Genomic DNA, 56,080 nt, shown 5'->3' with positions numbered 1-56,080 from the left:
ACGGCTCGGGTCGCCACTTGGCCGGCCGCCTGGCCCCCGCCGCCCGGCGCGGGCTCGCCCAGGCCGAGCGGCTGACGACGATGTCGACTGGCCCGGCGGCGTGCTGTTGGGCGCGGATCGACGCGGGGTCGATGCCGATGTCCCAGTCGATGCCGCCCGCAGGCTCGGCGACGGCCTGAATGCGCTGGAGCAACCTCTCAGTCGTTGGATGATCCTGTTGATCACCAGATGGTGGCGGATCGCCGAGCGGTTGTGCGAGGCGATCAGCCTGAGATGTGGGTCGTTGACGGCGTGTCGTTTGCCAAGTGGGGCACCGCGCCTGGCAGGGGGTGGCCGTGCTCGTGGGAGTGGGCTCTGTTCCTGCCCGGGGAATGGACACATGACGACGGTCGGCGCCGGCGGGCCGGCATCCCCGCGGAGGTCGCGCCGGCCGCCCAGGACGCGGTGGTGGCTCCTTGGTCTCGTCCGGAACACCGGCCCGCGGTCCACGACCCGCAGTTCGACCCGGTCGGCCGGGGCGCTCGCGGACACCAGCACCCGCTCTCCCGGCGGACTGTGTTTGACCGCGTTCTCGACGGCGTTGGCGACGGCCCGCTCCAGCAGGCCCCGGTCGACCCACACCATGGGCAGGGTCTCGGGGATGTCCAGGTCCACGCTGTCCTCCGGCACCCCGCCCAGCGCCATGGGCACGACCTCGTCGAGGTCGCTCTCGCGGATGATGGGGGTGACGGTGCCGGTCTGCGGGCGGGACATGTCGAGGAGGTTGCCGACGAGGTGGTCGAGGCGGTCGGCGCCCTCCTCGATGGCCTGCAGCAGCTCCGCCCGGTCCTGTTCGGACCATTCGACGTCGTCCGACCTGAGCGAGGTCACCGCGGCCTTGATGCCGGCGAGCGGGGTGCGCAGGTCGTGGCTGACGGCGGCCAGCAGGGCGGTGCGGATGCGGTTGCCCTCGGCCAGTTCCTTGGCGCGATCGGCTTCGCGCTGCAGCCGTTGACGGTCCAGGACGACGGCGGCCTGCGCGGCGAACGCGGCCAGCACGCGGCGGTCGGCCGCGGGCAGGACGCGGCCGCGCAGGGAGAGGGCCGTGTGGTCGCCGACCGGTACGTCGACATCCGCGTCCTCCGGAACCTCGGCGGGCTCGGGTCCCACGCTGCCGGCGCAGGTCCAGGGCGCGGTCTCACCGGTCCGTTCGAGCAGGGCCACCGACTCCATGCCGAAGGTATTCCCGGACCCGTTCCAACAGCGCCTCCAGAGCGGTCTCACCGCGCAGGACGTTGCCCGCGAGGAAGGAGAGGATCTCCGACTCGGCGCGCAGCCGGGCGGCTAGATGGGTGCGGCGGGCGGCGAGGTCCACGACCGAGGCCACGGACACGGCGACCCCGACGAAGATCGCGATGGCGACGATGTTCTTCGGGTCGGCGATCGTCAGGGTGTGGACGGGCGGGGTGAAGTGCCAGTTGAGCGGCAGGGAGCCGACCACCGCGGAGGCCAGCGCGGGGAAGAGGCCGCCCAGCAGGGCCGCTGCCACCGTCAGGGTCAGGAACAGCAGCATGTCGTTGGCGAGGCCGACGTCCGGCACGGCACTGGTGAGAAGCCAGGTGAGCACGGCAGGGCCGAGCACGCCGACGGCCCAGCCCCAGATGACCCGGGAGCGTCCGAGGCGGGCGCCGCGCGCCACCGGCAGTCCACGGCCCTTGCCCGCCTCGTCGTGCGTGATGAGGTGCACGTCGAGGTCCGGACCGGACTCCACGGCCACCGTGGCGCCGACCCCTGGCCCGAAGACGTACTGCCAGCTGCGACGGCGCGAGACGCCCAGCACGATCTGGGTGGCGTTGACGCCGCGGGCGAAGTCGAGCAGGGCGGCCGCTATGTCGTCGCCGACCACGTGGTGGAAGGTGCCACCGAGGTCTGTGTCCGTGCGCTGCCTGGACGGCGTCTCCCAACGGCTCGTACCGCGTGACGCGTTCGGCGCGCGCGTCGTGATCGATCCCGTCCTCCTGGTGAACAACCCGGACGTGTGGCACCGCTTCGAGACCGCCGCCCGGAAGGCCGCGGACGACGGTCTGCTGCTGTGTGGGCAGACCGCGCTGCGGCGCCTCTCGGCCCGCAGGGACCGCGAGACCGCGCTGGCCCTGTTCAAGGCGTCCGGACTGGAGTGATGCCGCTGAGGACCGAGGGGAAATCACTTCAGTTCGAGCCGGCGCATTTCAGTCAGCCTAGGATCAGCGCGTGGATCCAGAGAAAGGCCGGAAATGCGTGAGGAGTTGACGGAGCGGCTACGGCAGCTGCGTGACCTGACCGGACGGAGCCTGCGCGAGCTCGCCCGCGACGTCCGCGTCAGCAGTTCCTCGCTGTCGCGCTACTTCTCCGGCCAGGCCGTTCCGCCCTGGCCGACGGTGGTGGCGCTCTGCAAGGCGGCCGGTCGTGACCCCAGGCCCCTGCGTGAGGTGTGGGAGCGGGCCAAGGACGGGCCCCGGACGAGCCAGGCCGTCACCGCGCCCGTGCGCAACGACCTGCCACACGACATCACCGCCTTCACCGGGCGCCGGGCGGAGTTGGAGGCCCTCCTCGGCGCCGCGCGGAACACGTCGGTGGTGGCGATCGACGGCATGGGCGGGGTGGGCAAGTCCGCGTTGGCCGTACACGCCGCGCATCAGCTGACCGCCGACTTCCCGGGTGGCCAGCTCTACCTGGACCTGCACGGGTTCACCCCTGGCCGGGAGCGCGTCGAGCCCGCGGAGGCGCTGCGTGTACTGCTGGCCGCGCTCGGGGTGCCGCCCGGCAGGATTCCGGACGGGGTCGCCGAGCGGGCTGCGCTGTGGCGGTCGGAGTTGGCGACGCGGCGCGCGATCGTGCTGCTGGACAACGCCGCCGATGCCGATCACGTGCGGGATCTGCTGCCCGGCGCCGGCCAGAGCTTCGTGGTGATCACCAGCCGCCGGCGGATGGTGGAGCTGGACGGTGTCCAGCCCATCTCACTGGACGTCCTGCCGCCCCGGGAGGCGGCGGAGCTGTTCGTCGCCTCCGCGGGCGGGTCCCGGCCCGGTGACGTCGGCGAGGTGCTGCGCCGATGCGGGAACCTGCCGCTGGCCATTCGGGTGGCCGCCGCGCGGCTGCGGCACCGGCCCTCGTGGACGCTCGACACCCTGGTGGAACGGCTGCGCGAGGGCGAGTTGGCGGTGGCGGACGTGTTCGAGATGTCGCTGCGGCAGCTCGATCCCGCCCAGCGGCGGATGTTCGGCCTGTTGGGGCTGGTGCCGGGCGAGGACATCGACGCGTACGGCGCGGCCGCCCTGGCCGGGATTCCGCTGGCCAACGCCCGTTCCCTGCTGGAGGAACTGGTGGACGTCCACCTGGTCCAGGAGCCTGCGGCGGGACGCTACCGGATGCACGACCTGCTGCGGCAGGCCGCCCGCGCCGACGACGCCGCAGCCGACCCCGTACCGGCGATCGCCCGGCTGGGCGACTACTACCTGAGCGGCATGCTGGCCGTGAAAGAGCTGGTCGAGGTCGTCATCCCGCTGCCGGTCGTCGTGTCGCAGCCGCCTCCCGCCCTTCCTGGCCTCGCCGACCACGACACAGCTGTCGACTGGATGGACACCGAGTGGTTCAACCTCGCCGCGACGTTCTCGCTCGCCGTGGAGCTGGGCGTCGACGCGCCGGCGGTCGGGCTCGGACAGCTCGCCCTGATCTCCCACGCGCGACGCGGGGGCACGGCGCAGCTGCGCCGCGGGCTCGAAGTCAGCATGCCCGCCGCCGAAAGGCTCGGCGAGCGCCGTGTGCTCGCCTCGCACCGGTACCTGCTCGGCGCCGCGCTGATGCGCGAGGGCCGGCTGGAAGAGGCGGTGCCGGAGCTGGAGGCCGCCCGCGTGCTGATGGCCGCTGAGGGCGACATCGTCGGCGAGGCCATCACCCTCCTGCAGTTGGCGGAGATCCGGCTGTACGTCGCCGACGCCGAATCCGCCGTCGAACTCCTGCGCCAGGCAACGGCACTCCTGCCGCCCCAGGAGGCCGCGGCCCGCGTGCAGGTGTGCACCGGTCTCGGCCAGGCCTTGGTGCAGTCGGGGAAGCACGGCGAGGCCCACCGGGTCGTCTCGGAGGTGATCGAGACCGCGCGTGGGCTGGACCGGCAGAAGGAGCGCATGTGCCTGGACGTGCTCGGCCGGGCGGCACTCGGCCTGGGCGACGTCCGCACCGCCCTCGACTGCGCCGAGCAGGCCGTCGCGCTCAACCGGGCCACACGCCACCCCGTCTTCGAAGCGGCCAGCCTCACGGACACCGCCGTCGCCCTGCGCCACCTCGGTCGGGCCGAGGAGGCGACGGCCAGGCACGCCGAGGCCCTCCGCATTCTCGAACGGACCGGTGAGCCGCACCGGATGGTCCGCAGCCTCCTCCCCTACGCGGAGGCATGCCTGGCCATGGGCGACCGGGACGCCGCGCGGCGGCACTTCCGGACGGCGCTGGACATCGCCACCGAACACGGCGTCACCTACCTCGCGTGCGCGGCGCGTTCGGGTCTGGCCCGGGTGTCCTGAGCCTGTCCCAGGTCTGGCATGGGTGTCCCGTCCCGTCCCGGGACACCCGCGCAGCAGTCGTCCGCAGGAGTGACAGCGCAGGTCAGCCGGGTATCTGTGGGAGGTCCCGCGTCCCGGCAGGCGCGGCTTGGCTGTCCCGGACAGGCAACCGCGTAGAGGCTGTTCGCCATGCACACGACGCCTTCGCTGCTCGCCGAACTGGACGCGCTGCCCGCCCGATGGGAAGTACACGGGACGCTCGCCGCACCCGTCCCCGCGGTGGCCGCGCTCCTGCTCACCGTCACCGAGGGCCGGGTCGGCGATGACAACCTGCTGGTGCTGGCCAGGGCTTCGGCCGCACGGCAGGGCGCGATGACCGTCGTGACCGGGTCCGGCGCCGACGCCTACCGCGCCGAACTCGCCGGGCCGGTGGAGCCGGTGGAGGTCCAGGTGGACCGGGACCGGTCCAGGGTGGCGGTGCAGAGCTGGTACGCCGGGGTGCACGCCGTCACCGCCTGCCCCGCGGGCACCCGGGTGACCCATCGCGTCCACCGAGTCCTCCCCGACCATCCGGGGTTCGCGGCCGGGATCGCCGAAATCGGCCTGCGCGCCCGCATGTCACGCGATCTGCGACGAGTGCTGGATGTGATCGCCGACCGGCTCGGCTGCCCGCAGTCCGCTCTCCCGATCTGAGCAGTCCGGACACCTCGGCGCCGATGGGGGCCGCGACCGCCCCCGGTTCGTCCGTTCATCAGCGCGTTCATTCGTCAGTTCATTCAAAGGAGCACACAACCCATGTCCGTCACCCTCACCGAGCAGCACAGCGGCTTCTCCGAAACAGGGCTGCGCAGAATCCGCGACGTGCTGGCACGGCATGTGGAGACCGGGAAGATTCCCGGACTCGTCGCCCTGTTCAGCCGGGGCGCGGAGACGCACGTCGAAACGGTGGGGACGATGCGCCACGACGGTGGCGCGCCGATGCGCCGGGACACGATCTTCCGGATGGCCTCGACGTCCAAGCCGCTCACGGTGGCGGCGGCGATGGTCCTGCTCGACGAGTGCAGACTGCGCCTCGACGACCCGGTGGAGCCGTGGCTGCCGGAGCTGGCGGACCGCCGGGTGCTCAAGCGGATCGACGGCCCGCTGGACGACACCGTGCCGGCGCGCCGCCCGATCACCGTACGGGACGTGCTGACCTCCACGTTCGGGCTCGGCATGGATATGACGTCGCTGGGCACCCCGATCATGAACGCGGTCTTCGAGCAGGGGCTCACGCCCAATCTGCCGGTGCCGATGCCCGAGCCGGACGAGTGGATGCGCCGCCTGGGCGCGCTTCCGCTGATGTATCAGCCCGGTGAGCGCTGGCAGTACCACATCAGCAGCGACCTGGTCGGCGTGCTCGTCGCCAGGGTCACCGGCCAGTCGTTCGAGTCGTTCCTGCACGAGCGCATCTTCGAGCCGCTGGGCATGAAGGACACCGGGTTCCATGTGCCCGCCGGCAAGATCGACCGGCTGCCGACTCTCTACGCCCCCGACCCGGGGACCGGGGAGTTCACCGTCTGGGACGAGTCCGAGGGGGGCCGCTGGAGCAAGCCTCCGGCGTTCCCCGGTGGCGGCGGGGGGCTGGTCTCCACCGCGGACGACTACCACGCCTACTTCCGGATGCTGCTGAACCACGGGATGCACGGGGGCGAGCGGATCCTGTCCCGGTCCGCCGTCGAGCTGATGACCACCAACCGCCTCACGCCCGAGCAGCAGGCCGCCCGGACCGCCCTGGCCACCGAGAACGTCCATGTGTCGTTCGGTCAGGGTCAGCACGGCGGCTGGGGCTTCGGAATGGCGGTGCGCACCTACCGCGGTGACTACGCGCCCGTCGGCCAGTTCGGCTGGGACGGCGGAAGCGGCGCCTCGACCTACGCCGACCCGGTCAACGGGATCACCGGGATCCTGCTCACCCAGGTCGGAGCGTCCGTCCCGGACCCGGTGCACCTCATGCTCGACTTCTGGACCACGCTCTACCAGGCCATCGAGGACTGAGTTCGGCGTGGCCCGTCCAGCCGCGCGGACGGCGGACCGGGCAGGCGCAACCGGTCGGCGACCTGGTCGGGGACACCATCGGCCGAGGGGCTGCCTGCTCGGCCGTGGCGTGCGTGACCGTCGCCGTGGCCATGGCGGTGCCGGGCCCGTGGTCAGGGCGAGCCGGTCCCGCAGAGGCCAGGTGCGGGCGGGGTGTGTGCGGTGCGGTCTCCATGTGTCTGCATGCGTGTACTCATCGTGCGCCTCCTGCGCTCCGCTCGGTGGATCCGGCCCCTACGGGCTGCTCCGCGAACGGCAGCGACACGACCATGGTCAGGCCGCCGCCGGGGGTGTCCTCGGGAGTGAGGGTGCCGTTCATCGCCTCGGTCAGGCCCCGGGCAAGGGCCAGTCCGAGGCCGAGTCCGGTGGTGTTGTCGTTGTCGCCGAGCCGCTGGAAGGGTTCGAAGATCCGTTCCCGGCCGGTCTGCGGGAGTCCGGGGCCCCGGTCGACCACGCGCAGTTCGACGCGTCCCGCCAGGGCGCTGGCGGTGACCAGCACCTTGTGCCCCCGCGGGGTGTGGCGGACGGCGTTGGAGGCGAGGTTGGCGATCACCCGCTCCAGCAGCGGCGGGTCGGCGAGCACCGCCGGGATCTTCTCGACGTCCGCCGCCTCGACCCCCGGCACGTCCGCGAGCGCCATCGGCAGAACCTCGTCCAGGGAGGTGGGGCGCAGGTTCAGGGTGAGGGCGCCGGCCTCCAGGCGGCTGAGGTCGAGGAGGTTCTCCACGAGGCGGTTGAGCTTGGCCATGGACTCGTCGGCGGTGGCGAGGAGTTCGTCACGGTCTTCCGGTGTGAACTCGACATCTGGGCTGCGCAGGGAGGTGACGGCGGCCCAGCCCGCGGCGAGCGGGGTACGCAGGTCGTGGCCGACGGCCCGCAGGAGCGCCGTACGCAGCCGGTCTGCGGCCCGTACCGGCTCCACCTCGGCCGCCGCCTCGGCCAGCCGGGCCCGCTCCACCGCCGAGCCGACGTGCGCGGCGAACGCGGCCAGCACCCGCCGCTCGGAGGAGGAGAGGGTACGGCCGCGCAGCACCAGGTACGCGCCCGGACCGGCCGGTACCGATGTGGCCCCCTCGGTATCCGACGGCGCGTCCGCCAACTCCACCGATTCCATGCCGAAGGTCTCGCGGGTGCGCTCCAGCAGGGCCGGGATCGTCGCCTCCCCGCGCACGATGGTGCCGGCGAGGGACGACATGGTCTCGGCTTCGGCGGTGGCCCGGGCCGAGCGCCGGGACAGCCGCAGCGAGCGGTCGACGACCCCGGCCACGATGGCCGCGACGACCGCGAACACCCCGAGGGCGAGCAGCGCGTTCGGGTCGCCCAAGGTGAAGGCGCCGATGGGCGGGATGAACCAGTAGTTCAGGAGCAGGGACGCCGTCACCGACGCGATCACCGCCGACGCGACCCCGCCTATGCAGGCAACACCCACGACCGCGAGCAGGAACAGCAGCGCCTCACTGGTCAGGTCCAGTGCCCCGCGCACCTGCGCCAGCACAACGGTGAGCAGCATCGGCAGGACGAGACCGGCCACCGGTCCGGCGATCAGCCGGGCGGTGGAGAGCGTGCGGCGCCGGGACGGCAGGAGGGTGCCGCGCCCGGCCCGCTCGTGGGTGACCCGGTGGACGTCGATGTCACCGGACAGCTCGGTCACGGTCTCGCCCGTGCCGGGCCCGGTCAGGAAGCGCTGTAGACGACCGCGTCTGCTGGTGCCGAGGACGAGCTGGGTGGCGTTCTCGGCGCGGGCGAACTCCACCAGGCCGGTGGCCACGTCGTCACCGACGACGGAGTGGTAGCTGCCGCCGAGATCCTCCACCAGCCGGCGCTGCCGGGCGAGGGAGGCGGCCGAGACACCACCGGCCAGACCATCGCTGCGGGCAACGTGCACGGCGAGCAGGTCCCCGCCGGCCGACCGGGCGGCGATCCGGGCGGCCCGCCGGATGAGCGTGTCGCCCTCGGGGCCACCGGTCAGAGCGACGACGACACGCTCCCGGGTCTCCCACACCCCGCCGATGCCGTGCTGCGAGCGGTACTCCTGCAGCGCCTCGTCCACCCGGTCGGCCACCCACAACAGGGCCAGCTGCCGCAGCGCGGTCAGGTTACCGGGCCGGAAGTAGTTCGCCAGGGCCGCGTCGATCTTCTCCGGGGCGTAGATGTTGCCGTGCGCCATCCGGCGGCGCAGTCCCTCGGGCGGCATGTCCACGAGCTCGAGCTGCCAGGCCCGGCGGACCACCTCGTCGGGCACGGTCTCGTGCTGCGGAACGTGGGTGATCTTCTCCACCACGTCGTTGAGGGATTCCAGGTGCTGGATGTTCACCGCGGTGATGACGTCGACGCCCGCGGCGAGGAGTTCCTCGATGTCCTGCCATCGCTTGGGGTTGCGGCCGTCACCGGGGACGTTGCTGTGGGCGAACTCGTCCACGATCGCCACCTGCGGGCGGCGTGCCAGCACCGCGGCCAGGTCCATCTCCTCGAAGCCCCCGCCGCGATACGTGCAGGACGTGCGGGGGACGACCTCAAGGCCGTCGATCATGGCCTCCGTGTGCGGACGCCCGTGGCACTCCACGAAGCCCACCACCACGTCCGCCCCGCGCGAGGCACGGCGTCGCCCCTCGTCGAGTATCCGGTAGGTCTTGCCGACCCCCGGGGCCGCACCGAGGTAGACCTTCAGTCGTCCGGGCCGTACGTCACTCATCGCCGCCGACGCGCTCCGCTCACTGGCTCAACTCCCCGTGGTCGAGGGGGACTGCTCCCAAGGAAGCCCTTCCGCGGGCCGGGTGGGGTGCGTGTTAGCGAATCCTTGGCGCCGCTCCCGAGGACATTGACGCTGTTCTGACGTGACAAATCGGACCGGTACGCCCGCCGGCTGGTGGTCAGCCCGTCGTCGTACGTGTCGAGGGTCGCGCCCTTGATGCCGTACAGCTTCTGCGACTTGGCGAGGAACGATTCCGCGTACTGCTCGCGGCGATGGGGGGTCGAGGAGGTAGCGTCTCTCGTCGGCGTTGGCGTCGTAGGCGATGGCGCGGGCGCGGGCGACGACGGAGTCGAAGGCGTCACGGCGGGCGCCGCGCAGGTTCCCGGCCGACGAGGTCGGCATCTGCGCGCCGAGGATCACCGCGAGCAGGGGGCGCGGTAGTCGGCCAGGGCGGCCGGCTTGCCACCGGCGTGTCCGTCGTTCTGCAGGGCACGGCCGATCAGCTCCTGGTACTCGGCGAAGTCGTCGGTCAGGTTCTCCACGGTCTTCTCGTCGGCCCGGTCCCCCTGGGCCGCGACGGCGAGGGTCCGCAGGTCATGCGCGATCTAGCGACGGGCATCGCCGTAGAAGCCGACCGCCTTGTCTTACGGCGTCCACAGGCGGCCCTTTCCGGCGTCGCCGCTGGACAGCAGGATGTTGGCGGCCTGGGCGTCCATGTCGTTCAGGTCGAGGTCGGAGGCGCTGGTGGTGCGCGGGGCGTCCCGTCCGGCCACGCTGTCCCAGGTGCCGTTCGCGGCCGGCCCGGCGACGGTCAGCAGCGCCGTCACTGCGGTGGCGAGCACGAGCGTGGCCGCGCGCATAAGGCGCAGCCGCGCGGGCGCGGTGGCCCCGAAGCGGCGGCGCAGAGCGGCCACGGCTCGCTGCCCAGGCGCAGCCCCGGACCCGGTCCGGCCGGTCGCGAATACCCTCGTCTTCGCAGTCCGGGGCTGCCCCCGGGCTGGGCGACCACAGTCCGTGGCGGTGCCCCTTGCTCGGTCCGAGGACCCTGCGCTGATCCGGCCGTGAGAGCCACGGTCCCTCCAACGTCACCACCACGGACGGTCGCCCGTCCCCGTTGCTGATCAGTCTGCGACCGGATTCAGCCACCCGTGTCTCGTCTTGACGTCTCCCTGATGGCTACTCAGCCGTGTTTGACGGGACTTTGACGGCGCTCACGCCCGCGCCCGTATGGGTGCCGCAAATTCATTGCTCAGGCGAGCGGTTGGGGCGGCGAGCGGCGTTAGATTCGCTGTCGGCCGCCGCCGGGGCCACGGACGTCAGTGGCCCCGCACGAAGGGTGGAGTCCCCACTCCGCGGTGACGCGAAGGCGGTCCGGAGTGTGTCCGAGGGGACACGCGCCCGCGCAGGACGCCTGTCGTCGCCTCATCGCCGGCGTCCGTGCGCCGCCGTGCGGTGCCGGGACCCCGGCACCGCACGGACCTCCCCCTCCGTCCGATTCCCCCGACAAGACACGAAGGTGTCCATGCTTCCCGCCGCCCCCGAGCAGGCTCCCCCGTCCCGTCCCGAGCGCGCGTCCCGGTCCGGATCGGAGGGAAGGGGGAGACGCCGCGCACCGAGCGGGCTGTTCGAACCGGTCCAGCTCGTCCGCTCGTCCCCCGAGGGGCTGCGCAAACTGCACCCGCGCGCCCTGGTTCGCAACCCTGTCCTGTTCGTGGTGTCCGTCGGGGCGGTCCTGACCACCCTGTCGGCGCTGCTCCATCCCGCCGTCTTCACCTGGGTCATCAGCCTGTGGCTGTGGCTGACGGTCGTCTTCGCCAACCTCGCCGAGGCCGTCGCCGAGGGCCGCGGCCCCTTCGGTATCGTCGTCCCGCCTCGACCAGGCGGATCGCTGACGGCGCCCGCCTGCCACACGGGGAACTCGGACAACCCGATGACGGAAGTGCAAGCAACGGGCTCCACGTGAGGCGCGGGGCGGGCAGATCGCCAAGGGTTCAGGGATGTCAGTGTCCGCTGACGGCGAGTTCGTAGTCGCCGATCAGGTCGCCGAGCAGGGTGCCGGCGGTGAGGTCGCTGGTGACGTGTCCGGCCATGTAGAGGCGGGAGTAGAGGACCTCGTCCTGCATCCACTGATATTCCTCGGCGCGGTGCGGGGAGAGGGCACCGAGGAGGGTGACGGCCGCGGCGGAACGGGCGGCGTGTCGCGAGGGGTAGGAGTACGGGCCCTTGGTGCCGGGCTTGATGTGCTTCTCCGGGCGCAGGGTCGGGTCCAGGACATAGGGGGCCGGCTGCTTGTCCTTGGCCGCCAGTTGGTCGCAGACCGTCTTGGCCAGACTCAGGGCCGCCTTGAGCTCGGCCTTCTCCGCCGTGCCCTGCGCGGCGGGGGCGAGCTCGCTCTGGTCGTGGAGGTAGAGCTTCCAGACGTCCTTCTTGCCGTTGAGCTCCAGCCAGGAGGCCGCCTTCTTCCCCGCGGCCGTACGGGTCCTGGCGAGGGCCTGGACCTGGTGGAGTTCGGCGGTGCGCTGCTTCGCCGTGGGCGGGGCGGGGATCTGCCGGGCGGCCCACGCGGCGAACGCCTTGTCGTCGCGGGTGGCGCCGTGCGCCTTCTTCCACTGGGCGAAGAGCGTGTCGGCCTTCGCGCGCTGGGCGTCGGCGAGCTTGCCGACCGGGGCGATCTGGGCGTCGGTGAAGAGGGCCGGGGGCGGGTTCTGCTTGATGCGGTCGGTCGCCGAGAGTTTCAGCCCGGGGAAGCCGATGGCCGCCAGCTGCGGTCGCAGCAGGCCGAAGGAGGCGGCGGCCACGGCGAGCAGCGCGATGACCGCGTACGGCCATCTGATGCCGCGCAGGACGTTCATGCGGCGGGGGTCCTTTCGAAGAGCGGTATCGTACGCGCCCCGGTGGTGAAGTGGGTGCGGACGAGGCGGCGTACGTCGTTGTCGGGGAGGCCCGGGGTGAGCAGGGACTGGCCGACGACGTACTTGCTGAGGGAGACGGGCCTGCCGCCCAGGCCCAGCAGCAGCCGGTCGGCCGTGGCCGGCCGGACCCCGCCCTTGGTCTCGACGAGCACATGGCCGGCATCGAGCGCGGCGGTGCGGTCGCCCTGGTGGCAGGTGAGTGCGCCGTCGAGGGTGACGCGGGTGCCGCGGTCCAGGTCGGCGAGGGTCGCCCGGACGTAACGGACCTCTGCGGCGGGGGCCAGCTCCTTGGCCGTGACAGGAATGCCGGACGCGGCCAGCACCTCGTCCACGAACTCGGCTGCCCGCGCGTCGAGTTCGCCGTACGCGGCGGCCGGGACCTTGAGGGCGTGCTTGACCGTGGCGCCGCGGCCGTCCTTGGTCTTCACCTCCACCCGGCACAGTCCGTCCTCCGCGTACCGGCGTGTGCGGACCTTCCAGCGGCGGCGGCGCCCCTGGACGTGGGCCCGCCAGGCACCGAGCTGCTCGGTGTCGAAGTAGGTGCTGAGGTAGCTCGTCGTACGGCGGCCGGACAGGTCGAGGACATGGTGGCTGTCGGCGAGCCGGGCGACGAGGTCGCGGGCGCGGTCGAGGGGGAGGAGGTACTTGCGGTCGGTGCGGTGCTGCAGGGCCGCTGCCGCGTCGACCTCGGCCAGCGTCGCGCCGCGCAGTGCCGCAAGACCCAGACCGGCGCCGAAGGAGGACGCGGAGGTCATGACACCATCACCTGCTCGCGCGGCTCGGCGTCCGGGGCGGCCTCCGACTCACCGGACCGAACGGGGTAGCGGGCCGAGACCCGGGTGGTCTCACGGACGTAGTCCACCTCGTCGACGACCACGGACAGGGGAGCCTGGCCGAAGCGGAGCGCCACGTCGTGGGCGATGAGCGCGGGCTCCGGATAGACCCGGTCGAGGGTGAGCTTGACCGTCCGGGTCGGGGGCTCGTACGACTTCGGGTCGTCCACCAGCAGGACCGCCAGCAGCACAACGGCGTCCAGTACGGCGACGAGCCACATCTGCCGGTGCGGCAGCCCGGTGCACAGGGCGATGACCAGGGTGACGAAGGTGTAGGCGACGTCGCGTAGGGTGAACGCCGCGCTGCGCAGGCGGACCAGGGAGAGGATGCCGAAGAGGCCGAAGCCGACCCCGGCCGGGAACTTTCCGGCGCTGATCGTGCTCATCGCGGCGAACAGGCCGATGTTCAGCGCGGCCAGCACCAGAGGCATCGCCGGGGCGCTGGGGCGGCGCCGGTAGAGCCAGCCGACCAGGATCAGCAGCGCCATGACGTCGAGACCGCCGCGGGTCATCAGGTCCATGGGCGCGATGTGGCCGGCGATGCCCTGTGCGGCGAGCACCAGTGCGTGCATGTCTGTCCCTTCCGTCCCGGCGCGTGGGACCGGCGGACCGGTCGCGGTCCGCGGAACACCGCGACGTGAACGACGGTAGGGAAGTCACATGAACAGACCATGAAGCCTCCCGGGTGCCCCGCGCCGGTGGTGCGTGCGGTTAGCCTGGCCGCCATGCACTACCTGGTCGTCGACGACGAGACCCGCCTCACGGACCTGGTCGTCCGCTACCTCACCGAATCCGGGCACACCGCCGAGGGCCACTACGACGGACCGTCCGGGCTCGCCGCCGCCCGCGCTCCGCGCGTGGACGCCGTGGTCCTCGACGTCATGCTGCCGGGCATGGACGGGGTCGAGGTGTGCCGGACACTGCGCGACGAAGGCATCGACATCCCCGTCATCCTGCTCACCGCGCGCGCCGCCATCAGCGAACGGGTCGCCGGCCTTGACGCCGGCGCCGACGACTACCTGGTCAAGCCGTTCGCCATGGAGGAGCTGCTCGCCCGGCTGCGCGCGATATCCCGGCGCCGCCCCGAGCACTCCCGGCGGCTGAAGGTCGGCGACCTCGTCCTCGACCCGGAGCAGCAGCGCGCCTGGCGCGGGGAGACCGAACTCGACCTCTCCCGCCGCGAGTTCGATGTGCTGCGGGTGCTGATGGAGAACGCCGGTCGCGTGGTCACCCGCCTGCAGCTGCTCGACGAGGTCTGGGACGGCGAGACCGACCTGCGCAGCAACGCCATCGACGTCCACGTCTCCAAGGTGCGCGCCAAGGTCGACCGCGCCTTCGACCGTACGACGATCACGACCCTGCGCGGACGCGGCTACCGCCTGGAGAGCACCCCATGACCCTGCCCGGCCGGCTGGGGCCGTGGTTCCGGCGGCCGCCCGTCGTCACGCGCCTCGTGCTGGCCGTCTCCATCACCATGTCCCTGGTGCTGACAGGGGCGGCCGGACTGGTCTACTGGCGGGTCATGACCGCCCTCGACCAGCAGCTGAACGACGACCTGACCACCTACCGGCACAGTCTCGACCAAGCGGTGCGCGCCGGAACCCGGCTCCCTCCCGGCCCCAGCGGCAGCCTCCAGCAGGTCCTCGACGCGCACGGCCGCGTCCTGCGCTCCAGCGACTCGCTCGGCCACCAGCCGCTGCTCACCCCCGCCGAACTCCGCGCCGTCACGCGTGGCACCACGGTCCGGCGTGACGTCGGTTCCCTGCTTCCGATCACCCCCGGCACCCTGCGGCTCCAGGCGAGACGCGTCACGGTGGACGGGCAGACCCGGATCGTGATCGCCGCCGTCCGGCGCGGCCACCGTGACGAGGCGCTGCGCGAACTCCTCGCCCAACTGGCGATCGCGTCCGGACTGACCCTGATCGCCGCCTCCTACGTCGGCTACCGCACCGCCCGCGCCGCCCTGCGCCCCGTCGAGCGGTACCGCAGCGGAGCCGCCACCCTCGCCGACGGCGCCCAGAACCTGCGCCTGGACGTGCCGGCCGACCACGACGACGAGATCACCCGACTCGGCCACACCCTCAACCACATGCTCGACCGCCTCGAGGAGTCCGCCGAACGCGAGCGCCGGTTCGTCGCGGACGCCAGCCACGAGCTGCGCACCCCGCTGTCGCTGCTGCGGGCCGAGGTCGACGTCGCCCTGCACCGGCCGCGCTCGGCCGGGGAACTCACCGAGACGCTGCGCTCCGTGGATGCCGAGGTCCAGCGCCTGATCGACCTCACCAACGCGCTGCTGGACCTGGAGGAACTCGGCAGCACCCAGCACATCACCCGTGGCCCCGTGGAACTCTCCGACCTCGTCGCCGCCGCCGTCGCCCCGCATCTGCGCACCGCCGAACGGGCCGGGCGCGCCGTGACCGTCGACACCGCTCGCGCGACCGTCGACGTCGACGCCCGGTGGCTGCGGCCCGCGATCGGAAACCTACTCGACAACGCCCTCCGCCACGGCCAGGGGGCCGTCCGCCTCACGGCCACCGTCCGGGACAGCGGGCTGCGGCTGTGCGTCACGGACGAGGGGACCGGCTTTCCACCGGAGTTCCTGCCCCGGGCGTTCGACCGCTTCGCCCGCGGCGAGGCCAGCCGCACCAGTGAGGGATCCGGACTGGGGCTCGCCTTCGTCCACGCGGTGGCCACCGCCCACGGCGGCACCGCCTCCGCCGAGAACACCGGGCGCGGGGCCTCCGTCACCCTCGACCTGCCCTGCTGACCAGCGCACGAGCTCGGCCCGGCTGCTCAGCCACTACGGATACTGGGCGGTGGGCACGGTATGTGTTCCTGACCCCGAAACGCTATTCGGTGGTACCGTATAGCGGTACTCGGTACTACGTAGTACCGGGAGGGCGGAATGGGAGCCGCGATGGACGACCTGACGGAGATGCTGAAGGGCACGCTCGAGGGCTGCGTGCTCGAAATCATCGGCAGGGAAGAGACCTACGGGTACGCCATCACGCGCCGGCTGAACGAGCTCGGCTTCGCCGACGTCATCGAGGGGACGGTGTACACCATCCTGCTGCGACTGGAGAGGAACGGACTCGTCCAGGTCACGAAACGACCGTCCGAGGTGGGCCCGCCACGCAAGTTCTACGCGCTCAACGACGCCGGGCGCGAGGAGCTCGCGACGTTCTGGGCGAAATGGCAGTACGTCTCATCACGCATCGACAGGCTCAGGGAGGGCGGGAGATGAACTTCTGGGAGACCATCACAGGCAGCGATCTCACCAGGGAATGGAAGGCGTTCGAAGCCCGGGCAGAGGCGTTGCCGGCCGACTACCGGGCGGCGTGGGAACAGATCAAGGGTCACCTCTTCCCCTACGCGGGCTTCACCGGCCGCAACCTGATGCCGATCCTCGACGCCGCCCTGGGACTGCTCGAAGAAGCATCGGCGGACGGACAGAGCGTCCACGAGGTCCTCGGCGACGACATCCCGGGCTTTTGCACGGCGCTGGCCGGCGGAGAGGGGGCCCGGACCTATCGCGACCGGTGGCGCGAGCAGTTGAACAGGAACGTCGCAAGGAAATTGAGCCGGCTGGGAGGCTGACGTGAGCATCCAGGACATCATCGAGGGAAAGAAACAGTGGCGGGCACACGTGGCTCGGGTCAAGGCGCTCCCGCCGGACTACCGGATCGTCTACAAGGAGATGCAGAAGTACCTCTTCAAGGTCGGACCCCTCGACCTGCCCGACGGGCCCCTGCTCCCCCAAATCGTCGACTTCTTCGAGGAGGGCGTCGCGGCCGGCAAGGGGGTCCTGGAACTCATCGGCAACGACGTCGCCGCCTTCTGCGACGACCTGGTCAAGGACTCGCGCACCTACGCGGATGTCTACCAGGAGGCCATCAGCGGGAAAGCCGGCACGGACGACAAGTAACACCCGCCACCGTCAAGTCAGCAGGCGTAAGACAGTAGTCGCTCAGTGGACGTCGACGTCGTGGACGGACCACCCGCGGCACGCCGGACCGTCACCCGGGCGTTGAGGACAGCCCGTTCGAGGTGGCGGTCGAGTGGGCTCGTCAGCAGGTCTTGCAGAAGCAGGCGTGCCCGGCCTCCAGCTGTCGCCGGGGCGCGATCCAGTCGTCTCAGCGAGGGCAGGCCGCGGGAACTGGCGAGTCGGGCCACGTCACGGATTGCGTTCCACAGGAGTGTGACGGCTGCGTGGTTGTCGCCGGACCGTCCGGAGGCGGCCTCCCCGGCAGGCCTGTTCGGGGGAGGCAGGAACGGCGGCTTCGAGTTCGAGGTGTCTGGGCGGCCACTTCTTCCTGACCGAGCACATCGGCCCGTTCATGGACCTGCTCAAGCGGCACCTCGCCGAGCAGTCCGCCGTCCTGCCGTAGGCCGCGCGACATGTGCCGGTGTCTCAGCGGCCGCGTCCGCCGAAGGGACCGCGGTCGCCGAACGGGCCGCGGTCGCCGGACCGCCCTCCGCAGAGGGACGCAGTCGAACACGGCCACGTTCGGCGGAGGCCGTGTGCATGGTCGCGCGCGCTGCGCGGTCTCCGCCTGGTGTCCGTCGCCGGCGACGGGGCTCAGCCCGATCGTGCGGCGCTCCTTCGCCTGCCGCGCCCGCCGGTCGCCGCACGGAAGGCCGCCGCCACCCTCGCCCTCGCTCAGCCACCGCCCGTCCATCACCACGACGCAGTAGCCGAAACGCCACTTGTACTCCGGACGGCGAAGCCAAGATGATGGGTGCTCGGTGGCCCTGTGCCACGGTTCGACTGCTCCTGTGCACCTCCACGAGACGGCGAAGGAGACACCGATGAGCGCAGCCGGAGAATCCACCCCCGGAGGCACAAGCGAGTTGATCGCGGCCTCGACCACACAGACCTCGCTCGTCAGAACGTGTGTTCCGGACTGCACCGTTACTCCTCTGGTAGACCTGGCCGAATGCGACTCCTACGTGCTCAGTCGCCTGCTGTGGTCCGGGCGAGCCTCTGGCGTGTGCTTCAACTCCGCCCTCTGACGGGCCACGCCGTCGTCCGCCCATGACGCTCGGGCCGAGAGCCTTCCGCCAGTTCGTACTCAAGGTGCACAGCAGGTGCGACCTGGCCTGCGACCACTGCTACGTCTACCGGCACGCAGACCAGAGTTGGCGGCGACGTCCCCCGGTCATGCCGGAGGACGTGGTGACGGCCACGGTGTCACGGATCGCCGAGCACGCCCGCGGTCACCCCGAACTCGAACGCGTGCACGTCGTTCTGCACGGCGGTGAGCCGTTGCTCGCGGGCCGGGAACGGCTGGCACGGATCGCCTCCGAATTGCGCCGGGCGCTGGACGGAGTGTGCGATCTCGACCTGCGCATGCAGACCAACGGACTCCGGCTGGACGACGACTTCTGCGACATGCTGGCGCGGGAGGCGATCCACACCGGAATCTCCCTGGACGGGGACCGTGCCTCCCACGACCGGCATCGCAGACGAGCCAACGGAACGGGGTCGTACGACGCGGTTGTCCGCGCCGTACGGCTCATCGGATCGCCTGCGTACCGCCGGATATTCGCGGGCCTGCTGTGCACGGTCGACGTCGAGAACGATCCGGTCGAGGTGTACCGGGCTCTGGTGGCGCTCGATCCACCACGCGTGGACTTCCTCCTGCCCCATGCGACCTGGGATCACCCTCCCGCGCGGCTGAGTGGGCATCCCCACGCGCACGCACGGTGGCTGACGACCGTGTACGACCTGTGGACCGCCGACGGCAAGCCCTTCGGCGTCCGCCTGTTCGATTCGATCGAGGCCGAGCGGGACGGAAGGCGATCTCTCACCGAGGCACTCGGACTCGGCAGCCCCGACCTTGTCGTCATCGAGACGGACGGCGAGATCGAGCAGGCCGACTGGCTCAAGACAGCGGCGCAGGACGCGCCACGGACGGGATTCCACGTACTGCGGCACTCGTTCGACGAGGCGGCGGGCCACCCCGGCTTCCTCGTCCAGCAGGCCGGCATCACCGGCCTGTCCCGGACGTGCCGGGAATGCCGAGTGGTACGCATGTGCGGAGGCGGGCTGTACGCCCACCGGTACCGCTCGGCCAACGGCTTCGACAACCCGTCGGTGTACTGCGGCGATCTCATCCGCCTGATCGACCACTGCCTCCTGGGCGCCCGCCCGCGGCCGGCCGGCCACGCGCACCGGCTCACGCCGCGGGGCTTCGACTCGCTCGCGGCGGGGGACAGCGACGCCGACGCGCTGCGCGAGCTGGTGAGAGCGGAGTCAAGTATCTGCAGGGTGCTCTTCGCCGTACTCTGCGCGCGGTACGGGGGTCCGGAAGCGGACGCCGTGACCCGCATGGACCGGCGATGGCCCGGTGAGACGACGCGGGTTCTCCGGCATCCCTACCTCCGCCCCTGGTCGGTGCGCGCCCTCGAAGGACATCTGGTCCGTGACGCGGTCCGGCAGCGGCTCGCGGAGATCGCCGTGGCCATCGCGCTGCGCACCGGTGCCGATCTCACGGTCCCACTGCCCGCGACCGCGCAGGCCGTCCATGTCCCGGGCTACGGCCGACTGGTCCTGCCGCCCCGTCCGGGGAACGGCGAGCTGATCGTCCGCGGCGGAGCCCTGATCCTGCGGGTCGACGATCGCTCACTGCCGATTCCGGTGACCGGGGCCTCGCCCGCTCTGCCGGGTTGGGAACCGGTGCGCAGCCTTGTCACGGGCGGTTTCCGCATCCTGGTGGAGGACGGTGACCCGCATCGGGACGTTCTCGAGGCCGGTCCGGCACCACGGCTGAACGAGGAGGAGTACGGCCGCTGGCAACGACTGTTCGCCGAAGCCGTCGTCCATGTCCGCGACCGGCACGGCGACCGCGCCGCGGGCGTCCGCGCCCTGCTCACCGTCTGCACACCCCTCGGCGGTTCGGAGGAACGGGGCGTTGTGGCCGCCGCCCCGGATGCCTTCGGTGCCTTGGGACTGTCCCTGCCGTCCACCGCCGGCTCGCTGGCCGCGCTGCTCGTCGACGGAGTGCAGCAGATGAAGTTCAACGCCTTGTCGGACCTGTTCGACCTGGCCGAAACCCGCGAGGCGAAGGACAGGCTGCGGTCTGCGTATCTGGGTCGAACACCGCTGGGGACGTTGCCTGCCGGGGACCTGACCGGCTACGGGCGCCGGATGGCCGACAGGCTGCGGGGTTGAACACCGATGTTCACTGAGGCCTCTCTCCGTGCCGACCTGAGAAGTCTGGGGTGCGGGCGCAGGCCGACGCTCCTGGTGCACGCGTCGCTGCGATCGGTGGGAGCGGTGAGCGGCGGTGCCCTCACGGTCGTACGCGCCTTACGCGGCGTGCTGGGCAGCGACGGCACACTGGTGGTCCCCACCTTCACACCGGGCAACTCACTGACCTCCCGCAGCTACCTCGCCAGCACCCAGGGCATGTCGGAGGGTCAACTCGCCTTGTTTCACGCGCACATGCCACCGTTCGAAGCGGCGGCCACACCTTCGGCGGGCATGGGAGCGATCGCCGAGCAGGTGCGTACCACCGTGGGAGCAGCACGCAGCGACCACCCCCAGACGTCCTTCGCCGCGCTCGGCCCGGCTGCCACGAGGACTGTCGCGCACCATGCACGGGACTGCCTGCTGGGTGAGCGATCCCCGTTGGGCCGCCTGTACGACGGCGATGCGGACATCCTGTTGCTGGGCGTCGGTTTCGAGGTCTGCACCGCCTTCCATCTGGCGGAATACCGTCTGCCCGCCCGTACGCGGCGGTACGACTGCCGGGTCATGGAACGGAGTGGCCCCCGCTGGACGAGCTTCGTCGACGTGGATCTCGACGACAGCGACTTCGGCGAACTGGGCCGGTGGCTCGAGACATCGACACACCGCGGCCGTAGTCCCGTCGTGCGAGGCCGTGTCGGAGACGCCGACAGCAGGCTGATCCCCCTGCGTCGGGCCGTCGACGGCGCCGTCGCGTGGAGGGCCTCCAGACGCGACGGCCCCCGCGTCCCAGCGGGTGGGGACGACCGCGCCTGACGTCCAGGACGACGCCCCACCGCCCAGCGACACCCAGGCTGTGTGTCCCCCCCGATCCACCTCGGCCCACGGACCCAGCTGAGCATCGAGTGGCAGGACGTGCTCGCGGGAACCGAGCAGCTCCCCACTCGCTCGCCTGCCGACGAGTTCAACGCCCGCTTCGTAAAACTCGCCGGCAGCGCGGTCTCCCCGTACCGCGGCCGAGCTACGCTGCGATCCCGACCGCGTCCTCCAGCGACGCGTCCGACGCCCAGGGGGACCAGGAGGCCCAGCCGTGACCGGCCCGCTCGCCCGCCCCGAGGGCGGCAAGATCGTGACGTTCTACAGCTACAAGGGCGGCACCGGCCGCACCATGGCGCTCGCCAACACCGCCTGGATCATGGCGTCGCAGGGCAAGCGGGTCCTGGTGGTCGACTGGGACCTGGAGGCGCCGGGAGTGGCCGGCTTCCTGCGTCCGTTCCTGGAACCGAACACACTGCGCGACCGCCCCGGAGTCCTGGACCTCCTCAATGACCACATTCTGCGGGTCGACTCCCGGTGGGGCAGCGGACACCCCGGCGCCACCGAGGAGGCCACCGCGTGGGTCAGCGACCAGGCCGACATCACCAGGGCCGTCTCCCCGTTGCAGTGGACCTTCCCGGCCCGCGGCCGACTGGACTTCATCTCGGCGGGCCGCCAGGACCGCGCCTACTCGTGCGTCTTTTCCCAGTTCAACTGGAACCGCTTCTACGAGGACCAGTACGGCGGCCGGTTCCTGGACGCGCTGTGCGCCAGGTTCCGCAGCGCATACGACTACGTCCTCGTCGACAGCCGGTCCGGGCTGGGCGACATGTCCGACGTCTGCACCATCCACCTCGCCGACGTCCTGGTGAACTGCTTCACGTACAACGACCAGAGCATCGAGGGCGCGGCGGCCGTCGCCCGCCGGGTGACGGACATCTGCGGGGACCGCCGCGTCCGGATCCTGCCGGTCCCCATGCGGGTGGAGGACTCCGATGCGGACCGGTTGGAGGCCGCGCGCGCCAAGGTCCGCCTCATGTTCGACCGGTCGCTGGAGCGCACCTCTCACGTCGACCCGAGCCGCTACTGGGGCGACGTGGAGGTGCCGTACAAACCCGCGTACGCGTACGAGGAGATCCTCGCGACCTTCCGTGACGAGCCAGGTGTCCCGGCCTCTCTCCTCGCGGCCTGTGAACGACTGACGGCGGTCATCACCGAGGATGACGTGACCTTCATGGCCCCGATGACCGGCACGCAACGACGGCACTACCTGGAGGCCGCTGTGCGGCGACGCTCTCCGGGCCCCACCCATGTGTACCTGAGCTATGTGCCCGAGGACCGGATGTGGGCCGACTGGATCAGGTGGGTCCTCACCCAGGTCGGCTTCACTGTGGGCGACGCCCGCTCCGAGGACGGCAGCGGCGCCGGTGTCCCCCTGCGGGCGGACATCGCCGGGAGGGTGCACGGCGCCGTCCGCACGGTCGCGGTGCTGTCCGCCGCCTATCAGAGGTCACCGCAGGCCAGGGCCGTCTGGGAGGCGGTGGCCGTCGCCGACCCGATGGGGTCACGGCGTGTCCTGGTACCGGTCCGGGTCAGCGACTCACCGCCGGAACACCCGTTCTCGGACCGCACTCCCCTTCCTGTGGGCACCATGACCGAGGTTCAGGCCAGGAACGCTCTCCTGAGGGCCTTGGACGCTCAGCCGGTTCAGGGCGAGCACCCCGAGGGCGACATCGTCACCGGCCCGCGGTTTCCCGGCGAGGAGCCACCCGTGTGGTCCGCTCCCCCGCGCAACGCGGCTTTCACCGGGCGCACCGACCTGCTGGAGGAGCTGCACCGCACTCTCGCCGACAACGGCACCGCCACCCTCCTTCACGGTATGGGAGGCGTGGGCAAGACCCAGCTCGCCGCCGAGTACGCGCACCGCTACCGCGGTGCCTATGACGTCGTCTGGTGGATCGAGGCGGAGTCCGGTGACCTGGCGCTGCGCCGGTTCGCAGAACTTGCACCGCGCCTCGGCCTCGAGGAGCAGGACGGCATCAGCGCCACGGCCGACGTGGTCCGGGGCGCGCTGCGCCGAGGGGAGCCGTACGACCGGTGGCTGCTGGTCTTGGACAACGCGTCGTCCCCCGAGTCCGTCGAGTCCCTGCTGGTCGACAGCCCAGTCGGTCATGTGCTGATCACCTCCCGCAACGCGGGCCGGGCCCGGATCGGCCGGCAGATCCAGGTGGAGGTCTTCTGGCGTGCCGAGAGCGTCGCTCACCTCCTGCACCGGGTCTCCGCCATCAGCGCGGAGGACGCGGACCGGGTCGCCGAGGCGCTTGGTGATCTGCCGCTGGCCGTCGACCAGGCCGCCGCCTGGCTCAACGAGACCGGCCGGCACGTCGACGAGTACCTCGCACTGCTCACATGGCAGCTGGACAGGCCGGCCGGGGACGCCGACACCGATGCGTACCCACTCGGGGTCGGCGCGATCTGGAACCCTTCCTCCCAGCAACTCAACTCACCGGTCGCCCGGCGGCTGTTGCAGCTGTGTGCGTACTTCGGTGCCGACCCCCTCTCCTTCGACCTGGTGCACGGCCGGGAGATGAGCAAGGCCCTCGGCGAAGTACTGCCGGGCGGCGACGGTACGGCACTGGTGTACCGGGCGGTCCAGCAACTGCGCCGCCACGCCCTCGCCCGGGTCGACCCCAGCAGACGCGGTATCCGGATGCACCGGCTCGTCCAGGCGGCGGTGCGCTCCTCGATGACCGAGGCGGAGCAGGAGCAGGCCCTGCGGGTCGTACGGGACGTGCTCGCCGGTGCACGTCCCTGCAACGGTGATGTGGAGGACCCGCGGAACTGGTCGCGCTACCAAGCCGTCTGGCCCCATCTGGAGACGCCGTGGACCAGGCAGTCGCTCGACGACGACATCCGCTGCCTGATGACCGAGCGGCTGCGGTACCTGCGGGCACGGGGCGAATACGCGCAGGCCGTGTCCCTCGGCGAGGACCTGCTGTCCCTCTGGCAGCACCAGACCGGCGCCCACGACCGCTGGACCCTGCACCTGCGCTTCGAAATCGCCAACACGCTACGAGCGCAGGGCCGGTACGCCCAGGCGCTGGAGGTTGACCAGGACGTCTACCACCTGCAGCGCGAGGCTCTCGGTGACAACGACGCGCACACCCTCATGACGGCCGGCGGCCTGTGCGCAGACCTGCGGGCCGCCGGCCGGGTACACCAGGCCCTGGAGGTCGGCCGCGAGACCTACGAGCGGTCCGTGGAACTGCTGGGCGAGGATCACCCTCAGGCCCTGGTCGCGGCGGACCACCTGGCCGTGGCGCTGCGTCTGGCCGGGAACTGCTTCGACGCACGGACCATCGACCAGGAGACCCACGGCCACCGCACGCTGACGCTGGGCCAGAAGCATCCGTACACCCTCGTTTCGTTGATCAATCTCGGCCGGGACCTGCGGTCCTGCGGGGCGTACGAAGACTCGGCCCAGATACTGCGTCATGCCCACGAGGCAGCCGTCGCACTCGGTGTCGCATCAGGAGCCGCCCTGGAAGCGGCGAAGGCGCTTGCGATCACGCTTCGCCGACTGGACAGCATTCCGGAAGCGATGGAACTCAGTCTCGGTGTCCTGGCCGTGTACCGAGGGCACCTGGGCGACGCCTCGCCCGAGACGCTCATGGTGCGCCTCGGCCTCGCGGGCCATCTCGCGGCGGCGGAGCGTCACGAGGAGGCCCACGCGGAGACCGCCGAACTGCTCCAAGCGTTCCGCGCCGCATGGGGCGACGCCCATCCCAACACGCTCGCGTGCGCGGTCGATCACGGCATCAACCTGCTGGCGACCGGTCGGCCGGCGGAGGCCCGGGAGACGTGCGGACAGGCTCACGCCGCACTGCGGACCGTACTCGGCCCGGAACATCCGTTCGGCATGCTCTGCCGGGTGAACCTGGCGAACGCCGAGGCCGCGCTCGGCGAGACCGCCAAGGCCGAACGCAACTACCGCCAGGCCCACCGAGAGCTGCGCGACCGTCTCGGCACGGACCACCCTGCGGTTCTCATGTGCCTGGGCAACCTCTCGGTCCTCCTCCGCGAGGCCGGTCGTGCCGCCGAAGCCGAGCAACTGGCCGGCGAGAGTCTCGACGTCCTGAGCGCCAAACTCGGCAGCAGGCATGCGAAGGTGGTCCGGCTGAGCGGCTTTCGACGGGTGGGTCTGGAACTCGACCCGCACCCGGTCTGAGAGTCCGCCGGGGTCAGGCCGTCGTGGCCGCGGCGTCGTCCTGGGCGTGTTCCCCGAGCCAGACGAGCACCTCCGGCAGCACCACAACGGCGGAGAATGAGCGGCTGCCGGCTGCGGGACCGAACCGCGGTCAGGAAGTTGCGCCCCATCATGTGGCGTACACCCGCGTCCGCGATCACCCGCCGGTCCACGTCCGGCATCTCGTCGTCGAGATCACCAAGCAGCGCGAACGGATCGGCACGCAGCTCATCCGCGTTGTCGGCCGGCGTGGCCTGCAACGTCGACCGGTTCTCACGGGCGATGATCGGCGATGTGCATCACGTCGTGCGCGGCATGAGCGACACGCCGGTTGGGCAGGCGCGTGGAACCGCCGTAACCCGGGCGGTCGTAGGAGATGAGGTGAATGCCGAGCTGGTGGAGGACCAGCGAGCATGGGCGCGGGCCGTTTCGGCTGCCGGGAGTGCCGTGCAGCAGGAACGCCGGGTGCCCCTCGGGATCACCCCAGGTCTCGAAGACGATCTCACGGCCGTCTTCGCGGAACGTCATGTGCTCCACTGCGCCTCCGGTCGGTGGTGTCACCCTGCGCCGAGCAGGCTCCGCACCTCCGCGACCTGTGGCGCGCCGAGCTCGGTGTAGAGGTCCCGGGCCCTGACGAGGTACGGCCCCGCAGCCTCGTCCCGCCCCCGGCTCAGCTCGAGTCTGCCCAACTCCATGTTGGCGCGGGCTTCGCCGGAGGGGTCGCCGATCTGCTCGTAGGTCATCCGCGCTTCCTTGAGCCTGCTGTCCGCCGCACCGAACTCGCCCTGTGCGGCATGGAGTGCGCCCAGCTCGATCTTCGTCCACGCGGCGCCTCGGCGGTTTCGCATGCGCTCGTACATCTGGAGCGCCTTCTCACCGTGCCCCCGCGCTGTGGTCGGTTCACCCAACACGCGGTGCAGGGAGCACAGTTCGACCTCCGCGTCGGCGATGTTGCGCTGGCTGTCCAGCGCCTCGAACCCCCGCAGCGCCTCCTGCAGCAGGGTGCGCGCCTCGTCGTACTGACCGAGGCACCTCTTCAGGATCCCGATCTCGCGCTGGGCCCAGGCGCGGCCGTTCCCGTCCCCCAACCCGGTGTTGATGCCCAGCGCCGCGTCGAAGTGCCTCTCGGCGCCGACGTAATCCCCGGTCAGCCGGTCGATGACGCCGAGTTCGATGAGCATCCACGCCTCGTTGCGATGGTTCGCTATCTCACGGTAGAGGGTCAGCGCCTCGGTGAGGTGTCCCCGGGCTCCTCGGTAGTCGCCCGTCGCCCTTTTGATCAGTCCGAGAACCCCCAGCCCGTTGGCTCTCCCACGCGTTTGGCCCTCGCTCGCGTGGAGGGTGACGGCACTGTCCATCCTCGCGCGTGCGGTGCGGTAGTCGGCCAAGTGGTAGTGGTTCGTGGCCACTTCGGCGGCGGCATGCGCCTGGTTGCGTCGGTCGCCCAGCCGGGTGAAGGCCTCTGTCGCCTCCTCGGCCTGCTCAAGAGCTCTGCCGTACTCCCCCGACACACGGTGCAGGGCCGCCAGCTGCACCTGGCAGTGGGCCTTGCCGGCCTCGTCCGACGCCGGTGTGATCTGCAGCGCGGCTTGGTTGAGTCGTATCGCCTGATGGATGTTCCGCTTCTTCACGCGCATGTAGTAGGCGAGCCCGGCCGTCAGGCGCCAACTCTCCGGCCAGGCGTGGTGGGTGGCCAGGCGCGCCACCGACCGCAGGTCCTCGAAGTAGCGATGCAGCCACTCCAGGGCCTGTTCCTCATTCATGATCACCTGGGGGTCCCCGAGGAAGAGTGGGGCGTGGATGCCGTCGTTGGCCGCCACCAGCTGCTCCGCCGCCCACTTGAACAACCGCTCCCGGGCCTGGTCACACGTTCCGTCCCGATGTGAGCCCTCCCGGTGTGCCAGCGCTCGCACCAGGTCGTGCAGACCGTATCCATGTGGGTCGGGCTTGATGATCAGCCCGTGCTCGTGCAGCAGGACGAGAGCGTCCGCCGCTTCCCGAAGGGGCACGTCGGCCAGGGCCGCGGCGATCTCGTCGGTGACGTGCGGCCCCGGGTGGAGTGCCATCCGGCGGAAGACCAGGTGCTCCACCGGCGCCAGCGCTTCGATCGCCGCCAGTATGGGTTCGGTGCCTTCACCACTCAGGGTGACGGGCGGTTCGGTGCGCAGGGCCAGTGGCGTCTGCTCCGCGACGATACGGTCGGCGAGGTGCCGGATGGTCAGGGGCAGGCGGTACAGGGCCACCATCGCGTCGATCACTGTGTCGTCGACGGTGCGGGAGCCTCGGCGCAGGATGGCGGTGACGACCGCCCTGGCTCCTTCTTCGCTCAGGGCGTCGAGCTCGAGGTGGAGGTCCGGGTCGAGGCCGGTGAGCATGGTCCGGCTGGTGACGATGACCATCGCACGGGGGGAGGCGGGAAGAAGGGGTTGCACCTGTCCGGCGTGGTTCACGTCGTCGAGGACGATGAGGAACGGCCTGTTGTTGACGGTGTTCAACCACTGACCCGTCATGCTGAGCGGATCGAAGTGCCCTGTTCCCGCGGCGGCGCCGACGGCGGCCAGCAGGGCGGCCAGGGCGTCCTCCGTGAGGAGTCGACCGGCCGACTCGGCGTTGCTGCGATACCCGACGAACAGCTGGCCGCTCGGATAGCACACGGCAAGACGGTGGGCCGCCTGTACGGCGAGTTCCGTCTTGCCGCTCCCCGGAGGGCCCGTGACGAGGCAGACCAGGGCCCGTGGCCGCGGTGCGGGTGGCCGGGCGTTCAGTATCCGGTCGAGCTCGCTCTCGCGGCCGGCGAACACCGCGGTCCCCGGAGGGAGTGTGCTCGGACCACCGCTGGGCTCCTCGGCCCGGTCGGAGCCGCCCGAGGCAGCACCGCCGCCCGGCACCAGTGCGGCGCCGACGGCCGCGAGGGAGACCAGGAGGAGCAGCGCGCCGAAGAGCCACCAGTTCCAGGTGGAGGTGATCAGGTTGGTCACCGCGCCTACGCCTGCCCCGAGGACGGGCCCGGAAGCCAGTATCAACACCTCACGTCGTCGCCTGGCGAGGCTTCTGGTCATCTACCCCCCACTGTCGCCGAGCGAACAGGGCATGCCCGTTGAAACACGGTTTCACTCCTCCGGCCACGAGGGCTCGCCGGTCATCGTCGGCCGATACGGTTTACGGCTGACTCATGGCCGAGGGTGAGGGCCCCCGCCCGTCGCCCCGTTCCGGGAGCCGGTTCACCTCGCGGGAGTCAGCGCAAGGGCGTCGGTGTACGCGTTCACCGGCTTGGCGGTCTTCTCCGCGGACCGGGCGTCGAGCGCGGCGGCGGCAGAACCCGTACCCAGGGTTCCCCCGGGGTGCCAGGTGCCCGTGACGGCCACCCAGGTGTTGGCGGGCGGGGCCGGGGTGCCGTAGATCCGTACCTTCACGGACTGGGCGTCCGCCGCGCAGCAGGAGATGATGATCCGGGTCAGGAACCAGCCGTCGCCGTGCGGGGCGGGCGTGACGAATCCGGTCATCTGGACCGTACGTTCCTTGATGGCCCGGCTCCGGTCCTGCTGCACGCGGCGGGTGAAGTCGGAGAGGGTGATCGGAAGCGGCGAGGTGCCGGGCAGCGGGTCGAAGTCGTCCTGGTGGGTGATGGCCTTGGGGGCTTCGCGGGAGGCGGTGTACGCGCCGAGGGCGGGCGGGGCGTACAGGAGCAGGCTCAGCACCGGGAGGAACAGCAGCCACGCGGCCCGGGGTGTGGTGGAGTGGTGGTGCCCGTGGCTTCCGTCACCGTGGTCCGCGTGCTCGTCACCTCCGCGCCGTCGCCCGTACGACACCGCGTCCGCCACGCCGAGCAGGATCAGCAGAGCGCCGGAGGCGATGAGCAGCGGGCGCATCCCCTCCTTGACGTAGCGCAGGTACAGGTCGGTGAAGAGGGCGACGCGCAGCAAGCCGATGCCGGCGAGGACGAGCAAGGCCGTCTGCAGCGGGCGTTTCACAGCAGTGCTCCTCCTATCAGCGCGCTGGACAGGACCGCCACGACCGTCGTGGCGGCGGAGAACCGGACCGCGAACGCCCGGCCGAAGGTGCCCGCCTGCAGGGCGATCAGCTTCAGGTCGACCATGGGACCGACCACCATGAACGCCAGCCGCGCGACCGGTGAGAACCCGCTCAGCGAGGCCGCCACGAACGCGTCCGCCTCCGAGCACACCGCCAGCACGATCGCCAGTGAGGCCAGGAACGGCACCGACAGCCAGGGTGAGCCGGAGAACGCGTCCAGCACGGAACGGGGTACCGCCACATTGAACGTGGCCGCCGCCATCGCGCCCACCACGAGGAAACCGCCCGCGTGCAGGAAGTCGTGCTGGAAGCCGGTCCGGAACTCCCGCCACCGACTGCCGCCCTCCTGATGCCCGCTGTGCCGCACGCCGGGCCGCAGCCACTCGGCCCGCCCCAGCCACAGCCAGAGCCAGCCCATCACCGCGGCGGTGCCCAGCGAGGCCAGCAGCCGGGCGGCGACCATGGCGGGGTGTCCCGGGAAGGCGACCGCGGTCGCGGTCAGCACCACCGGGTTGATCGCGGGTGCCGACAGCAGGAACGCGAACGCGGCCGCGGGCGTGACACCCCGGGCGATCAAGCTGTTGGCCACCGGCACCGACGCACATTCACAGCCCGGCAGCACGGCACCCGCCACGCCGGCCACCGGCACGGCGAGCACCGGCCGACGTGGCAGCACACGGCTGAACACATGTGCCGGCACGAACGCGTTGATGGCACCGGACAGGGCCGTGCCCAGCAGCAGGAAGGGCAGCGCCTGCACGGTCACGGCGAGGCAGACGGTCCGCCACGCCTGCATCGCAGGGGTCTGCATTCCCCGGCCCACGAGGTAGAGCGCCGTGCCGGGAACGATGGCCGCCCCCAGCAACAGCAGCGGCCAGAACCGCAGCCAGCCGGGAGCGGCCTCGTCCCTCGGCACCGCGTCCGCATCGACGGCCTCGGGCACCTCGGCCCGTTCGTCTGTTCTCTGCATGCTGGCTCCGCCTGTCACATGTCCGAGTCAACGTAGCGGACATCGACGACGACCCTATCCGAGCGTGCCGAGAGCCCTGCCGGCACACCAGGGGCGGCACAGCTGCTGACGCGCGCCGACTACCGGGAGCTGCGGGGCAGCAGAGCCATCTCGCGTGCGTTCTTGACGGCCCGCGCCAGCTGCCGCTGCTGCTGGCGGGTCACGTGGGCCACCCGACGGCTGCGGATCTTCCCGCGGTCGGAGATGAACTTCCGCAGCAGGTCGGTGTCCTTGTAGTCGATGTACGTGATGCCGGCGGCGTCCAGCGGGTTGGCGCGCTGCCGCTTGGCCGTCTGCCGCCCGGTGGTCCTGTTTCGGGGCACGGTCGGGTCGGTCCCTTCTCTGTGGTCTCTGTGGGTCTATGTGGTCTGTGGTGTGTGGTCTTCGCGGTCTCTGTGGGACGTGGTCGGACCTGCGGGCCATGGGGCGGGCGGGGCTCAGGACACCGGGTCGAGCAAGTCGTCGAAGGCGTGCGGCAGTTCCTTCCAGCCGTCCCTGCCCGCCGCGTACTCGTCGTCGGTGAGCAGGCACGAGTCGAGCAGGGCCAGCAGACCGTCACGGTCCAGACCGGGTGAGGTGAAGGTGAGGTGCTGGCAGCGGTCACCGTGCTCGGGGTGCCAGTCCAAAGAGGCCGCGACGCGACGTTCGGCCGGAACCATCTCCCAGGCGGCCTCAGGCAGGGCGGCCAGCCACGGTCCGGCCGACTCCACGCACAGCGCGCCGCCCGCCGCGTCCCACGACAACAGCGTGTCGGGACGGTCCGCCAGCCAGAACCGCCCACGGCTGCGGGCCGCGGCGCAGGTCAGATCCTCCAGCGCGGCGTAGAGCCGCTGCGGGTGGAAGGGCCTTTCGCGCCGCCAGACGACGGTGCTCACGCCGTGCTCGTCGCACTCCTGCGGCAGCAGCGCGCACGCGGGATGCAGGCGGGCCGCGGCCGCTGCCACGTCGTACCCCGCCAGCAGGGCGGCCCCCAGCGCGCCGTCCCTCGCCACCCGTACCGGTCGTGCGCCGGGTGTGAGCCGGGCGAGCAGCGCGCGGTCGCCGTCGTCGGCGCACTCGCCGTCCTCCCCACCCGATCCGTCCTCGACCAGGGCGATCACCGTGGGGTACTCCAGCTGACGGGCGAAGGTGTCGGCGACGGTGCGCTGGTCGGTCGGGGCGGCGGCGAGTCCGGCGTCGGCCAGGTCGTCACCGTTGGACAGGTAGGGCAGGACGAGTGCCGGGTCGACCGCGGTGGCGACGCCGGTCAGCGCCAGCGGTGCACCCGCGGCGGCGATGACCCCGGCCATGGCCTGGGGTTCGACGGAGTCCCACAGTTCGACGACGGCCAGCCGGTACCTGCCGTCCTGCGCGAGTCGCCGCAGTTCGGGCACCAGGTCCTCGCGCAGCGCGCAGCACGCGCAGTCGTTGACCAGGGGCGCGTCGCCGCTGCCCAGCAGGCCGCCGGCGTCTCGTACCGTGCGGTGCACGGTGCTGTCGGCGGCGGACGTCAGGTCGTGGTGCAGCGCGACCGAGCCGGGGACCGTACGCAGGATCTCCTCGACCGCGGCCCGGCGGGCGTCGGCGTGCAACCCGGCGACGATCGCGACCGGCAGCCGCGTCCGGTCCCCGCTCACCGCCTGCCCCCTGCACGGCCGTAGCGCCGCTCGAAGCGCTCCACCCGGCCCGCGGTGTCCAGGACCCGCTGGGTGCCGGTGTAGAAGGGGTGGCTCGCCGAGGAGATCTCGACGTCGATGACCGGGTAGGTGTTGCCGTCCTCCCACTCGACGGTCTTGTCGCTGGTGGCCGTCGACCGGGTGAGGAAGGCGAAGTCGGCGGCCCGGTCACGGAAGACGACCGGGCGGTACTCGGGGTGGATTCCGGGCTTCACGGCTTTCAGCGCTCCTCACGGAAGTCGACGTGGCGGCCGGCGACCGGGTCGTACTTGCGCAGGGTCAGCCGGTCGGGGTTGTTACGGCGGTTCTTGCGGGTCACATAGGTGTAGCCGGTGCCGGCGGTGGACCTCAGCTTGATGATCGGGCGCAGTTCGTTACGGGCCATGGACAGCACCATACACGAGATTGGTTTTCATTTTCATTTAAGCTACTGTGCTGCCACCAGACGAGGAGGAAACATGTCCGCCCACTGCCAACTCACCGGCCGACAGCCCGGCTTCGGCCATCAGATCTCGCACTCGCACCGGCGCGGCAAGCGGCGCTTCGACCCGAACATCCAGCGCAAGCGCTACTGGCTCCCGAGCGAAGGCCGCCATGTCCGGCTCACCCTCTCCGCCAAGGGCGTCAAGACGGTCGACTCGATCGGCATCGAGGCCGCCGTGGCCCGCGTCCGCGCCCGGGGAGGGAAGGTCTGATGGCGAAGAAGAGCAAGATCGCGGAGAACGAGCGGCGGCGCGTCGTCGTGGCCCGCTACGCCGCACGCCGCCGCGAACTGAAGGCGATCATCTCGTCGCCCCGGACGTCCGACGGGGAACGCGCCGCCGCCCGGCGCGAACTGCGCCGGCAGCCCCGCGACGCCAGTGCCACCCGCCTGCGCAACCGCGATTCCGTGGACGGCCGCCCCCGCGGCCACCTGCGCGCCTTCGGCCTGTCCCGCATCCGCGTGCGCGAGATGGCGCACGCGGGTGAGCTGCCCGGCGTGACCAAGAGCAGTTGGTGACCCGCGCCGTGATCCAGGCACGGTGCGCGCGGGCCCACCGGTGTGCTCCCGGTGATCACGGCTGAGACCACGGCACAGCCTTCCCGTACCCTTCCTCAGAGCCGACCGGCGGGCCCGGCTCGGGAGGGGGCACGACAACCGCGAGGGAGAGCGCATGGGAGCCGCTGACCGGCAGGGTGCCGGAGACTGGAACGGCGTCGGCAACCCGCCCCCGGCCAGGGACGGCCACGCGAGCGCATACGCACACGGGTATGTGTACGGGGACGTTCACGGGTCCGCGCCTCACCCCGACCACGGACACCACGCCGGCACGGCCCATGTCCCCGGCCCTGCGGCCACACGCCATGACCACACCCGTGCGAGCGACACCGGACATGCCCCCGGCCACGGCCCTGCGACAGGCGTCGGCGGTCACGGACACGGCCACAGTCACAGCCACGGGCCGGCCGCACCGGTCTCCCGGCACCTGCGCAAGGTCATCGCCGCGATCCTGATCCCCTTCACCGCCGCCGTCGTCGTGGGGCTCGTGGTTCTCTGGCCGGGCGGTGCCCCACCGCACAAACGCACCGGCGTCGGCTTCGACCAGCAGACACAGCAGGCCACGGTCACCAGAGTCCTGGAAGTGAGCTGCAAGTCGGTGAACGCCTCCGGCGAGACCCCGACCGGCGACACCTCCACCGCCGAGGGCACCTCCGCGCAGCAGGAGGCACACGGCACCTGCCACAAGGCCACGATCCGGGTCGACACCGGCAAGGACAAGGGCCGCACCTTCACCGAGATCGTGCAGCCGGACCAGACCCGGCAGCTGCACCAGGACGAGAAGGTCGTGGTCGCCTACGAACCCTCCGCGCCGAAGGACCTGCAGTACTCGGTCACCGACGTGAACCGCCGGTTCCCCATGGGACTGCTCGCAGGCGTCTTCGCGGTCGCGGTCGTGGTGGTGGGCCGACTGCGCGGCGTGATGGCACTGGTCGCCCTGGCCATCAGCTTCCTGGTGCTGGACCTCTTCATCATGCCCGCGGTCCTGCAGGGTTCGAATCCGCTGCTCGTGGCGGTGGTCGGTTCGAGTGCCATCATGCTGATCGCCCTGTACATGTGCCACGGCCTGTCGGCGCGCACGTCGGTGGCGGTGCTCGGCACGCTGGCCTCCCTGTCGCTGATCGGCGTACTCGGCTCGCTGTTCATCGGCTGGGCCGCCCTGACGGGCAACACGGACGACAGCACCGGACTGATCCACGGTCTCTACCCGAAGATCGACATGAGCGGTCTGCTGCTCGCCGGTGTCATCATCGGCTCCCTCGGTGTCCTGGACGACGTGACCGTGACCCAGACCTCGGCCGTCTGGGAGCTGCACGAGGCCAACCCGTCGATGGGCTGGCGCGGGCTGTACCGCGCGGGTATCCGCATCGGCCGCGACCACATCGCCTCCGTGGTCAACACCCTCGTCCTCGCGTATGCGGGCGCTGCCCTGCCCCTGCTTCTCCTCTTCTCCATAGCGCAGAGCGGGGTGGGCACGGTCGCCAACAGCGAGCTGGTGGCCGAGGAGATCGTGCGCACGCTGGTCGGATCCATCGGCCTGGTGGCGTCGGTGCCGGTCACCACGGCCCTGGCGGCCGTGGTGGTCTCGGCGGACCGGCCCGGTCGGCAGACGGCGACGGCGGCAGCGGGCGCGGTGGCGGCCGGGGCAGCCGGTGGCCGGGGCGGGCGCCGGCGGAAACGTTGAGCGGGCGCCGGTGACGGTACCGCCGCGCCGGCCCTAGGGGAGCCGTCGTACCAGGAGGTAGGTGCGCCGGCTGGGGTGCTCGTGTCCGGGGTGCGGTGCTCGGTCGAGTCGTGCGGTGAGGATGAGGCCCGCTTGGGCGAGGGCCGCTGTTTCGGCGACCGGGTCGAGGAAGCGGAAGGTGAGGTCGACAGGACGGTCCCACCATGCGGTGAGGTGCGTGGCCTGTCCGGGGCGGGTCTCGCTGTCGCTGGTGTGGAAGGCGAGGAGGGCGTGGCCGCCGGGGCGCAGTACGCGGGCGAATTCCCTGTAGGCGTCCGCTCGTTGGGCCTGAGTCAGGTGGATCACGGCGTACCAGCACAGTATGCCGCCCATCGTCCGCGACCGGATCGGCAGCGCGGTCATGTCCGCGGCGGCGAACGGCAGGGCGGTGGCGCGGTGCGCGACGGAGCACATGGCGGGCGACAGGTCGACGCCGTAGGCAGGGGATCCGCGGCGGGCCAGGTGGGCTGTCGCGTGGCCCGGACCGCAGCCGACGTCCACGATCGGCCCGTCGCAGGCCAGTTCGGCGAAGGCGTCCAGCAGGGCGCGGTCGAGGGGCTTGCCCCCGAGTTCGTCGCCGATCTCGGCGGCGTAGCGTTCGGCCACCGTGTCGTAGCTGCGGCGTGTCACGGCGGACACCGCGGCATGCGGGTGCGGTGCTGTCATGGCTGGCTCCGGTGGGGTCGGACGACGGCCTCGGCGCCGATCGGGGTGAACCCGGTGGCGAGGCAGGCGCGCAGGGAACGGGCGTTGCCCGGGGCGACGGCGGCGTAGACGGGCTCGCCCGCCGGGACCAGGGTGAGGGCGTCGGCGAGCAGCGCCCGGCCGTGCCCGCGGCCCGCGTCCGCGGGTTCACGCAGTTCGATGCTGAGTTCCGTACGCCCGGCGAGTCCGGCCGCGAGCGTGACCAGGCCCCGCTCGTCGCCGAACACCCGTACTCCGGAGCGCAGTCGCCGGGCGTACCGCACCCTCGGGTGGTCGTCGGCGTCCGTGAGCGGCGTCAGACGCGGTGTGCCGCCGGAGCCGCGGTGCACGAGAGTGGCGTCGACGGTTCCGATCCGGCCCGTGGGTCCGGCGAGGGCCCGCAGGAAGTCCGGGGACAGGGAGCCGCCGTAGCCGTCGGGTTCGTGGGCGTGGACCTGTGCGGTGGGCAGCGCGGTGGCGACGACGGCGTGGCCGGTGAAGGCGACCGAGCATTCCAGGCCGCCGGGCAGCGCGGGCAGCACCGTGACGGTCCCGTCGGCGGGTGGGAAGCGTCCTTCGGCGGCGTCGCGAAGGTACTCCAGCAGCGGGTGCGGGGGCGCCGGTGCGGTCCGGTGGGCGTCGAGGAAGGCCAGCAGCGCGGCGTTGAACCGCTCCGGCTGCTCCAGGTTCGGCAAGTGGGCCGCGTCGTCGACGACGGCGAGAGCCGAGTCGGCGACGAGCCCGTGCATGAGCTCGGCCTGTTCCACCGGCGTGCAGGTGTCGGCCGCGCCGACCATCACGAGGGTCGGTACCCGCACGTCCCGCAGCGTACGGCGGTAGTCCGGCCGTTGGGCCTGTCCGCGCAGGGCCGCCGCGGCCCCGGCCGGGGCGGTGGCGCGCATCATGCCCAGGACGTGCCCCGCGACCTCGGGCAGGCCGGTCACGTGGTGCGGGGCGATCATCCTGTCGATCACCTCGGCCGCGTATCCGTCCATGCCCTCGGCCAGCAGCCGATCGGCGAGGGCGTCGCAAGAGCTCCTGCCCTGCTCGGTCTCGGCGACCGGCGACGTGTCGGCCAGCACCAACGCGGCCACCCGCTCGGGGTGGCGCCGGTGGAACTCCATGGCGATCTGCCCGCCCATGGACAGCCCGGCCACCACGGCCCGCTCCGTCCCGAGACGGGCGAGCACGTCCGCGAGGTCCTGTGCGAGGTCCGACAGCGGCGTCACACCGGGTACGACCGTGCTCTTCCCGTATCCGCGCAGGTCGGGGACGACCACCCGGTACCCGGCGTCAACGAGCGCGGCCACCTGGGGACGCCACATGCTGCGGTTGAACGGGTGCCCGTGGACCAACAGGACCGGCATCCCCGCGGGGGAACCGAGATCGTCGTAGGAGATGGTGACACCGGGCGCGACGAGGACCTCGCCGGCTCTGGTCCCGGTCGCCGAAGTCGCCGCCGCACTGGTGGAGTTCATGCCGGTCGCCTTTCCGTGTCGGAGTGCCGGTGGGAGCCCTTGAGCGCCCGTCAGGGCCCCGCTGCCCGGAAGCGCAACGAAGCCGCGGGGGGACCGGTCGGGCCGGCGGCGGCACTGAGGCGTCGCCGGGCCAGTTCGCTCGCGGCCCGCGCCGGGGTCACGCCACGGCGCTGCGCGGTGTCCAGCAGGGTGTCGACGGTGTCCTCGATGGCATCGACCCGCGTACGGGCCTCGTGCGCACCGACGTGGTGGAGTTCGGTGCTGATGGCGTTGATGACGCCGCCCGCGCCGGCGACGAAGTCCGGCACCCAGACGATGCCGCGCTGGTGCAGCAGATCGGCGACATCCGGGGTGGCCAGCTGGTTGTTCGCCGGTCCGACCACGGCACGGCAGCGCAGCTCCGCCACGGTCCGCCGGGTCAGGACGGAGCCGAGGGCCGCGGGGACCACGATGTCCACGTCCGCGGCGATGATCTCCTCGGGCGACTGCCAGACGGCGCCGAGTTCGTCGCTGATCTTCAGTTTGCCGGGGTCGACGTCGGTCACCGTCAGGGCGGCTCCCTCTGCGGCGAGAAGGCGGGCGAGGCCGGCGCCCACGCGGCCCAGGCCAATCACGGCGAGACTGCGGCCGGCCAGGCTGGAGGTGCCGTACAGCCGTCGGCTGACGGCCCGTAGAGCGGCGAGCGTCCCCTGCGCGGTGTGCGGGGACGAGTCCCCGCTTCCTCCCAGATCCGTCGGCTTGCAGAACACGTGGGGGGTCGATTCCCCGATGACCGCCATGTCGTCGGGGCTGGTCCCGACATCCGGTCCGGTGGCGTACGCACCGCCCAGTGACGCGATCACCTCGGCCACGTCACGCAGCACGTCGCGCCGCCGGCCGGCATCGAGTTCCCTCCCTTCCGGCAGGGCCACGACGGCCTTCCCACCGCCGTTCGACAGGCCGGCCACGGCGAACTTCGAGGTCATCGCGGCCGACAGGCGAAGGGCGTCGGTGAGACCGTCGCGCCAGTCGGCGTAGTGCCAGAGCCGGAGGCCGCCGGCCGCCGGACCGAGTGCCGTGGAGTGCACAGCCACGATCACCGGCAGACGGGAGCGCCGACCAGTGTGGATCACGACCTGTTCATGTTCGAGCACGGACCCTCCGTCCCTTCATTCATCCGTCCTTTCGTTCATCCGCTTCGAGGACCACCATGGTGCACACATGTTTTCCCAGTCGTCGGTCGGACCGAACGTTTGACTGACATTCAGGTACGGTTGTCGACCATGGACGAACTTGATTCGGAGATTGTCCGGCTCCTCCAGACAGATGCGCGGCAGTCCAACCGCGAACTCGCCCGGCAGCTCGGCATCGCCCCCTCGACCTGCCTGGAGCGGGTCCGGGCGCTCCACCGCCGGGGCGTCATCCGCGGCTACCACGCCGACATCGACCCCGCCGCCCTCAACCGCGACGTTCAGGCGCTGGTCTCGGTCCAGGTGCGCCCACTCAGTCGCACCGTCATCGACGCCTTCAAGGGCTTCGCCAGTGGTCTGCCGGAGGTCCTGCACACCTTCGTGCTCTCGGGGGGCGACGACTTCCTGCTGCACGTCGCCGTACAGGACCTCGACCACCTGCACGCCTTCCTCACGGACCGGCTCAGCAAGCGCGGGGAAATCACCGGCTTCCGCACCTCGGTCATCTTTCAGCAGGTGAGCAACACCGTCCCCACCCGGCTTCCCGCGCCCGACTAGGCACTGCCCGGGGTGGATACAGGGGTGCGGAGCGGGCGGCGCAGGGCAGGGTCAGCCCGCCGGTGCGGTGCGCGTCGCGGTGACCGCCAGGGTGGCGTAGTGCATCGTGAAGCTTCCTCCCGCGGCATCGATGGCTGCGCCGACACCCGCCAGCACCTCCTCCAACCGGGCCTGCGGGAGCCGGGTGAAGGCGCCTTGGGTGGGCAGTTGGTCCAGCCACTCGTCCCGCGTGTAGGACTGGTCCCAGTCGAACCTCCACTGCTCGGGCGCGGCGAATGCGCCCACCTCCCGTATCCCGTCGGCCGCCTTGGTGCACAGCGCCGCGTACCCGTCCACGGCCGGCACCGTCGCCGGACGGGCGGCGAGCGAGTCGGGCACCACCCTGCGGTAGACCTCGGCGAAGGCTTCCGCCACCTCGGGCAGGGGTTGGCCCGCGTTCCAGAACAGGGCCAGCAGGCCGCGAGGGCGCAGTACCTCGGCCGCCTTGGCAGCACCCGCGACCGGGTCCACCCAGTGCCAGGCCTGTCCGGAGACGACGGCGCCGAACGTCCGCCCGGCCGGGTCCCAGGCTTCGAACGGTGCCACCTCGACGTCGAGTCCGCGCCGGCGCGCCAGGTCGGCCATCCGGGCGTCGACGTCGACGCCCAGCACGCGGGAGCCGACCGCTTCGAACTGCCGGGCCACGATGCCCGTGCCACAGCCGACGTCGAGGACCTCCGGCCCGGGGGCGGCGGAGACGATCCGGTCCACCATCGCTTGGGGATAGTGGGGCCGAGCCCGGTCGTAGCGTTCGGCGTCCGAACCGAACGACTCCGCCATCCGTCGGTGTTCATGAGACGCGTGTTCGGGGCCGGGAGATCGCCCCGGCGGTATAGTGGGCATGCGCCCACTATGAGTGGGCGATCGCCCACTCGTCAATCGAATCGGGCGGATCCGGCCCCGAAACGGCCGCCGGCAGAGCAAGGGGAGATGAGCGGTGCCCACGGGAGTAGCCATCCGCGACGTGCGCGACCAACTCTTCGACGCGGCCGAGCGCGTCCTGCTCCGGGACGGACCGAGCGCGCTGACCAGCCGGGCGGTCACCACGGAGGCGGGCTGCGCCAAGGGCGTCCTGCACCGGCACTTCGCCGACTTCGACGCCTTCCTCGCCGAGCTCGTGCTGGACCGCATCGCCCGGATCGACGACCAGGCCGCCGCCCTGCGCGAAACAGCCGGAACCGGCACCGTCGCCGACAACGTCACCCGAGCGTTGACGGACCTGTTCGGGCCGGTTGCGGTGGCGATCGTCAGCCTCGTCACCTCCCGGGACGACCTGCGCGCCCGCCTGCGCACGGCCAGGCCCACCGGCGTCCCGCTCCTGAGCGATGCCGCGACCGCGATCGCCTCCTATCTCGCCGCCGAGCGCGGCCTCGGCCGGATCACCGCGGACGCCGACATCGACACACTCGCTCCCACGCTGATCGGCGCCGCGCACATGCTGTTCGCCGACCGGCAGGGCACCCCACCGGACGCCGTGGCCGTCCGCAAGGTCGTGACCGCGGTCATGGCGGGCATCGAGTAACGACCCCGCCCCCTACTGATCGTGACTGTGACCCGCCACTACCCGCAGGCCCGCCAGGGCCCGGCCGGGGAGACCGCGGGCGCACCCGGGCCCGGCCCGATCGGGCCGGGGCGTCGGGTTCGTCGAACTCCGGGGCCTACTCCGACGGTTCGTACAGGCGCACGGCGAGGGCGGCGATGTCGTCGTCAAGGCGTCCTCTGCTGTAGTGCAGGAGGTCGCGGTGAAGAGCCGTGAGCAGCTCATGGGGCGGCGTCGGGGGCTGCCGGCGCATCCAGGCCGCCAGCGGGAAGAACTCGCCGTCGTGGGCGCGGGCCTCGGCGACCCCGTCGGTGTAGAGGAGCAGCAGGTCGCCGGGGGCGAAGTCGAAGGTGTCGACCGTGTAGTGATCTCCGATCAACTCCGCGAGGTTCAGCAGCGGCGAGGGGGTCGTGGGCTCGAGGGCACGGAGTTCCCCACGGTTCAGGAGCAGCGGCGGGGGGTGTCCGCAGTTGAGGATCTCGATACGCCTGCCCTCGTGCGGGATCTCGACGAGAAGGGCGGTGGCGAAGCGCTCCATCGGCCCCTCGGGGGGAAACGCGGCGTTGTACCGGGTGCTGCTGGCGTCCAGCCGGCGCGCGACGCTGACCATGTCGGGCTCGCCGTAGGCCGCCTCCCGGAAGGCGTTGACGATCGCCGCGGCCGCCCCCACCGCCGGCAGCCCCTTGCCCCGCACGTCACCGATGAGCAGCCTGACCCCGTACCGCGTGTCGACCACCTCGTAGAAGTCCCCGCCGATACGGGCCTCCGCCGCGGCCGCGAGATACAGCGACTCGATCTCGACGCTCCCGAAGCGGCGCGGCATGGGGCTCAGCACCACCTGCTGCGCCGCGTCGGCGACGAGCCGCACCTGAAAGAGGGTCCGCTCCCGCTGGAGTCGGACATGGCTTCCGTACGCGGCCGCCACGGTGACCGCGATGATCCCCGCAGCCGTCCACCACGTCCCCAGACCGGGGAACACCAGGCTGAGGCCGATCATCAGAAAGAGGCAGACCGTCCCCAGCAGGACGGTGGGGAGCACCGGCCACATGGCGGCGGCGAGGGCGGGCGCCGCGGGCAGGAGGCGACTGAAGGCCATTTCCGGTGGAGTGGCGTAGGCCAGGCTGGCGATGACGACGGTCAGGATGACCGGCGACAGCCGCACAAAACTCCCCCGGCCGTAGCTGCGAAGGTGCCGCGGCCGTCCAGACTCGATCACACTTCACAGAATATCTACGCAATGGGGGCATAGCGCTCCGGCGGATCGAAGGAGAGAATCGAACACATGCCTGAATCGAGTAGGAGCCGCTAGGCCAGCGGCGGCGCCGGCATGACGGATCATCGCCGGGTCCGCCTCTGCTGTCGGTCAGCGGTCCCTCGGCGCGCCGGCGCCGGGCCTGCTCGGCGGCGGCGCCGGCGAGAGGCCGGGGATGGCGGTCTCGCTGTCGGCCAGGCGGGTGACGCGGTCGCGACGGGGCGGGGCGAGGGGCGTGGCCGACCCATACGCCGAGGTCGTCGCCGCCGGTGGCGGACCTGGGCCGATGGGGTCGATGTGGTCGATGTCGCCGTCGGCCGCGGTGCACCGCTTCCGCTCCCCCGCCGCGTGGTGCGGTCACCGACGTGGCCAGGACCACTCCGACGGCGCGATCGCCCGGCTATTTCTTGCGCTTCTCGTCGTTTTCCTTGAAGCAGACGACGAACCAGTTTCCGGCGCCCGACTGGGTGAGCGAGCCGGTCGTGCCCGGGACGTCGGAGCACGCCAAGGTGTCGACGACGGCGTTCTTGTTCATCTTCAGGACCTTGTAGTCGGCGTGCGGGTCGGTGCAGTCGAGCTTCTTGGTCTTCGCTTCCTTGTCCGTCCCGATGTTCTGGAAGCAGTCACCGGCCTTGAGCGTCGCGGACTGGTCCTTCGTGTCGTACGGGCCCAAGGCCCAGAACGTGACCAGGCCCGCGATGACAAGGACCAGACCGAGGAGGATCAGGCGGTTGCGTCGTATCTGCGCCGAGGTGTACGAGGCGTTCTGGCCGCCCAGGGGCGGTATGTGGGACACGGGCAGTTCCTCAGAGGCAGTGGGGACGTGCGAAGGCGACCATGAATCTAGCCCACCTGCCCGTACTCGTCGTTCGCCGCCCCCTGTTGGTCGAGCCCGTCGGCACCGGGCGACGGCGTGCGTGACGCCGTGCCCGGCATCACCGGCCCGTACGAACGGAGTTGGCGGATCACTCGCGGGACACGCCTTGGCCGACCCCCTGAGGTAGTGTCCCGCAGGTGGAGATCACGGACCTCACCCCTGTGGAACGCCGTGTCCGGCGGGCATTTCCTCGCGGTGAACCCATCGACCTCCGGACATCCGAGGACGAGGACCCCGCACGAGCCGGGGACTGGGGCCCGGAGCGGACAGTCCGCGCCGAGGTCCTCCGCGCCCTCCTCCTCGGGTATCAGACCGAGCCGGGCGAGATATGCGCCCTCCGCCTCACCGGCGCGAGGATCACCGGTCTCCTCGACCTTCAGTACGCGGAGATACCCCACGCGATCCGCTTCACTGCCTGCCACTTCGAGAGTCCGCCGAACTTTGACGGGGCGCAGACCCGTCAGCTGGACCTCGTTGCCTGCTGTCTCCCCGCCCTGTCGGCCACAGCCATCCATGTCACCGGCACACTCCGGCTCACCGGCTCCCGGGTTTCCGGGACCGCGACGCTCAAGAACGCCCATGTTTCCGGCGGAATCCTCCTCGACCGCGCCCACCTCGGCGTGAACGGGGGCTGTGCCCTCCAACTCGACAACGCCTTCGTCGGAGCCGACGTCTGGGCGCCCGAACTGGTGGCCCTTGGCGAGGTCCGCCTCGGAGCCGCTCGCGTCGAGGGTGCCTTCGGCGTCGCGGGCGCCCGCATCGAGAACCCGACAGGCAATGCCGTCGACGCGGCCCACCTCACGGTCGGCACCGTCCTCGACGCGGGCGGCCTCGTCGCAGAAGGACGCGTCCGGCTCACCGGCACCAAGGTCACCGGTCTGCTCACCTTCATCGGAGCCCGCCTCCGCAATCCGGGCGGCGTGGCGCTGACCGTCAGCAACTGTGAGGCCGCGGTGTTCTCGCTCTGGGACGCCGCACCGATCGTCGGCGATGTCACGATGCGCTACTCCCACTTCAAGGTCATCCACGCCCAGCCGCAGGTCTGGCCCGCCGCGGTCCGTCTGGAGGGACTGACGTACGAAACCCTGGTGCCGCGGCTGCCGGCTGTTCAGCGGCTCCCCTTGCTCACACGCGATGCCGACGGCTTCGTCCCCCACGCGTACGAACAGCTCGCGGTCTCGTACCGGCGCGTCGGCGACGATGCCGAAGCCCGGGCGGTCCAACTCGCCAAGCAGCGCCGGCGGCGGATCACTCTGCCCTGGTACGGCAAGCTGTGGGGCTGGCTCCAGGACGCGACCGTCGGCTACGGCTTCCGCCCCACTCGTGCCATGTGCTGGCTCCTGGCCCTGCTCTTCCTCGGTTCACTCGCATACGGAACGAACCATCCGCCCCCGGCCGAGCACGGCAAAGGCCCGGTCTTCAATCCCGTTGCCTACACCCTCGATCTGCTTCTGCCTTTCATCGACTTCGGCCAGCAGAACGCGTTCACCCCCACGGCCCTTACCAATGGTTCTCCTATCTCCTGATCGCAGCCGGATGGGTCCTCGCCACGACCGTCGCGGCGGGAGTGACACGCAACCTGACCCGTCAATAGCACCTGGATCACCCGTCAGGAGGGGGCTGGCCGACCAGTCACGGGGCCGCGGGTCCGGTCTCGCAGGAACCGTTCCATGTCCATGACCGTGACGACCCACGCGGCATTCGAAGTGATCAGCCACCGAGGCCCCGGCCTCCGACGCATCCCTGCCGGGCTGCGGAAAGGGCATGGCGCTGCGGCAACGCGCCCGGCTTCAGCCGTCGTCGGCTGCTCCACGGCGTCGTTCGAAGTCCTCCCATGCCTGCCGCTGGATCTCCTCGGCGTTCGCGAGGAGTTCCTCCAGGGGCTTCGCCGTCCCGGAAGGGCGCGTCGGCATCCGCGTGAGCGTGCCGTAGAGGTACCGGCACGCCTCGGTCTCGGTGGCGAAGCGCCGCATGACGCTGTCCTGGGAGCGCTGGCGCATACCGACGGCCCAGGTGTCGGCCTCACGGCGCAGGAAGTAGTAGGCGTCCGGCTGGACGGGGACGTCATGGACACCGGCGATCTCGTAGAACGCCTCGGGAACCTCCGCTTCGCGGAGTCTTCGTACGAGTTCTGCGCGGTCCATCGGATCCTGTCCCGTCGGCTGCCCCGGAGGTGGTCGGTTCCCTCAGGCCGTGGGCGTCAGTTCCTTCAGTTTGTAGGCGTTGACGAGCATGGGGATCGACTCCTTCGTCACGTACTGGAGGCCCAGGCCCGGCTGGCTGAACCAGGGGCGGATCGGGCCGGCCTCGACGGTGAACGGCTGGTCGACCCGGTAGAGGTGGTAGTTGAACGGATACTTCGTGTTGAAGGTGTCGAGATTGCTCGGCGGGATCGCGCGCTTGGCGTAGGGCGTGCCCGCGGGGGCGAGGAAGTTGCCGTTACCGCTGCCGAAGAGGTCGACCAGCTGGCCCTTGCGGAGCGTCACGGGGTGCTCGACCGGCTTGCCGTTCTCCAGCACGAAGCCCTGGTTGTCGGGATACCACCAACCCGACTTGCCCGTCTGGGGATCCGTCTGCCAGTAGCACCCGAGGAACCAGTAGGACGAGGTGCTGTCCGTGCGCCGGTAGCCCTTCAGCATGGCGCCGATGGCGCCCGTCTGCGGCAGGTGCGCCGGCCCCAGCCGCCAGTCGTCGTGGTAGTAGGCCACATAGGCCGTCGGCGGAGGGGAACTGGGCAGGCGGTTGCGGTGCGTGGTCGGGCAGTGAGCCCCGTTCCCCGTGCGGAGCCGGTCGGCGTGGGCCGTGGCCGGGGGGATGGCGAGCAGCAGGAGGAGCGATGCCAGGGCGCTCCCTACGAAGGCGCGCGGTACGCGCATCCGGTGTCCCTTCTCTTCCGGCGCGGCGAGGCGCCGTGGGGGGGACGGGCAGCCGGTTTCGGTGGCCGGCCGCCCGCCTGATCGTTTACGGACTCATTTCACGCGCGGCGCGGTCGGCGGAAGCGAAGGCCGGGCAGATCATCACTCGAACCGATGAGCACATTTCCTCGGACGGCCGAAGAAGGAGCGGTGCCCGCGGGGACGGCCGGCGCCCCGCCGGGTACCGGCCGCCCCTGTCGACGTCCCGCCGGTCGGACGACGCTGCCCGTACGGGGGCGATGGGAGGCCCCCATGGGCAGCGACGACCGGCGCGGCGGAGGACGTACGAAGCTGCGGGTGTCCCTGGGCCGCCTCGACGACGCGCGCGGGCTGGGCGCGCTCATCGGCGCCCACCACACGGCCGTCCGGCGCGGGGCACGGTGCGCCTGGTGGTCCCCCAGGGACGCGTCCGCAGTCTCCTGTGCATCACGAACCCGACGCCCGACGTGCACAACCCACTGGGCAACGCGCTCGCGGCGGCACCGCAGCCTCGCGCCCGGCACCGGAAGGGAGAACAGCTGGTGGAATTTTGAACTACTGGTTTCCGTTGTGGCCGCCGAAGGAGGTCACGAGTGGAGACGCGAGTGGAGACCACGTACTACGACCACGGCACGCCGGCGGAGCGCTGGGAGCGCGCGCGGCAGTTCTTCGACGCCAAGGACTACGCGGGCGCGGCGCGGGTGCTGACCGGGCTGGTCGAACAGGTGCCGGAGCAGACCGGACCCCGGCTGCTGCTGGCCCGCGCCTACTACCACTCGGCCCAACTGCGCCACGCAGAAGCCGAGTTGCGGGTCATCGTCGAGCGTGACCCGGTGGAGCACTACGCCCGGCTGATGCTGGGCCGTACGCTCCAGCGGCAGGCCCGGCACGAGGAGGCGGAGCAGCATCTGCGGATCGCCTCGGCGCTCGCGGGCGACTTCCCGCAGGAGTGAGGTGCGGGGAGGGGCGTAGGACGGTCCGCCCGGAGTCAGGGCTCGCGCCGAGCGCCGTCTCCCCCCGGGGGATCAGAGCGAGGCCGTCGCGCGCAGGAGCAGGAACAGGGTGACGACGGAGTTCGCCGAGGACATCGCGGACACCAGCGCCCCGGCGGCGGCGCCCCACGCGGCGAGACCGACCGAGGTGAAGGCCGGCGGCCAGGTGCGGGCCACGGGCGCGGGGGCCAGCAGCGCGGCGACCCGGCGCGGCACGGGACCGGTGGCCGCGAGCGCGGCGAGGGTGGGGGCCGGCGTGCCCGCGGAGAGCAGGGCCGCCCTGCCGATGGCTCGGGCGACGGTGCGCCGGTCGCCCACCGTCCGGGCCGCCTCCTCGTCCGCCCAGCGCTCAGCCGTGTAGACGACGGCGGTGCGCAGCGGCCGCAGGAACGGGTTGGCACGGGCGGCCAGGTGCGCGGCGAGCAGGTGGCGGTGGTGGCGGGCGGTCAGGTGCGCACGTTCGTGGGCGAACAGGGCGCGCCGCTCGGCGGGGGCGAGCCCGGCCAGCAGTGCGGTGGTCACGACGATCCGGCCCGGGTTGCCGGGCAGGGCGTAGGCGTACGGCGTGCTGTCGGGCAGGACCGCAACCACCCTGCCCGGCAGCGCGGCGAGGGCCCGGCGGGCACGGCGGGTGACCCGCCGGTGCCGGAGCAGTGTGCGGGTGCAGGCGACGGCGACCAGGACGAGCGCGGGGATGGCGGCCCGGCCGGCGATCTCGTCGTACGGCACGGCGGCCCGTACCTGCGGGTCGGACCAGCCGTCCGGGAGGGGGTTGCCGGGCAGCTGGGCGGTGCCGACCACCATGAGCAGGGCCAGGCAGAGCGTGCTGCAGACGGCCATGACGACGGCGACCGCGGTCAGCAGCCGGGTCGCGGTGCGCGGGTGCAGCCGCGTCTCGGCGAGCCGGGCGACCGGCCAGGCGGACAGCGGCAGCACCAGTGGCAGGAAGACGAAGACCCCCATGGCCGATCAGTCTTCCGTACCCGCGCCGTCCGTGTGCGTGGCGTCGAGCAGTGCCCTCAGGATTTCCTCGTCGCCCGGCGGCAGGGCGGTGACGAAGCTGGCCAGGACCGCCTCGCGGTCCCGTTCGCCGTCCAGCAGGCGGCGCATGCGCAGGGCGGCGAGCCGGGCCACGTCGGCCGTCGGCGTCCACAGGAAGGAGCGGCCGTGGCGTTCGCGCGCGACGACGTCCTTGGCGAGCAGCCGGGTCAGGATGGTGACGACGGTGGTGTAGGCGAGGTCGCCGCCGAGGTGCTGCCGCACCCAGGCCGCGGTGACCGGTCCGTCCGCCTCGCGCAGTACGCCGAGGACCTGGCCCTCCAGCTCACCCTGCCCGCGCCGCCGGCCCCGGCCGCCATCCCGCACCATCTCCGTCTCCCTCCGGCGTCGGCGTGTCGGACCACGCTACTTCATGCCGGGCGCGCCTTCGTAGGTGCGGCGCCCCCGTCGGTGTGCGATCTCCCCGAGGACGATGTCGACGGCGAGGAAGGCGGCCAGCGGAATGCCGAGCAGCGGCACGAGGCAGCCGAGTACGGCGACGGCCGCGAGCGCCGGGACCAGGAGGTACGGCGGCACCTCGGCCCAGGCGCCGCGCGGGACGGGCCGGCCGAAGGCGGAGCCGCGTCCGCGCTGCCACCACATGCGGTAGCCCCACAGGATCAGCAGGATCAGGGCGAGGGCGAGCAGGGCGAGGGCGATCTGGTTGACGAGGCCGAAGAGGACCCCGGTGTGCAGGTCGATGCCCCAGCGGGTGAGCTTGGCGAGCACCGGGTAGTCGGCGAACCGGAGTTCGTCGGTGACCTTGCCGGTGGCCGGGTCGACGGCGACGGAGTCCTGTTTCTCGGGCCAGCCGCGCTGGATCTGCTTCACCACGTAGGCGCTGTGGGCGTCGGCGGGCGGCACGATCTCCACCGGGTCGCTCAGCCCCTTGGCGCGGGCCGCCGCCAGCACCCTGTCCAGGCCGACGCCGTGCGCGGCGGTACCGGCGGTGCCGGCCACCGTGCCGTGGCCCGCGTGGTCGGCGCCCGCCGCGGACGCCGACACGGACGGGGTGGCCTGGCCCAGCGAGGTGCGCAGCTCGTCGATGTGGGCGCCGGCGTACGTCGACCAGGTCAGCCCGGTCGCCGACAGGAAGAGGAACCCGGCGGCGGTCCACACCCCGACGGTGCCGTGCAGGCCGAGGGTGCGGCGCCGCCCGCCGGTCCCGCGGACCTTGCGCAGGGCTCGGCGGCGGGAGAACCACAGGACCAGCCCGCCGGCCGTGATCACCCAGAGCCAGCTGGCGGCCAGCTCGCTGTAGAGGCGGCCGGTGCCGCCGAGGTGGAGGTCGCGGTGGAGTTCGTCGATCCAGGTGCGCAGGGGCAGCGCGCCGGTCGAGCCGTACTGTTCGAGGGCACCGCGGACCTTGCCGGTGCAGGGGTCGACGAACACGGCGAGGGTGTGGTCGCGAGCGACGCCCTTGACGCCGGAGAGCAGCACCCGGGTGGTGGCACCGGGTTCGGGGGCGGGGCGCACGGCGGCGACAGTGCCCTCGGGGTGGGCCTTCCGGGCGGCGGCGACCTGGGTGGAGACCGGCAGTTCGGTCTTCCCGACGGAAGCGGTCAGCTCATGGCCGTAGACGAACTTCTCGGCCTGGAAGGAGCCCGCGTACAGCAGTCCGGTGACGGCGGCGACCAGCAGGAAGGGGGCGACGAGCACGCCGGCGTAGAAGTGCAGGCGCAGGACGAGCGGGCGCAGGGGTGCCCAGCGGCCTCGGGCGCGCGGGCCGGACGCCTCGGTCCTGACGGCAGGGGAGCGGAGGTCATCGGGGAGTTCTCCGGGCGGGGGCGCAAGTGGGGGACGGTCCAGTAGTCGGACCGCCAAGGGGCGGAGTTCCCGGGGGTTTTGGTGACCCGTGCCACAGGGAGTGCCGGGAGGGCATGGCATCCTGACGCGATGGCACCTCCCCGTGATCACGCGCCGCTCGCCGAGCGCGTCGAGGAACTCCTCGCCGCCGGCGGCCCCCTGCCCATCGTCGCCGCCGGGCAGCCGGTGCTGCGGCGCGGCACCGAGCCGTACGACGGTCAGCTCGGCCCGGCCCTGCTCGCCCGCTTCGTCGAGGCCCTGCGGGTCACCATGCACGCCGCGCCCGGTGTGGGTCTCGCCGCACCCCAGGTCGGCGTGGACCTGCGGATCGCGGTCATCGAGGATCCGGCGCCGGTGCCCGAGGAGGTGGCGGAGGTCCGGGGCCGGGTCCCGCAGCCGTTCCGGGTCCTGGTCAATCCGGTGTACGAGCCCGTCGGCGGCGTGCGTGCCGCGTTCTTCGAGGGCTGCCTGAGCGTGCCGGGCTGGCAGGCGGTCGTGGCCCGGCACGCCGAGGTGCGGCTGCGCGGCGAGGACGAGCACGGCCGGGCACTGGACGAGCTGTTCACCGGGTGGCCCGCCCGGATCGTCCAGCACGAGACGGACCACCTGGACGGCACCCTGTACCTGGACCGCGCCGAGCCGCGCTCCCTGTCCACGAACGAGGCGGTGGCCGCGCTGTGGGCCCAGCCGACACCGCGGGCGGCGGCCGAGGCCCTCGGGTTCGACCTCCCCTAGGGGCCTCGTTCGGATCGGGTCGACCGGGTTGATCCAAACGAAACCCCCTGGTTCCGGGCTCAGTTGTCCCGGTACGCCTCCAGGAGCCGCAGCCACACCTCGCTCAGCGTCGGGTACGACGGGACGGCGTGCCACAGACGGCTGACCGGGACCCGGCCGGCGACGGCGACGGTCGCCGAGTGGACGAGTTCGCCGACGCCGGGGCCGACGAAGGTGACCCCGCGCAGGATCTCGTCCTCCAGGTCGACGACCATGCGGGCGCGGCCCTTGTAGCCGTCTCCGTACAGGCCGGCGCCCGCCACCGAGGAGAACTCGACGTCGACGGCGCGGACGCGGTGCCCGGCCTGTTCCGCCTCGGCGAGGGAGAGGCCGACCGCGGCGGCCTCGGGGTCGGTGAACACGACCTGCGGTACGGCGTGGTGGTCGGCGGTGGCCACGTGCGCGCCCCAGGACTCGTCCAGCACGGGGTCGCCGGAGGCGCGGGCGGCGATGGCGGCGCCGGCGATACGTGCCTGGTACTTGCCCTGGTGGGTGAGGAGGGCGCGGTGGTTGACGTCGCCGACCCCGTACAGCCAGTCGGTGCCGGTCACGCGGAGGGTGTCGTCGACGTCCAGCCAGGAGCCGGGTTCCAGGCCGACGGTGTCGAGGCCGATGTCGTCGGTGTGCGGGACACGGCCGGTGGCGAACAGGATCTCGTCGGCCTCGATCCGGTCGCCGGCGGAGGTGACGGCGACGACGCTGCCGTTCTCCCGGGTGACGGACTCCAGGGAGGTGCCGGTGCGGATGTCGGCGCCCGCCTCGGTGAGCGCCTCGGCGACCAGTTCCCCGGCGAACGGCTCCATGCGGTTCAGCAGGCCCTTGCCGCGCACCAGCAGGGTGACCCGGGAGCCGAGGGCCTGCCAGGCGGTGGCCATCTCGGTGGCGACGACACCGCCGCCGACGACGATCAACCGGCCCGGGGCGGCCTTGGCGCTGGTGGCCTCGCGGCTGGTCCAGGGCTTCACCCCGTCGAGTCCGGGCAGGTCGGGCAGCTGGGCGCGGGTGCCGGTGGAGACGGCGACGGCGTGCCGGGCGGTGAGGGTGGTGACCGTGCCGTCGGGGGCGGTCACGGTGACCGTGCGGGGTCCGGCGAGGCGACCGTGGCCGCGGTGGAAGTCGGCGCCGGTGCCCTCCAGCCAGGCGACCTGGCCGTCGTCCTTCCAGTGGGAGGTGAACCCGTCCCGGCGGGCGAGGACGGCCGGGGTGTCGAGCGGGCTTCGGACCGCCTGGCCGAGACCGGGCAGGCGGCGCGCGTCGGCCTGGGCGATCACCGGCCTGAGCAGGGCCTTGCTGGGCATGCACGCCCAGTAGGAGCACTCGCCGCCGAGCAGTTCGCTCTCCACGACCGCGGTGGTGAGTCCGGCCGCGCGGGTGCGGTCGGCGACGTTCTCCCCCACGGGCCCGCCCCCGATCACCACGACGTCGTACGCGATGGTTTCCGTTTCCGTCATGGGGTCAGTCTGGTGGGTGGTGTGCGCCACGGCCACACGGGTAGGGGCGCGGGACACGTCGCGGAATACGTCACCGGGCGGCCGTGTTGTGCGCACGGCCGCCCGCACCTAGCAACGAGGGAGCACGCCATGAGCAGCACCGTGGAGCTGACCAAGGAGAACTTCGACCAGACCGTCACGGAGAACGAGTTCGTTCTCATCGACTTCTGGGCGGAGTGGTGCGGGCCCTGCCGGCAGTTCGCGCCCGTGTACGAGAAGGCGGCCCAGGACAATCCCGATCTGGTGTTCGGCAAGGTGGACACCGAGGCGCAGCCCGAACTGGCCGCGGCCTTCGGCATCCAGTCGATCCCGACGCTGATGATCGTCCGCGACAAGGTCGCCGTCTACGCCCAGCCGGGCGCCCTCCCCGAGCCCGCCCTGACGGACATCATCGGGCAGGCCCGGAACCTGGACATGGACGAGGTCCGCAAGAGCATCGCCGCCCAGCAGGGCAGCGCCGAGTAGCGCTCCGCGGGGCAGCCACGGGTGACGGGACGGTGCCGGCGCCGGGTCAGCTGGACTCGCGCCGGATCACCGAGGCACCCAGGACCGTGTGCACCTCCGGTTCGCCGCCGGGGTCGCGCACCGCCCGGTCGACCAGTTCGGCGAGGTCGCGGCCCGAGGGCAGCTCGATGTGGACGGTGCTCAGGCGGGGCCGCAGCAGCCGGCCGAGCATCAGGTCGTCGGCGCCGATCACGGCGACGTCCCCGGGGATGCGCAGCCCCTCGTCCTGCAGGGCGCGCATCAGCAGCATCGCGTACTCGTCGTTGTAGGCGAACACCGCGTCCAGGCCCGAGTCCCGCCATCCCGAGGCGAGTCGGGCGGCGGCTTCCTCCGTGTACACGAGCGGCAGTTCCGTGACGGCGGCGTCCGTTCCGTGCAGCGCCTGGCGCACTCCGGCGAGCCGGGGCCGGGAGTAGGCCTCCAGCCCGGGTTCCCCGGGCACCACGACACCGATCCGGCGCCGGCCACGGGCGTACAGATGGGCGCCCGCGCTCCGGCCGACGGCGTCGTGGTCCATCAGCAGGGCGTGCGCGCCGTCGACGCGCTCGGGGCCGAGGGTGACCACGGCGCGGGCGCCGGAGCGTTTGAGGACACCGACGCCCTGCGGCCCGAGTTCCGCGCCGGGCACCAGGACGGCGACCGGCCGCAACTCCGCCCAGGCACGGGCGGCTTCGTCCCCCTGGAGGCCGACGGTGCCGTACTGGACGACGGTGTAGTCGAGCCGGCCGAGCGCCCACTGCAGCTCGTTGAGGAACCTGCTGTACAGGTGGCCCACCGGGATCGCGGGGGCGGGCATGAGGACCATGCGGCTGTGTCCGGCACGCAGGCTGCGGGCGGCGGCATGGGGGACGTATCCCAGTTCCCGCGCGGCCTCACGCACGCGCCGGCGCGTCGGTTCGCTGATCCGTACGGCGCTGGTGTTGTTGAGGACGTAGGACACGGTCGCGCGCGAGACGCCGGCCAGGCGGGCCACGTCGGCGCTCGTGGGCGTGTTCGGTATCTGCACCATGACAGACCGCATCTTGGCAGAGGGGCGGGGGCCGGGAGCAGGCGGGGCGACGTGGTTCATCGTTCGACGAAATCCTGCCTGCCGGCGGCCTGGACGGACACGTTCGCCACCGGCCTGTTCGAGGACGTGGTCACCGCCGTCGCCGTCCGCGCATACGGAAGGGCCGCGCGAGGTCGGCCATGCGGCACCTCGGACGGGCGGGGCGGCCCCGAGCTGACGGACCGGCTCTCAGTGGGGTGGCCGGGTGCCGGTCACCCGGGCGACCAGGTCGATCCAGCCGGCCTCCAGCCGCTCCATGGGCAGCCCGCACTGCCTGGTGTGGTAGTGGATCAGCGCGGGGTCGAGCGAAGCCAGCAGCGTCTGGGCGAGCAGTTCGCAGTCGGCACCCGGCACGATCTGCCGCAGCAGCACGAGGACGTGGGTGCGCAGGGCCTGGTGCGCCGGATGGGAGAACCTGCGGGTCGGCTCCGTCTGGGCGGCGAGATGCAGGTCCAGCCGCTCGTCCGAGCGGTACAGCACCGCCACGCCGAACGCCCGCAGCCGCTCCAGGGGCGGCGCCCCGGGCCCCAGCGGCGGGGGCCCGCCCAGGAAGTCGGCCTGCAACTGCTTGGCGGAGTGGTCGAGCAGGGCCATCAGCAGCCCGGTGCGGTCACCGAAGCGCCGGAACACCGTCCCCTTGCCCACCTGGGCCGCGGCGGCCACCGCCTCCATGGTGACCCCGGCCACCCCGTGCTCCGCGATCAGCCGGGCGGCGGCGTCCAGCAGCCGGGCCCGGTTGCGCGCCGCGTCGGCACGCAGGCACGGCTCCTCGGACGGCGCGCCGACCTCCAGCAGTTGAGGCGCGTCGAAGGGCTCGGGAGACGGCGGGAAGGGCGGCACGGCGCTGGACATGAAGCCAGCGTAAAGCATCGGGAAGAAAACTGGACCACGGTCCGTTTGAGGTGGTAGAACACTTAAGCGGACCCCGGTCCGGATCGTCACAGCGATGTTTCAGCCTCTTGGAGTTTCCATGTCTGTTCGCATCCTCGCGCTCGTCGGCAGCCTCCGCGCCGGTTCGCACAACCGCCAGCTCGCCGAGGCGGCCGTCAAGCTCGCTCCCGAGGGCGCCGAGGTCGTGCTGTACGAGGGCCTGGCCGACGTCCCCTTCTACAACGAGGACATCGACGTCGAGGGCAGCGTGCCGGCGACCGCCACGAAGCTGCGTGAGGCCGCGCAGGCCGCCGACGCCTTCCTGCTCTTCTCCCCCGAGTACAACGGCACCATCCCGGCCGTCCTGAAGAACGCCATCGACTGGCTGTCCCGTCCGTACGGCGCCGGCGCCTTCGGCGGCAAGCCCGTCGCCGTGATCGGCACCGCCTTCGGCCAGTACGGCGGCGTGTGGGCGCAGGACGACACCCGCAAGGCCGTGGGCATCGCCGGTGGCAAGGTGATCGAGGACATCAAGCTCTCCATCCCCGGCTCGGTGACCCGCTTCGCGGAGACCCACCCGGTCGACGACGCCGAGGTCGCCGCCCAGCTGACCGAGGTCGTCGCCCGTCTGCACGGCAACGTGGGCGAGGCCGTGGCCGCCTGAGGTCTGGCATCGTGAAGGGGGCCGGTTCGTCCGGCCCCCTTTTCCGTGTGCGCCTTCCGCCGCCCGACTGTCCGCGTGCGCCTTCCGCAGTCCGCTCTCCGCGTGCGCCTTCCGCCGCCCGACTGTCCGCGTGCGCCTTCCGCGGTCCGCTCTCCGCGTGCGCCTTGCGCGGTCCCGCACCGGCGGTCACACCGGCCGGGCACGAGCCTCCTGCGTCAGCCCCCGGCCAACCGCTCGGCCAGCGCGCTGCGCCGGTACAGCACCCGGCGGCCGTCGCGGGCGCGGGTCACCAGGCCGGTGGCGGCCAGGACCCGCAGGTGCTGGGAGACGGCGCTCGGGGTCACGCCGAGCCTCCGGGCGAGTTCCACCGTGGGCAGGGGTTCCGCGAGCAGCCGCAGCAGGGTCGTCCGGGGTGCGCCGAGCAGGGCGGTGAGCGCGGAGGCGTCCGGCGCGGGTTCCGGTTCCCACAGGGTCGCCGTGCCCCGGCCCGGGTAGGCGAGCATCGGCGGCGCCTCGGCGCTGATCGGGGGCGCCGGCTTGTGCGCGAACACCGAGGGCACCAGCCGCAGCCCCCGCCCGGCGCCGTCGACGGCGTGCCGGCCGATCATCCTGTCGATGGTCAGTGTGCCGTCCCGCCAGCCGAGGTTCGGGTGCAGACCGGAGAACAGCGCCCGCGCGCCGCCGGTGGCCAGCTGTCCCGCGCGGTGTGTGATGTCGGCCTCCAGGACCAGCCGGATCCGGGGCCAGTGCGGCAGCAGCGCCGTCCGCCAGTAGCGGAGCAGCAACGAGCAGAGGGCGTCGAGGAGTTCGAGGACGGGGCCGTCTGCGGGCGCGGTGGCCTGCCGCAGCGCGCCGGGGAGCGGGCGCGGGGCGTGCGCGGCGCGCAGGTCACGCCGTACGACCTCGGGGGGCGTGGCCCGTACGACGGCCAGCTCCTCGTCGAGCGTCGGGGCGTAGGCGGTGGGCCGGGGCGTCAGGAAGTCGGGCAGGGCGAGCGCGGGACCGACCAGGGCCGACAGCACGGGCAGGTCGGCGGGGGCGAGGGCGGCGAGCACGGTGCGGCGCCAGCCGCGGTGCAGGGGGTGCAGCGCAGGGGCCCGCAGGACGCGCAGGCTCTCCATCAGCTCGCCGAGCGGGGAGAGGGCGAACCGGGTGTCCGCGAGGTCGTCGACCCCGAGCCGGAAGCTGATCATTTAGCCCCCGCCTACATCGTTCGCCAACTTCCCTCGCGGGCGGTGGACTTCGGCACATGACCGCTCACCACCCCGGGCAGCGTACTCCACGACTCGTTCCGCTGCTGGGCCTGGCCTGCGGGGTCGGGGTCGGCAACGTGTACTTTCCGCAGGCCGTCGTCCCGCTCGCGGCGGCGGGGCTCGGCGTCTCCCCCGGCACGGCGGCCGGGGCGGTGACGGCGACCCAGTTCGGCTATGCCGCGGGGATCTTCCTGCTCGTCCCGCTCGGCGACCGGTTGCCGGCCCGGCCGCTGCTGGTCACCCTGCTCACCGTGGCCGGCCTCGGCCTGTGCGCCGCTGCCGCCGCGCCCGCGCTGCCGGCGCTCCTCGCGGCGAGCCCTGCAAGATCCCTTCCCGGTCGTGCTTCACTGGACGATGACCCCTTTTGGAATCGGACGAGTGGATTGAGATGCTCCGCTACACGCTGATGCG

52 protein-coding genes and 2 pseudogenes are annotated in these 56,080 nt (G+C 71.8%); 24 read left to right on the top strand and 30 right to left on the bottom strand.

Annotated features, from left to right (window positions below):
* Positions 1-409: 409 nt before the first annotated feature.
* Positions 410-1,912, bottom strand: a pseudogene (locus ACWC94_RS22255) (DUF4118 domain-containing protein); the annotation flags it as partial.
* Between ACWC94_RS22255 and ACWC94_RS22250 the strand changes: the two are divergent.
* From ACWC94_RS22250 to ACWC94_RS22235, 4 genes are all read left to right on the top strand, one after another.
* Complete coding sequence (locus tag ACWC94_RS22250; protein WP_450798729.1) at positions 1,911-2,159, top strand: hypothetical protein; 249 nt, start codon at positions 1,911-1,913, stop codon at positions 2,157-2,159. The pseudogene ACWC94_RS22255 and the gene ACWC94_RS22250 overlap by 2 nt on opposite strands.
* Positions 2,160-2,252: 93 nt before the next feature.
* Positions 2,253-4,535, top strand: a complete 2,283-nt coding sequence (locus ACWC94_RS22245; RefSeq protein WP_450798621.1) for an ATP-binding protein — start codon at positions 2,253-2,255, stop codon at positions 4,533-4,535.
* 168 nt (positions 4,536-4,703) lie between these two features.
* Positions 4,704-5,207 carry a hypothetical protein gene (locus tag ACWC94_RS22240; protein WP_450798620.1) on the top strand — a complete coding sequence of 168 codons (504 nt, stop codon included), beginning with the start codon at positions 4,704-4,706 and terminating at the stop codon, positions 5,205-5,207.
* A gap of 102 nt (positions 5,208-5,309) precedes the next feature.
* Positions 5,310-6,551, top strand: a complete 1,242-nt coding sequence (locus ACWC94_RS22235) for a serine hydrolase domain-containing protein (RefSeq protein ID WP_450798618.1) — start codon at positions 5,310-5,312, stop codon at positions 6,549-6,551.
* A 232-nt stretch (positions 6,552-6,783) separates the two neighbouring features.
* On the opposite strand, the gene ACWC94_RS22230 is transcribed toward ACWC94_RS22235, so the two are convergent.
* The 3 genes from ACWC94_RS22230 to ACWC94_RS22220 all read right to left on the bottom strand — a co-directional run bounded on the left by ACWC94_RS22230 (position 6,784) and on the right by ACWC94_RS22220 (position 10,196).
* Positions 6,784-9,282 carry an ATP-binding protein gene (locus ACWC94_RS22230; protein ID WP_450798616.1) on the bottom strand — a complete coding sequence of 833 codons (2,499 nt, stop codon included), beginning with the start codon at positions 9,280-9,282 and terminating at the stop codon, positions 6,784-6,786.
* A 416-nt stretch (positions 9,283-9,698) separates the two neighbouring features.
* Positions 9,699-9,824 carry a hypothetical protein gene (locus ACWC94_RS22225; protein WP_450798615.1) on the bottom strand — a complete coding sequence of 42 codons (126 nt, stop codon included), beginning with the start codon at positions 9,822-9,824 and terminating at the stop codon, positions 9,699-9,701.
* A gap of 102 nt (positions 9,825-9,926) precedes the next feature.
* Positions 9,927-10,196, bottom strand: coding sequence for a hypothetical protein (locus ACWC94_RS22220; RefSeq protein WP_450798613.1), 270 nt, complete (start codon positions 10,194-10,196; stop codon positions 9,927-9,929).
* A gap of 608 nt (positions 10,197-10,804) precedes the next feature.
* Here ACWC94_RS22220 and ACWC94_RS22215 point away from each other — a divergent pair.
* On the top strand, positions 10,805-11,245 hold the full coding sequence (locus tag ACWC94_RS22215; protein ID WP_450798612.1) for a hypothetical protein: 441 nt from the start codon (positions 10,805-10,807) through the stop codon (positions 11,243-11,245).
* Between the two features lie 37 nt (positions 11,246-11,282).
* On the opposite strand, the gene ACWC94_RS22210 is transcribed toward ACWC94_RS22215, so the two are convergent.
* The 3 genes from ACWC94_RS22210 to ACWC94_RS22200 are packed head-to-tail and all read right to left on the bottom strand — an operon-like array spanning position 11,283 to position 13,599.
* A complete protein-coding gene (locus ACWC94_RS22210; RefSeq protein WP_450798611.1) occupies positions 11,283-12,134 on the bottom strand; it encodes a phosphatase PAP2 family protein in 852 nt (283 codons plus the stop codon).
* Positions 12,131-12,949 (bottom strand): polyphosphate polymerase domain-containing protein, encoded by an 819-nt coding sequence (locus ACWC94_RS22205; protein ID WP_450798610.1) that lies wholly within the window; start codon positions 12,947-12,949, stop codon positions 12,131-12,133. Before ACWC94_RS22205 ends, ACWC94_RS22210 begins: the two co-directional genes overlap by 4 nt.
* A complete protein-coding gene (locus ACWC94_RS22200) occupies positions 12,946-13,599 on the bottom strand; it encodes a DUF4956 domain-containing protein (protein WP_450798609.1) in 654 nt (217 codons plus the stop codon). The genes ACWC94_RS22205 and ACWC94_RS22200 overlap by 4 nt, the downstream gene beginning before the upstream one ends.
* Positions 13,600-13,752: 153 nt before the next feature.
* Here ACWC94_RS22200 and ACWC94_RS22195 point away from each other — a divergent pair, with 153 nt between their 5' ends.
* From ACWC94_RS22195 to fxsT, 8 genes are all read left to right on the top strand, one after another.
* The gene (locus tag ACWC94_RS22195; protein WP_450798607.1) at positions 13,753-14,424 is read left to right on the top strand and encodes a response regulator transcription factor; all 672 of its coding nucleotides are present in this window, start codon (positions 13,753-13,755) and stop codon (positions 14,422-14,424) included.
* Positions 14,421-15,794, top strand: coding sequence for a HAMP domain-containing sensor histidine kinase (locus ACWC94_RS22190; protein WP_450798605.1), 1,374 nt, complete (start codon positions 14,421-14,423; stop codon positions 15,792-15,794). Before ACWC94_RS22195 ends, ACWC94_RS22190 begins: the two co-directional genes overlap by 4 nt.
* A 150-nt stretch (positions 15,795-15,944) precedes the next feature.
* Complete coding sequence (locus tag ACWC94_RS22185; RefSeq protein ID WP_450798604.1) at positions 15,945-16,271, top strand: PadR family transcriptional regulator; 327 nt, start codon at positions 15,945-15,947, stop codon at positions 16,269-16,271.
* Complete coding sequence (locus tag ACWC94_RS22180; RefSeq protein ID WP_450798603.1) at positions 16,268-16,624, top strand: DUF1048 domain-containing protein; 357 nt, start codon at positions 16,268-16,270, stop codon at positions 16,622-16,624. Before ACWC94_RS22185 ends, ACWC94_RS22180 begins: the two co-directional genes overlap by 4 nt.
* Before the next feature lies 1 nt (position 16,625).
* Entirely contained in the window at positions 16,626-16,952 is a 327-nt protein-coding gene (locus tag ACWC94_RS22175; protein WP_450798602.1) for a DUF1048 domain-containing protein, read from the top strand.
* 1,110 nt (positions 16,953-18,062) lie between these two features.
* Positions 18,063-20,201, top strand: coding sequence for an FxsB family cyclophane-forming radical SAM/SPASM peptide maturase (locus ACWC94_RS22170; RefSeq protein ID WP_450798601.1), 2,139 nt, complete (start codon positions 18,063-18,065; stop codon positions 20,199-20,201).
* Positions 20,202-20,207: 6 nt separating this feature from the next.
* On the top strand, positions 20,208-21,035 hold the full coding sequence (locus ACWC94_RS22165; protein WP_450798600.1) for an aminoglycoside N(3)-acetyltransferase: 828 nt from the start codon (positions 20,208-20,210) through the stop codon (positions 21,033-21,035).
* 274 nt (positions 21,036-21,309) lie between these two features.
* Positions 21,310-25,263, top strand: coding sequence for an FxSxx-COOH system tetratricopeptide repeat protein (gene fxsT / locus ACWC94_RS22160; protein WP_450798599.1), 3,954 nt, complete (start codon positions 21,310-21,312; stop codon positions 25,261-25,263).
* 291 nt (positions 25,264-25,554) lie between these two features.
* On the opposite strand, the gene ACWC94_RS22155 is transcribed toward fxsT, so the two are convergent.
* From ACWC94_RS22155 to rpmG, 8 genes are all read right to left on the bottom strand, one after another.
* On the bottom strand, positions 25,555-25,809 hold the full coding sequence (locus ACWC94_RS22155; RefSeq protein ID WP_450798598.1) for an alpha/beta fold hydrolase: 255 nt from the start codon (positions 25,807-25,809) through the stop codon (positions 25,555-25,557).
* Between the two features lie 29 nt (positions 25,810-25,838).
* Positions 25,839-28,259 carry a tetratricopeptide repeat protein gene (locus tag ACWC94_RS22150; RefSeq protein WP_450798597.1) on the bottom strand — a complete coding sequence of 807 codons (2,421 nt, stop codon included), beginning with the start codon at positions 28,257-28,259 and terminating at the stop codon, positions 25,839-25,841.
* A gap of 243 nt (positions 28,260-28,502) precedes the next feature.
* Entirely contained in the window at positions 28,503-29,252 is a 750-nt protein-coding gene (locus ACWC94_RS22145; protein WP_450798596.1) for a TIGR03943 family putative permease subunit, read from the bottom strand.
* Entirely contained in the window at positions 29,249-30,283 is a 1,035-nt protein-coding gene (locus ACWC94_RS22140; RefSeq protein ID WP_450798595.1) for a permease, read from the bottom strand. Before ACWC94_RS22140 ends, ACWC94_RS22145 begins: the two co-directional genes overlap by 4 nt.
* Before the next feature lie 119 nt (positions 30,284-30,402).
* Positions 30,403-30,645, bottom strand: coding sequence for a 30S ribosomal protein S18 (gene rpsR / locus ACWC94_RS22135; RefSeq protein ID WP_450798594.1), 243 nt, complete (start codon positions 30,643-30,645; stop codon positions 30,403-30,405).
* Between the two features lie 114 nt (positions 30,646-30,759).
* Positions 30,760-31,938, bottom strand: coding sequence for a GTP-binding protein (locus ACWC94_RS22130; RefSeq protein ID WP_450798593.1), 1,179 nt, complete (start codon positions 31,936-31,938; stop codon positions 30,760-30,762).
* Complete coding sequence (locus ACWC94_RS22125) at positions 31,935-32,192, bottom strand: type B 50S ribosomal protein L31 (RefSeq protein ID WP_450798591.1); 258 nt, start codon at positions 32,190-32,192, stop codon at positions 31,935-31,937. Before ACWC94_RS22125 ends, ACWC94_RS22130 begins: the two co-directional genes overlap by 4 nt.
* Positions 32,193-32,197: 5 nt before the next feature.
* The gene (gene rpmG / locus ACWC94_RS22120; protein ID WP_014150502.1) at positions 32,198-32,362 is read right to left on the bottom strand and encodes a 50S ribosomal protein L33; all 165 of its coding nucleotides are present in this window, start codon (positions 32,360-32,362) and stop codon (positions 32,198-32,200) included.
* A gap of 73 nt (positions 32,363-32,435) precedes the next feature.
* Here rpmG and rpmB point away from each other — a divergent pair, with 73 nt between their 5' ends.
* The 3 genes from rpmB (at position 32,436) to ACWC94_RS22105 (ending at position 34,700) form a co-directional block, all read left to right on the top strand.
* On the top strand, positions 32,436-32,672 hold the full coding sequence (rpmB, locus tag ACWC94_RS22115) for a 50S ribosomal protein L28 (RefSeq protein ID WP_450798589.1): 237 nt from the start codon (positions 32,436-32,438) through the stop codon (positions 32,670-32,672).
* A complete protein-coding gene (gene rpsN, locus ACWC94_RS22110; RefSeq protein WP_450798588.1) occupies positions 32,672-32,977 on the top strand; it encodes a 30S ribosomal protein S14 in 306 nt (101 codons plus the stop codon). Before rpmB ends, rpsN begins: the two co-directional genes overlap by 1 nt.
* 154 nt (positions 32,978-33,131) lie before the next feature.
* Entirely contained in the window at positions 33,132-34,700 is a 1,569-nt protein-coding gene (locus ACWC94_RS22105) for a YibE/F family protein (protein WP_450798586.1), read from the top strand.
* 33 nt (positions 34,701-34,733) lie between these two features.
* On the opposite strand, the gene ACWC94_RS22100 is transcribed toward ACWC94_RS22105, so the two are convergent.
* Genes ACWC94_RS22100 through ACWC94_RS22090 form a run of 3 tightly spaced genes read right to left on the bottom strand, consistent with a single transcriptional unit; the run spans position 34,734 to position 38,034 of the window.
* Positions 34,734-35,405 carry a class I SAM-dependent methyltransferase gene (locus tag ACWC94_RS22100; protein WP_450798585.1) on the bottom strand — a complete coding sequence of 224 codons (672 nt, stop codon included), beginning with the start codon at positions 35,403-35,405 and terminating at the stop codon, positions 34,734-34,736.
* Positions 35,402-36,901, bottom strand: coding sequence for an alpha/beta fold hydrolase (locus tag ACWC94_RS22095; RefSeq protein ID WP_450798583.1), 1,500 nt, complete (start codon positions 36,899-36,901; stop codon positions 35,402-35,404). The genes ACWC94_RS22100 and ACWC94_RS22095 overlap by 4 nt, the downstream gene beginning before the upstream one ends.
* A 50-nt stretch (positions 36,902-36,951) precedes the next feature.
* Entirely contained in the window at positions 36,952-38,034 is a 1,083-nt protein-coding gene (locus ACWC94_RS22090) for a Glu/Leu/Phe/Val family dehydrogenase (RefSeq protein WP_450798581.1), read from the bottom strand.
* A 129-nt stretch (positions 38,035-38,163) separates the two neighbouring features.
* Here ACWC94_RS22090 and ACWC94_RS22085 point away from each other — a divergent pair, with 129 nt between their 5' ends.
* Positions 38,164-38,628, top strand: a complete 465-nt coding sequence (locus ACWC94_RS22085; protein WP_450798580.1) for an Lrp/AsnC family transcriptional regulator — start codon at positions 38,164-38,166, stop codon at positions 38,626-38,628.
* 51 nt (positions 38,629-38,679) lie between these two features.
* On the opposite strand, the gene ACWC94_RS22080 is transcribed toward ACWC94_RS22085, so the two are convergent.
* Positions 38,680-39,447 (bottom strand): class I SAM-dependent methyltransferase, encoded by a 768-nt coding sequence (locus ACWC94_RS22080; RefSeq protein ID WP_450798578.1) that lies wholly within the window; start codon positions 39,445-39,447, stop codon positions 38,680-38,682.
* Between the two features lie 157 nt (positions 39,448-39,604).
* Between ACWC94_RS22080 and ACWC94_RS22075 the strand changes: the two genes are divergently transcribed.
* A complete protein-coding gene (locus ACWC94_RS22075; protein WP_450798577.1) occupies positions 39,605-40,189 on the top strand; it encodes a TetR/AcrR family transcriptional regulator in 585 nt (194 codons plus the stop codon).
* Between the two features lie 136 nt (positions 40,190-40,325).
* Here the strand turns inward: ACWC94_RS22075 and ACWC94_RS22070 are convergent, their stop codons facing one another.
* A complete protein-coding gene (locus ACWC94_RS22070) occupies positions 40,326-41,423 on the bottom strand; it encodes a PP2C family protein-serine/threonine phosphatase (RefSeq protein ID WP_450798575.1) in 1,098 nt (365 codons plus the stop codon).
* 436 nt (positions 41,424-41,859) lie between these two features.
* Positions 41,860-42,255, bottom strand: coding sequence for an LppU/SCO3897 family protein (locus tag ACWC94_RS22065; RefSeq protein WP_450798573.1), 396 nt, complete (start codon positions 42,253-42,255; stop codon positions 41,860-41,862).
* 218 nt (positions 42,256-42,473) lie between these two features.
* Here ACWC94_RS22065 and ACWC94_RS22060 point away from each other — a divergent pair, with 218 nt between their 5' ends.
* Positions 42,474-43,862, top strand: a complete 1,389-nt coding sequence (locus ACWC94_RS22060) for a membrane-associated oxidoreductase (RefSeq protein WP_450798572.1) — start codon at positions 42,474-42,476, stop codon at positions 43,860-43,862.
* 264 nt (positions 43,863-44,126) lie between these two features.
* Here the strand turns inward: ACWC94_RS22060 and ACWC94_RS22055 are convergent, their stop codons facing one another.
* Complete coding sequence (locus ACWC94_RS22055) at positions 44,127-44,480, bottom strand: hypothetical protein (RefSeq protein WP_450798571.1); 354 nt, start codon at positions 44,478-44,480, stop codon at positions 44,127-44,129.
* Positions 44,481-44,522: 42 nt separating this feature from the next.
* Complete coding sequence (locus ACWC94_RS22050) at positions 44,523-45,212, bottom strand: TNT domain-containing protein (protein WP_450798570.1); 690 nt, start codon at positions 45,210-45,212, stop codon at positions 44,523-44,525.
* A gap of 623 nt (positions 45,213-45,835) precedes the next feature.
* On the opposite strand from ACWC94_RS22050, the gene ACWC94_RS22045 reads away from it, so the two are divergent.
* A complete protein-coding gene (locus ACWC94_RS22045) occupies positions 45,836-46,183 on the top strand; it encodes a tetratricopeptide repeat protein (protein ID WP_450798726.1) in 348 nt (115 codons plus the stop codon).
* Between the two features lie 72 nt (positions 46,184-46,255).
* On the opposite strand, the gene ACWC94_RS22040 is transcribed toward ACWC94_RS22045, so the two are convergent.
* From ACWC94_RS22040 to ACWC94_RS22030, 3 genes are read right to left on the bottom strand one after another with little or no spacing between them, the layout of a single operon-like run.
* On the bottom strand, positions 46,256-47,185 hold the full coding sequence (locus ACWC94_RS22040; protein ID WP_450798569.1) for a M56 family metallopeptidase: 930 nt from the start codon (positions 47,183-47,185) through the stop codon (positions 46,256-46,258).
* Between the two features lie 6 nt (positions 47,186-47,191).
* Complete coding sequence (locus tag ACWC94_RS22035; RefSeq protein ID WP_450798568.1) at positions 47,192-47,590, bottom strand: BlaI/MecI/CopY family transcriptional regulator; 399 nt, start codon at positions 47,588-47,590, stop codon at positions 47,192-47,194.
* Positions 47,591-47,626: 36 nt separating this feature from the next.
* Positions 47,627-49,084 carry a PepSY-associated TM helix domain-containing protein gene (locus ACWC94_RS22030; RefSeq protein WP_450798566.1) on the bottom strand — a complete coding sequence of 486 codons (1,458 nt, stop codon included), beginning with the start codon at positions 49,082-49,084 and terminating at the stop codon, positions 47,627-47,629.
* 72 nt (positions 49,085-49,156) lie between these two features.
* On the opposite strand from ACWC94_RS22030, the gene ACWC94_RS22025 reads away from it, so the two are divergent.
* Entirely contained in the window at positions 49,157-49,801 is a 645-nt protein-coding gene (locus ACWC94_RS22025) for a peptide deformylase (protein ID WP_450798564.1), read from the top strand.
* A 59-nt stretch (positions 49,802-49,860) separates the two neighbouring features.
* On the opposite strand, the gene ACWC94_RS22020 is transcribed toward ACWC94_RS22025, so the two are convergent.
* Positions 49,861-51,291, bottom strand: coding sequence for a dihydrolipoyl dehydrogenase family protein (locus ACWC94_RS22020; RefSeq protein WP_450798562.1), 1,431 nt, complete (start codon positions 51,289-51,291; stop codon positions 49,861-49,863).
* A 129-nt stretch (positions 51,292-51,420) separates the two neighbouring features.
* Between ACWC94_RS22020 and trxA the strand changes: the two genes are divergently transcribed.
* Positions 51,421-51,795: a thioredoxin gene (trxA, locus tag ACWC94_RS22015; protein ID WP_360092211.1), complete on the top strand. Its 375-nt coding sequence runs from the start codon at positions 51,421-51,423 to the stop codon at positions 51,793-51,795.
* Positions 51,796-51,841: 46 nt separating this feature from the next.
* On the opposite strand, the gene ACWC94_RS22010 is transcribed toward trxA, so the two are convergent.
* Positions 51,842-52,843 carry a LacI family DNA-binding transcriptional regulator gene (locus tag ACWC94_RS22010; RefSeq protein WP_450798561.1) on the bottom strand — a complete coding sequence of 334 codons (1,002 nt, stop codon included), beginning with the start codon at positions 52,841-52,843 and terminating at the stop codon, positions 51,842-51,844.
* A 228-nt stretch (positions 52,844-53,071) separates the two neighbouring features.
* On the bottom strand, positions 53,072-53,752 hold the full coding sequence (locus tag ACWC94_RS22005) for a TetR/AcrR family transcriptional regulator (protein ID WP_450798559.1): 681 nt from the start codon (positions 53,750-53,752) through the stop codon (positions 53,072-53,074).
* 100 nt (positions 53,753-53,852) lie between these two features.
* Here ACWC94_RS22005 and ACWC94_RS22000 point away from each other — a divergent pair, with 100 nt between their 5' ends.
* Positions 53,853-54,416, top strand: a complete 564-nt coding sequence (locus tag ACWC94_RS22000; RefSeq protein ID WP_450798557.1) for an NADPH-dependent FMN reductase — start codon at positions 53,853-53,855, stop codon at positions 54,414-54,416.
* Positions 54,417-54,631: 215 nt separating this feature from the next.
* On the opposite strand, the gene ACWC94_RS21995 is transcribed toward ACWC94_RS22000, so the two are convergent.
* A complete protein-coding gene (locus ACWC94_RS21995) occupies positions 54,632-55,609 on the bottom strand; it encodes a metalloregulator ArsR/SmtB family transcription factor (protein WP_450798555.1) in 978 nt (325 codons plus the stop codon).
* 56 nt (positions 55,610-55,665) lie between these two features.
* Between ACWC94_RS21995 and ACWC94_RS21990 the strand changes: the two are divergent.
* A pseudogene (locus ACWC94_RS21990) lies at positions 55,666-55,986 on the top strand (MFS transporter); the annotation flags it as partial.
* Positions 55,987-56,080: the final 94 nt, after the last annotated feature.

This window comes from Streptomyces sp. NPDC001135 (assembly GCF_053598395.1).
The sequence above is the reverse complement of the archived record's forward strand: the minus strand, read 5'-3'. Positions and strand labels throughout refer to the sequence as shown.

Coding starts and splice junctions, on each gene's coding strand:
- ACWC94_RS22245 (WP_450798621.1), top strand. CDS start 2,253: ATGCGTGAGGAGTTGACGGAGCGGCTACGGCAGCTGCGTGACCTGACC.
- ACWC94_RS22240 (WP_450798620.1), top strand. CDS start 4,704: ATGCACACGACGCCTTCGCTGCTCGCCGAACTGGACGCGCTGCCCGCC.
- ACWC94_RS22235 (WP_450798618.1), top strand. CDS start 5,310: ATGTCCGTCACCCTCACCGAGCAGCACAGCGGCTTCTCCGAAACAGGG.
- ACWC94_RS22230 (WP_450798616.1), bottom strand. CDS start 9,282: ATGAGTGACGTACGGCCCGGACGACTGAAGGTCTACCTCGGTGCGGCC.
- ACWC94_RS22215 (WP_450798612.1), top strand. CDS start 10,805: ATGCTTCCCGCCGCCCCCGAGCAGGCTCCCCCGTCCCGTCCCGAGCGC.
- ACWC94_RS22210 (WP_450798611.1), bottom strand. CDS start 12,134: ATGAACGTCCTGCGCGGCATCAGATGGCCGTACGCGGTCATCGCGCTG.
- ACWC94_RS22205 (WP_450798610.1), bottom strand. CDS start 12,949: ATGACCTCCGCGTCCTCCTTCGGCGCCGGTCTGGGTCTTGCGGCACTG.
- ACWC94_RS22200 (WP_450798609.1), bottom strand. CDS start 13,599: ATGCACGCACTGGTGCTCGCCGCACAGGGCATCGCCGGCCACATCGCG.
- ACWC94_RS22195 (WP_450798607.1), top strand. CDS start 13,753: ATGCACTACCTGGTCGTCGACGACGAGACCCGCCTCACGGACCTGGTC.
- ACWC94_RS22190 (WP_450798605.1), top strand. CDS start 14,421: ATGACCCTGCCCGGCCGGCTGGGGCCGTGGTTCCGGCGGCCGCCCGTC.
- ACWC94_RS22185 (WP_450798604.1), top strand. CDS start 15,945: ATGGACGACCTGACGGAGATGCTGAAGGGCACGCTCGAGGGCTGCGTG.
- ACWC94_RS22180 (WP_450798603.1), top strand. CDS start 16,268: ATGAACTTCTGGGAGACCATCACAGGCAGCGATCTCACCAGGGAATGG.
- ACWC94_RS22170 (WP_450798601.1), top strand. CDS start 18,063: ATGACGCTCGGGCCGAGAGCCTTCCGCCAGTTCGTACTCAAGGTGCAC.
- ACWC94_RS22165 (WP_450798600.1), top strand. CDS start 20,208: ATGTTCACTGAGGCCTCTCTCCGTGCCGACCTGAGAAGTCTGGGGTGC.
- ACWC94_RS22155 (WP_450798598.1), bottom strand. CDS start 25,809: ATGACGTTCCGCGAAGACGGCCGTGAGATCGTCTTCGAGACCTGGGGT.
- ACWC94_RS22140 (WP_450798595.1), bottom strand. CDS start 30,283: ATGCAGAGAACAGACGAACGGGCCGAGGTGCCCGAGGCCGTCGATGCG.
- rpmG (WP_014150502.1), bottom strand. CDS start 32,362: ATGGCCCGTAACGAACTGCGCCCGATCATCAAGCTGAGGTCCACCGCC.
- rpmB (WP_450798589.1), top strand. CDS start 32,436: ATGTCCGCCCACTGCCAACTCACCGGCCGACAGCCCGGCTTCGGCCAT.
- rpsN (WP_450798588.1), top strand. CDS start 32,672: ATGGCGAAGAAGAGCAAGATCGCGGAGAACGAGCGGCGGCGCGTCGTC.
- ACWC94_RS22105 (WP_450798586.1), top strand. CDS start 33,132: ATGGGAGCCGCTGACCGGCAGGGTGCCGGAGACTGGAACGGCGTCGGC.
- ACWC94_RS22100 (WP_450798585.1), bottom strand. CDS start 35,405: ATGACAGCACCGCACCCGCATGCCGCGGTGTCCGCCGTGACACGCCGC.
- ACWC94_RS22095 (WP_450798583.1), bottom strand. CDS start 36,901: ATGAACTCCACCAGTGCGGCGGCGACTTCGGCGACCGGGACCAGAGCC.
- ACWC94_RS22085 (WP_450798580.1), top strand. CDS start 38,164: ATGGACGAACTTGATTCGGAGATTGTCCGGCTCCTCCAGACAGATGCG.
- ACWC94_RS22080 (WP_450798578.1), bottom strand. CDS start 39,447: ATGGCGGAGTCGTTCGGTTCGGACGCCGAACGCTACGACCGGGCTCGG.
- ACWC94_RS22055 (WP_450798571.1), bottom strand. CDS start 44,480: ATGGACCGCGCAGAACTCGTACGAAGACTCCGCGAAGCGGAGGTTCCC.
- ACWC94_RS22050 (WP_450798570.1), bottom strand. CDS start 45,212: ATGCGCGTACCGCGCGCCTTCGTAGGGAGCGCCCTGGCATCGCTCCTC.
- ACWC94_RS22040 (WP_450798569.1), bottom strand. CDS start 47,185: ATGGGGGTCTTCGTCTTCCTGCCACTGGTGCTGCCGCTGTCCGCCTGG.
- ACWC94_RS22035 (WP_450798568.1), bottom strand. CDS start 47,590: ATGGTGCGGGATGGCGGCCGGGGCCGGCGGCGCGGGCAGGGTGAGCTG.
- ACWC94_RS22025 (WP_450798564.1), top strand. CDS start 49,157: ATGGCACCTCCCCGTGATCACGCGCCGCTCGCCGAGCGCGTCGAGGAA.
- ACWC94_RS22020 (WP_450798562.1), bottom strand. CDS start 51,291: ATGACGGAAACGGAAACCATCGCGTACGACGTCGTGGTGATCGGGGGC.
- trxA (WP_360092211.1), top strand. CDS start 51,421: ATGAGCAGCACCGTGGAGCTGACCAAGGAGAACTTCGACCAGACCGTC.
- ACWC94_RS22010 (WP_450798561.1), bottom strand. CDS start 52,843: ATGGTGCAGATACCGAACACGCCCACGAGCGCCGACGTGGCCCGCCTG.
- ACWC94_RS22005 (WP_450798559.1), bottom strand. CDS start 53,752: ATGCTTTACGCTGGCTTCATGTCCAGCGCCGTGCCGCCCTTCCCGCCG.
- ACWC94_RS22000 (WP_450798557.1), top strand. CDS start 53,853: ATGTCTGTTCGCATCCTCGCGCTCGTCGGCAGCCTCCGCGCCGGTTCG.
- ACWC94_RS21995 (WP_450798555.1), bottom strand. CDS start 55,609: ATGATCAGCTTCCGGCTCGGGGTCGACGACCTCGCGGACACCCGGTTC.